The organism is Nocardia xishanensis NBRC 101358 (genome assembly GCF_001613365.1).
In the GTDB taxonomy this organism is placed as follows: Bacteria; Actinomycetota; Actinomycetes; order Mycobacteriales; family Mycobacteriaceae; genus Nocardia; species Nocardia xishanensis.
The window spans coordinates 57309-114979 of sequence record NZ_BDCF01000016.1; the positions used below are offsets into that span (position 1 = coordinate 57309).

Annotated in this window: 51 protein-coding genes and 1 pseudogene (2 of these 52 cut by a window edge); 33 read left to right on the forward strand and 19 right to left on the reverse strand. The window is 67.8% G+C overall.

The features are described 5' to 3' along the window. On the reverse strand, window positions 1–397 hold the beginning of the coding sequence (locus tag NX1_RS15140; protein WP_068058881.1) for a lipase family protein. Its footprint begins 986 nt before the window's first position; the window shows 397 of its 1383 coding nt (coding positions 1–397); the start codon lies at window positions 395–397; its stop codon lies off the left edge, out of view. Window positions 398–544: 147 nt separating this feature from the next. Between NX1_RS15140 and NX1_RS15145 the strand changes: the two genes are divergently transcribed. The 4 genes from NX1_RS15145 (at window position 545) to NX1_RS15160 (ending at window position 6136) form a co-directional block, all read left to right on the forward strand. Then, window positions 545–1327, forward strand: a complete 783-nt coding sequence (locus NX1_RS15145) for an SDR family oxidoreductase (RefSeq protein ID WP_068058883.1) — start codon at window positions 545–547, stop codon at window positions 1325–1327. A gap of 66 nt (window positions 1328–1393) precedes the next feature. Continuing rightward, window positions 1394–2533: a hypothetical protein gene (locus tag NX1_RS15150; RefSeq protein ID WP_068058885.1), complete on the forward strand. Its 1140-nt coding sequence runs from the start codon at window positions 1394–1396 to the stop codon at window positions 2531–2533. Continuing rightward, entirely contained in the window at window positions 2520–4061 is a 1542-nt protein-coding gene (locus NX1_RS15155) for a coiled-coil domain-containing protein (RefSeq protein WP_068058887.1), read from the forward strand. The genes NX1_RS15150 and NX1_RS15155 overlap by 14 nt, the downstream gene beginning before the upstream one ends. A 242-nt stretch (window positions 4062–4303) precedes the next feature. Further along, on the forward strand, window positions 4304–6136 hold the full coding sequence (locus tag NX1_RS15160) for a phosphoenolpyruvate carboxykinase (GTP) (RefSeq protein WP_068058889.1): 1833 nt from the start codon (window positions 4304–4306) through the stop codon (window positions 6134–6136). A 78-nt stretch (window positions 6137–6214) separates the two neighbouring features. Here the strand turns inward: NX1_RS15160 and NX1_RS15165 are convergent, their stop codons facing one another. Further along, window positions 6215–6949, reverse strand: a complete 735-nt coding sequence (locus NX1_RS15165; protein ID WP_068058891.1) for an HD domain-containing protein — start codon at window positions 6947–6949, stop codon at window positions 6215–6217. A gap of 141 nt (window positions 6950–7090) precedes the next feature. On the opposite strand from NX1_RS15165, the gene NX1_RS15170 reads away from it, so the two are divergent. Beyond that, window positions 7091–8044, forward strand: coding sequence for a GlxA family transcriptional regulator (locus tag NX1_RS15170; RefSeq protein ID WP_157119754.1), 954 nt, complete (start codon window positions 7091–7093; stop codon window positions 8042–8044). A 178-nt stretch (window positions 8045–8222) separates the two neighbouring features. Further along, on the forward strand, window positions 8223–8423 hold the full coding sequence (locus NX1_RS15175; protein ID WP_068058893.1) for a hypothetical protein: 201 nt from the start codon (window positions 8223–8225) through the stop codon (window positions 8421–8423). Between the two features lie 43 nt (window positions 8424–8466). Here NX1_RS15175 and NX1_RS15180 read toward each other — a convergent pair whose 3' ends face one another. Beyond that, window positions 8467–9912, reverse strand: a complete 1446-nt coding sequence (locus NX1_RS15180; protein WP_068058895.1) for an aldehyde dehydrogenase — start codon at window positions 9910–9912, stop codon at window positions 8467–8469. 239 nt (window positions 9913–10151) lie between these two features. Between NX1_RS15180 and NX1_RS15185 the strand changes: the two genes are divergently transcribed. Further along, window positions 10152–10445 carry a hypothetical protein gene (locus NX1_RS15185; RefSeq protein WP_068058897.1) on the forward strand — a complete coding sequence of 98 codons (294 nt, stop codon included), beginning with the start codon at window positions 10152–10154 and terminating at the stop codon, window positions 10443–10445. A 7-nt stretch (window positions 10446–10452) separates the two neighbouring features. Here the strand turns inward: NX1_RS15185 and NX1_RS15190 are convergent, their stop codons facing one another. Both NX1_RS15190 and NX1_RS38410 read right to left on the reverse strand, forming a co-directional pair. Further along, the gene (locus NX1_RS15190; protein WP_068058899.1) at window positions 10453–11220 is read right to left on the reverse strand and encodes a class I SAM-dependent methyltransferase; all 768 of its coding nucleotides are present in this window, start codon (window positions 11218–11220) and stop codon (window positions 10453–10455) included. A 138-nt stretch (window positions 11221–11358) separates the two neighbouring features. Then, window positions 11359–11493 (reverse strand): hypothetical protein, encoded by a 135-nt coding sequence (locus NX1_RS38410; protein ID WP_255284318.1) that lies wholly within the window; start codon window positions 11491–11493, stop codon window positions 11359–11361. 252 nt (window positions 11494–11745) lie between these two features. Between NX1_RS38410 and NX1_RS15195 the strand changes: the two genes are divergently transcribed. Next, complete coding sequence (locus NX1_RS15195) at window positions 11746–12915, forward strand: glycosyltransferase family 4 protein (protein ID WP_068058901.1); 1170 nt, start codon at window positions 11746–11748, stop codon at window positions 12913–12915. A gap of 227 nt (window positions 12916–13142) precedes the next feature. Here the strand turns inward: NX1_RS15195 and NX1_RS15200 are convergent, their stop codons facing one another. Next, window positions 13143–14981, reverse strand: coding sequence for an MmpA family trehalose lipid delivery protein (locus NX1_RS15200; RefSeq protein ID WP_245668522.1), 1839 nt, complete (start codon window positions 14979–14981; stop codon window positions 13143–13145). A 294-nt stretch (window positions 14982–15275) separates the two neighbouring features. Between NX1_RS15200 and NX1_RS15205 the strand changes: the two genes are divergently transcribed. Next, window positions 15276–16493, forward strand: a complete 1218-nt coding sequence (locus NX1_RS15205; RefSeq protein ID WP_068058903.1) for a polysaccharide biosynthesis protein — start codon at window positions 15276–15278, stop codon at window positions 16491–16493. A 548-nt stretch (window positions 16494–17041) separates the two neighbouring features. Here the strand turns inward: NX1_RS15205 and pgfA are convergent. After that, window positions 17042–18196: a cell envelope lipid trafficking protein PgfA gene (pgfA, locus tag NX1_RS15210; RefSeq protein WP_068058906.1), complete on the reverse strand. Its 1155-nt coding sequence runs from the start codon at window positions 18194–18196 to the stop codon at window positions 17042–17044. Window positions 18197–18400: 204 nt separating this feature from the next. On the opposite strand from pgfA, the gene NX1_RS15215 reads away from it, so the two are divergent. Then, complete coding sequence (locus NX1_RS15215) at window positions 18401–19639, forward strand: acyltransferase family protein (protein WP_084501444.1); 1239 nt, start codon at window positions 18401–18403, stop codon at window positions 19637–19639. 437 nt (window positions 19640–20076) lie between these two features. Here NX1_RS15215 and NX1_RS15225 read toward each other — a convergent pair whose 3' ends face one another. The 4 genes from NX1_RS15225 to NX1_RS15235 all read right to left on the reverse strand — a co-directional run bounded on the left by NX1_RS15225 (window position 20077) and on the right by NX1_RS15235 (window position 26317). Beyond that, window positions 20077–24348 carry an alpha-(1->3)-arabinofuranosyltransferase gene (locus NX1_RS15225; protein WP_157119755.1) on the reverse strand — a complete coding sequence of 1424 codons (4272 nt, stop codon included), beginning with the start codon at window positions 24346–24348 and terminating at the stop codon, window positions 20077–20079. A 46-nt stretch (window positions 24349–24394) separates the two neighbouring features. After that, window positions 24395–24565, reverse strand: a complete 171-nt coding sequence (locus NX1_RS35405; protein ID WP_084501446.1) for a DUF2613 domain-containing protein — start codon at window positions 24563–24565, stop codon at window positions 24395–24397. A 114-nt stretch (window positions 24566–24679) separates the two neighbouring features. Next, entirely contained in the window at window positions 24680–25768 is a 1089-nt protein-coding gene (locus NX1_RS15230; RefSeq protein WP_068058910.1) for an isochorismate synthase, read from the reverse strand. A 63-nt stretch (window positions 25769–25831) separates the two neighbouring features. Continuing rightward, window positions 25832–26317, reverse strand: a complete 486-nt coding sequence (locus tag NX1_RS15235) for a universal stress protein (protein WP_068058912.1) — start codon at window positions 26315–26317, stop codon at window positions 25832–25834. A 130-nt stretch (window positions 26318–26447) separates the two neighbouring features. Between NX1_RS15235 and NX1_RS15240 the strand changes: the two genes are divergently transcribed. The 4 genes from NX1_RS15240 (at window position 26448) to NX1_RS15255 (ending at window position 31501) form a co-directional block, all read left to right on the forward strand. Continuing rightward, window positions 26448–27770: an ADP-ribosylglycohydrolase family protein gene (locus NX1_RS15240; protein WP_157119756.1), complete on the forward strand. Its 1323-nt coding sequence runs from the start codon at window positions 26448–26450 to the stop codon at window positions 27768–27770. Between the two features lie 208 nt (window positions 27771–27978). Next, entirely contained in the window at window positions 27979–29139 is a 1161-nt protein-coding gene (locus NX1_RS15245; RefSeq protein ID WP_068058914.1) for a glycoside hydrolase family 3 N-terminal domain-containing protein, read from the forward strand. A 308-nt stretch (window positions 29140–29447) separates the two neighbouring features. Continuing rightward, window positions 29448–30047, forward strand: a complete 600-nt coding sequence (locus tag NX1_RS15250; RefSeq protein ID WP_068058916.1) for a TetR/AcrR family transcriptional regulator — start codon at window positions 29448–29450, stop codon at window positions 30045–30047. 101 nt (window positions 30048–30148) lie between these two features. Then, a complete protein-coding gene (locus NX1_RS15255; protein ID WP_068058918.1) occupies window positions 30149–31501 on the forward strand; it encodes a DUF5685 family protein in 1353 nt (450 codons plus the stop codon). 61 nt (window positions 31502–31562) lie between these two features. Here NX1_RS15255 and NX1_RS15260 read toward each other — a convergent pair whose 3' ends face one another. Both NX1_RS15260 and NX1_RS15265 read right to left on the reverse strand, forming a co-directional pair. Further along, entirely contained in the window at window positions 31563–32429 is an 867-nt protein-coding gene (locus tag NX1_RS15260) for a MaoC/PaaZ C-terminal domain-containing protein (protein WP_084501447.1), read from the reverse strand. Continuing rightward, on the reverse strand, window positions 32429–33826 hold the full coding sequence (locus NX1_RS15265) for a 3-oxoacyl-ACP reductase (RefSeq protein WP_068058922.1): 1398 nt from the start codon (window positions 33824–33826) through the stop codon (window positions 32429–32431). The genes NX1_RS15260 and NX1_RS15265 overlap by 1 nt, the downstream gene beginning before the upstream one ends. A 249-nt stretch (window positions 33827–34075) precedes the next feature. Between NX1_RS15265 and NX1_RS15270 the strand changes: the two genes are divergently transcribed. After that, window positions 34076–35398, forward strand: coding sequence for an acetyl-CoA C-acetyltransferase (locus tag NX1_RS15270; RefSeq protein ID WP_068058923.1), 1323 nt, complete (start codon window positions 34076–34078; stop codon window positions 35396–35398). Window positions 35399–35472: 74 nt separating this feature from the next. Here the strand turns inward: NX1_RS15270 and NX1_RS15275 are convergent, their stop codons facing one another. The 3 genes from NX1_RS15275 to gnd all read right to left on the reverse strand — a co-directional run bounded on the left by NX1_RS15275 (window position 35473) and on the right by gnd (window position 38448). Further along, a complete protein-coding gene (locus NX1_RS15275; protein ID WP_068058924.1) occupies window positions 35473–36666 on the reverse strand; it encodes a type II toxin-antitoxin system HipA family toxin in 1194 nt (397 codons plus the stop codon). Continuing rightward, window positions 36663–36947, reverse strand: coding sequence for a helix-turn-helix domain-containing protein (locus tag NX1_RS15280; protein ID WP_218024134.1), 285 nt, complete (start codon window positions 36945–36947; stop codon window positions 36663–36665). Before NX1_RS15280 ends, NX1_RS15275 begins: the two co-directional genes overlap by 4 nt. A 475-nt stretch (window positions 36948–37422) precedes the next feature. Continuing rightward, window positions 37423–38448, reverse strand: a complete 1026-nt coding sequence (gene gnd / locus NX1_RS15285) for a phosphogluconate dehydrogenase (NAD(+)-dependent, decarboxylating) (protein WP_068059086.1) — start codon at window positions 38446–38448, stop codon at window positions 37423–37425. 523 nt (window positions 38449–38971) lie between these two features. On the opposite strand from gnd, the gene NX1_RS15290 reads away from it, so the two are divergent. Together NX1_RS15290 and NX1_RS15295 are read left to right on the forward strand one after the other, a co-directional pair. Beyond that, a complete protein-coding gene (locus NX1_RS15290) occupies window positions 38972–41116 on the forward strand; it encodes a VanW family protein (RefSeq protein WP_444980708.1) in 2145 nt (714 codons plus the stop codon). 1079 nt (window positions 41117–42195) lie between these two features. Continuing rightward, window positions 42196–42438 carry a hypothetical protein gene (locus tag NX1_RS15295; RefSeq protein WP_157119757.1) on the forward strand — a complete coding sequence of 81 codons (243 nt, stop codon included), beginning with the start codon at window positions 42196–42198 and terminating at the stop codon, window positions 42436–42438. A 109-nt stretch (window positions 42439–42547) separates the two neighbouring features. Here the strand turns inward: NX1_RS15295 and NX1_RS15300 are convergent, their stop codons facing one another. After that, the gene (locus NX1_RS15300; protein ID WP_169812238.1) at window positions 42548–42763 is read right to left on the reverse strand and encodes a helix-turn-helix domain-containing protein; all 216 of its coding nucleotides are present in this window, start codon (window positions 42761–42763) and stop codon (window positions 42548–42550) included. A 180-nt stretch (window positions 42764–42943) separates the two neighbouring features. Between NX1_RS15300 and NX1_RS15305 the strand changes: the two genes are divergently transcribed. The 4 genes and pseudogenes from NX1_RS15305 to NX1_RS35410 all read left to right on the forward strand — a co-directional run. Continuing rightward, on the forward strand, window positions 42944–43165 hold the full coding sequence (locus NX1_RS15305) for a helix-turn-helix domain-containing protein (protein WP_157119758.1): 222 nt from the start codon (window positions 42944–42946) through the stop codon (window positions 43163–43165). Between the two features lie 454 nt (window positions 43166–43619). Further along, window positions 43620–44330, forward strand: coding sequence for an alpha/beta fold hydrolase (locus NX1_RS15310; RefSeq protein ID WP_068058930.1), 711 nt, complete (start codon window positions 43620–43622; stop codon window positions 44328–44330). Continuing rightward, window positions 44327–45019 carry a hypothetical protein gene (locus NX1_RS15315; protein ID WP_068058933.1) on the forward strand — a complete coding sequence of 231 codons (693 nt, stop codon included), beginning with the start codon at window positions 44327–44329 and terminating at the stop codon, window positions 45017–45019. Before NX1_RS15310 ends, NX1_RS15315 begins: the two co-directional genes overlap by 4 nt. Before the next feature lie 473 nt (window positions 45020–45492). Then, window positions 45493–46088, forward strand: a pseudogene (locus tag NX1_RS35410) (IS3 family transposase); the annotation flags it as partial. Between the two features lie 927 nt (window positions 46089–47015). Here NX1_RS35410 and NX1_RS15330 read toward each other — a convergent pair. Further along, window positions 47016–47465, reverse strand: coding sequence for a hypothetical protein (locus tag NX1_RS15330; protein ID WP_068058936.1), 450 nt, complete (start codon window positions 47463–47465; stop codon window positions 47016–47018). 976 nt (window positions 47466–48441) lie between these two features. Between NX1_RS15330 and NX1_RS15335 the strand changes: the two genes are divergently transcribed. The 9 genes from NX1_RS15335 to NX1_RS15370 all read left to right on the forward strand — a co-directional run bounded on the left by NX1_RS15335 (window position 48442) and on the right by NX1_RS15370 (window position 52787). After that, complete coding sequence (locus NX1_RS15335) at window positions 48442–48639, forward strand: hypothetical protein (RefSeq protein ID WP_068058938.1); 198 nt, start codon at window positions 48442–48444, stop codon at window positions 48637–48639. A gap of 172 nt (window positions 48640–48811) precedes the next feature. Further along, entirely contained in the window at window positions 48812–49495 is a 684-nt protein-coding gene (locus NX1_RS15340) for a hypothetical protein (protein ID WP_157119759.1), read from the forward strand. A gap of 332 nt (window positions 49496–49827) precedes the next feature. After that, window positions 49828–50052 carry a hypothetical protein gene (locus NX1_RS15345; RefSeq protein WP_157119760.1) on the forward strand — a complete coding sequence of 75 codons (225 nt, stop codon included), beginning with the start codon at window positions 49828–49830 and terminating at the stop codon, window positions 50050–50052. Further along, entirely contained in the window at window positions 50049–50495 is a 447-nt protein-coding gene (locus tag NX1_RS15350) for a phage tail termination protein (RefSeq protein WP_068058944.1), read from the forward strand. The genes NX1_RS15345 and NX1_RS15350 overlap by 4 nt, the downstream gene beginning before the upstream one ends. 101 nt (window positions 50496–50596) lie before the next feature. Next, window positions 50597–51259: a phage tail tube protein gene (locus NX1_RS15355; protein WP_068058946.1), complete on the forward strand. Its 663-nt coding sequence runs from the start codon at window positions 50597–50599 to the stop codon at window positions 51257–51259. A 138-nt stretch (window positions 51260–51397) separates the two neighbouring features. After that, window positions 51398–51565, forward strand: coding sequence for a hypothetical protein (locus tag NX1_RS36270; protein WP_157119761.1), 168 nt, complete (start codon window positions 51398–51400; stop codon window positions 51563–51565). A gap of 24 nt (window positions 51566–51589) precedes the next feature. Next, window positions 51590–51922 carry a hypothetical protein gene (locus NX1_RS15360; protein WP_068058948.1) on the forward strand — a complete coding sequence of 111 codons (333 nt, stop codon included), beginning with the start codon at window positions 51590–51592 and terminating at the stop codon, window positions 51920–51922. Window positions 51923–51960: 38 nt separating this feature from the next. Then, window positions 51961–52398 carry a hypothetical protein gene (locus tag NX1_RS15365; RefSeq protein ID WP_068058951.1) on the forward strand — a complete coding sequence of 146 codons (438 nt, stop codon included), beginning with the start codon at window positions 51961–51963 and terminating at the stop codon, window positions 52396–52398. Then, window positions 52398–52787, forward strand: a complete 390-nt coding sequence (locus NX1_RS15370; protein WP_068058953.1) for a hypothetical protein — start codon at window positions 52398–52400, stop codon at window positions 52785–52787. Before NX1_RS15365 ends, NX1_RS15370 begins: the two co-directional genes overlap by 1 nt. Window positions 52788–52806: 19 nt before the next feature. Here NX1_RS15370 and NX1_RS15375 read toward each other — a convergent pair whose 3' ends face one another. Continuing rightward, entirely contained in the window at window positions 52807–53577 is a 771-nt protein-coding gene (locus NX1_RS15375) for a hypothetical protein (RefSeq protein ID WP_068058955.1), read from the reverse strand. Between the two features lie 84 nt (window positions 53578–53661). Here NX1_RS15375 and NX1_RS37220 point away from each other — a divergent pair, with 84 nt between their 5' ends. The 3 genes from NX1_RS37220 to NX1_RS15390 all read left to right on the forward strand — a co-directional run. Then, window positions 53662–55524, forward strand: a complete 1863-nt coding sequence (locus tag NX1_RS37220) for an amidase domain-containing protein (protein ID WP_174555486.1) — start codon at window positions 53662–53664, stop codon at window positions 55522–55524. Between the two features lie 96 nt (window positions 55525–55620). After that, on the forward strand, window positions 55621–56487 hold the full coding sequence (locus tag NX1_RS15385) for a hypothetical protein (RefSeq protein ID WP_068059090.1): 867 nt from the start codon (window positions 55621–55623) through the stop codon (window positions 56485–56487). Further along, on the forward strand, window positions 56484–57671 hold the 5' portion of the coding sequence (locus NX1_RS15390) for a Gp37-like protein (protein WP_068058960.1). The gene runs 492 nt beyond the window's last position; only the first 1188 of its 1680 coding nucleotides appear in the window; its start codon is at window positions 56484–56486; its stop codon lies beyond the right edge, outside the window. Before NX1_RS15385 ends, NX1_RS15390 begins: the two co-directional genes overlap by 4 nt.

The window sequence follows — 57671 nt, forward strand, 5'->3', positions numbered from 1 at the left end:
GCCGCAGGGCGTAGGACGGCGAGCACTTCTCGGTGACCGCGTCCATGGCGGTCTGAAAGGCCAGCAGCGGACGGTCCTCGGATGGGTCGGCGCCGTCGGGCAGCAGCACGGTGGTCACGGCCACCTCGGGCGCGCCGTGCAGATCGTGGCTGCGGTAGAGCAGCTGCCAAGCCGAAACCTGTTGCGGCACAAGACCGAAGAGCGCGAGGTCGATGGCGCGGCTGCGAAGGATGGCGCCCGCTGGCTTGGCTGCGAAACCGCGTGGTGGCCGGTAGAACGGATCGGCGCTGGGTAGTAGTGGCTTGTCGCCGGGCAGCAGCGCCTGGGCGCCGTGGGCCGGCCGGTGGCCGACGGCCTCCGGTCCACTGTCGACAACACCGATGGCGTCGACGGTCATCGCAACCTCCTCGACGGGCCGTAGCGCCCGCCTCAAAAGCAAAGCTGCGCACCGTCAATGGTGCCGACCACCAGTGCAGAGTAAGTGAAGCCCGGCATCTGTGTGAACCCAGATAGCAGGGGGTGAGAGCGGCACTAGACTGCCGACATGAGTTCACCGACCGTGTTCATCACCGGTGCGGCGGCCGGTATCGGCCGGGCTACGGCACTTCTTTTCGCTGGGCACGGGTACCACATCGGCGCCTATGACATCGACGAGGTCGGCCTCTCCCGGCTCGCCGCGGACATCAACGCCGCAGGTGGCAGGGTGCGCACAGGGGTGCTCGATGTGACGAACAACACTCATTGGGCCGAGCGACTCGCCGAGTTCTACGAGGAAACGGGCCGGCTCGACATCCTGATCAACAACGCGGGCATCCTGCGCTCCGGCCACTTCGAAGAGATCGACCTGGCCACCCATCAAGCGATCATGGACGTGAACCTGGGCGGCGTCCTGGCGGGCGCCCACCACGCCTTCCCGTACCTGCGCGACACCAGGCGCTCCCAGGTGGTGAATCTCTGCTCGGCCTCGGCTATCTACGGCCAGCCCGAACTCGCCAGCTACGGCGCGACCAAGTCGGCGGTCAAAAGCCTCACCGAGGCATTGGATCTCGAATGGTCGCGGCACGACATCCGGGTGATCGCGGTGTGGCCGTTGTTCGTGGCGACCGCGATGGTGGAGGGGATGGACACCGCGACGACCAAATCGCTCGGTGTGCGGCTGACCGCCGCCGATGTGGCCGACGGCATCTGGGAGGCGACGAGTAAGCGCCCCAGGCTGCCACGGGTGCACTACGAGATCGGTATGCAGGCGAAGGTGCTGGCCACCGCCGCCAAGTACGCCCCGAGCTGGGCCGTCCGCGCGGCCAACAAATACTTCTCCGGTTCCTGAGCGGTCGGCACTGCCGGTTACCGCTCGGTCTGACAGAATTGCGCCTCGACAAGGGGGTGTGTAGCCATGCCGACGGCCACCGAATTCAACGGGCAGCTGCGCGAACGGGGCGTGCCGACGCGCGAAGGGGATCAGCTGGATCGGCTTCTCGTCGATCTGCAAGCGGCGGGCGGGCGGAGCGCCGCGATCGGCCATCACGCCAACAGTGCGGTCAACGGCTGGCGCAGGCCGCCGCGCATCCAGGTGACCGGGCGCGCGCACGCGGGCCGGACCACGGTGCTGCACGCGCTGGCCCTGATGTCGGCCGCGGAGACCGGCCCGGTGGACGAGCCTGGCACGCCCGATCCGGTGCTCGACGCCGACATCGTGGTCTACGTCCTCGCGGGCGCGCCGCTGCCCGCGGATCGCAGGGTGCTCGCCGAACTGCCGCCCGAGCGCACGGTGGTGGTGCTGAACAAGGCCGACGCCATCGGCTCGCGCTGGGGCGACGCGGTCGCCGCCGCCGAGCAGTACACCAGGGAGCTGGGCATTCTCACACTGCCGGTGGTCGCCGCGCTGGCCGTCCGCACCAGGGCGGGCGCGGTCACCGATGCCGACATGGCCACGTTGCGCAGGCTCGCCGCCGACGCGGATCCCGCGCTGACGCTCTCGCCGGATCTGTTCGTCTCGCCGACCGCGGGCCCGGACGTCGCCGAACGCGAGCAGCTGCTGCACCGCTGGGAGCTCTACGGCATCACCTGCGCGCTGAGCGCCCTGCGTCACGATCCCGAGCTCGGCGCGCACGCGATCCTGCAACTGCTGCACGCCGCCAGCGGCATCGACGCGCTGCACCGTCTGCTGCACCGCCGCTACGAGCAGGTCTCGGCGCTGCGCGGCGGCGAACTGCTCGACGAGCTGGCCAGGCTGGCCGCCCGCGCGGTGCCCGGCGAGGCCGGGCGGGCCAGGGACATCCTGGAGGACTATCTGTACGGCGACGAGGCGATGTGGCTCGCTTTGTGCGCGGGCCTGGCGAATCCCGCGGTCGCGCATCTGGCCGCGGGCTACCCGTCGCCCGCGCCCGCCGACGCCGACGACGCGCTGACCAGGGCAGCGCGGTGGCGCGCCGTTGTCGCCGGCGACATGCCGCCCGAGGCGCGGCGCGCGGCGCTGCGGGTGCACAACGGATACATCCGACTATGGGAGCGAATGAGCAGTGCCGGACTCTGATCGACCGGATCCGGCGCCGCGGGGGCCAACCCCGCCGGAACCGCTGTCGGCGGACGTGGAGGCGGTGATCGCGCGCTGGAATCCCCAGGGCATGGCGTTGCTGAAGGCGGTGCGCGGCGCCGGAACGGTCTCGACCGTCGCGCTCATAGGTCCGGACGATGCCAACACCACCCTGCTGCGCACCGAGCTCGCGCGTTTCGAACCCCGCATCGATCTCACTGATCCGATGACCGACGCCAACGCCGCCGTGGAATCCACCGCGCCCTCCGGCGGCGCGCCCTCCGGCGTGGCGCTGATCCTGCTCGACGCGGGCAGCAGCCTCGGCGCCGACACGCTGGAGGTGGTGCGGCGCCTGCGATCCGACGGAACCCGAATCCTGCTGGTCATGAACGGCGTGCACGCCTACCAGGACTGGCGCACCGTGCGTTCGCACAATCTCGAACTGCTCACCGCGCGAGGCTTCGGCGACCTGGACATCCTCCCGGTCTCCGCGCGCCTCGCCGTAGCCGGACGCACCGGCGGCGACGCGGGCCTGATCGACCGCTCCGGGCTGGCGGCGCTGCACGCCGAACTGACCGTGGCCGCGGCGGGCGCGGAGGCGTCCGGCGACGAGCGGCTGACCGCCGTGCTCGCGCGGGTTCTCACCGATACCAAGAAGCGGGTCGTGGAACAGGTCGCCGCGCTGCGCTCGGGCGCGGAACCCGCGCGCTGGCGCGAGGAGCGCGCCACCCTGCTCGCGGGCCGCGACGGCGGCCGCGCCACCGCCATGTCGACGCTGCGCGGCAGGCTGCACTTGGCGCGCGTCGACCTGATGACCGAGGTGGGCGGACACGTCAGGGCGCTGCACACCGCCGCGCGTACCGAACTCGACCGCGTGCCGCCCGCCGAGCTCGGCGACTATCCGGACCGCCTGCAACAGTCCGTCACCGAGCTGACCGGCGCCGTGGACGCGAGCATCGAACACCGGCTCAGCGAACTGGCGCACCGGCTGGACGGCGTGGACCGAACGGATCTCGCGCCGCATCGCAGGCGCGATCCCGCGCCGCGGGTCGGTCCCGATCCCGAGCCGAGACACCGGGGTGTCGAAGATCACCTCATGATCGCCCTGGGCGCTTCGGCGGGCGTCGGCCTCGGCAGGCTGCTCGTCGCGCCGTTGTCGCTGGTGCCCGCGCTGGAGGTGGCGAGTATCCCCTTCACCTTGCTGCTCGGCGGCGTGGTGGCGTGGTGGGTGGTGCGGGCGCGGCGGCAGGTCGCCGACCGCGCGCACGTCCGGCAGTGGGTCGCCGACGCGCTGGTCAACGTGAAGGCCCAGCTGGAACAGCGGGTGGCGACCGCGCTGGTGGAAGCGGAGACCGAATTGGCCGATCGCGTCGTGCGCGCGAGCGCCATTCGCATCGTCGACACCGACCGCCGCGTGGCGGAGCTCGAGGCCAGGATTCGGCGGGCCGCGGCCGAGCAACCGGGGCAGCTGGCGGCATGCGAACGCGATATCGCGATCCTCGAGAGACACATCGTGCCTGTTGAATAGGCAACCGAATGGGTACATGGTTAGGAACCCGATTCCGTACTGGTCGTCACATCGCGTTAATCTCTAAGCAGGAACCTGGGCGTCCGCTTCGTCCATGTACGCCGTCCAGCCGGGGCGCGCTTTCGACTGGTCGTAGCGGGTTGCCTTCCCGCCAACGGTGGCGCTCGGTGTGTTCGCGCTGGTCATGGGCCTTGGGCCAGGCGGCGAAGCATCGGACAGCCGCCCATCTCAGGAGAGTTTTCATGACCTCAGCGACCATTCCTGGTCTTCGTGGATCCGACGGCCAGGCGCCGACCGAGCACAGCGAACTACTCGCCTGGGTACAAGAAGTCGCAGAACTCACTCAGCCGGACCGCGTGGTCTGGGCGGACGGTTCCGATGAGGAGTGGGACCGGCTGACCGCGCAGCTCGTGGCCGCCGGGACCTTCAAGAAGCTGGACGAGAAGAAGAAGCCGAACTCGTTCCTCGCCCTCTCCGACCCGTCGGACGTGGCCAGGGTCGAGTCGCGGACCTACATCTGTTCCAAGACCGAGGCCGACGCGGGCCCCACCAACAACTGGGTCGACCCCGCCGAGATGCGCGCCACCATGACCGAGCTGTACCGCGGCTCGATGAAGGGCCGCACCATGTACGTGGTGCCGTTCTGCATGGGCCCGCTCGGCGCCGAGGACCCCAAGCTGGGCGTCGAGCTCACCGACTCCGAATACGTCGTCGTCTCGATGCGCGTGATGACCCGGATGGGCACCGCCGCCCTGGAGAAGCTCGGCGCCGACCGGCCGTTCGTGAAGGCGCTGCACTCCGTCGGCGCGCCGCTGGCCGAAGGCCAGCAGGACGTGCCGTGGCCGTGCAACGACACCAAGTACATCACCCACTTTCCCGAGGACCGCGAGATCTGGTCCTACGGCTCCGGCTACGGCGGCAACGCGCTGCTCGGCAAGAAGTGCTACTCGCTGCGCATCGCCTCGGCGATGGCGCACGACGAGGGCTGGCTGGCCGAGCACATGCTGATCCTCAAGCTGATCTCCCCGGAGAACAAGGCCTACTACATCGCCGCGGCGTTCCCCAGCGCCTGCGGTAAGACCAACCTCGCGATGATCCAGCCGACCGTTCCCGGCTGGCGCGCGGAGACCCTGGGCGACGACATCGCCTGGATGCGTTTCGGCAAGGACGGCCGCCTGTACGCGGTGAACCCGGAGTTCGGGTTCTTCGGCGTCGCGCCCGGCACCAACCGCAAGTCGAACCCGAACGCGATGGCGACCATGGAGGCGGGTAACACCGTCTACACCAACGTCGCGCTCACCGACCACAACGATGTCTGGTGGGAGGGTCTCGAGGGCGAGCCCGATCACCTGATCGACTGGAAGGGCAACGACTGGTACCTCCGCGAGACGGAGACGCTGGCCGCGCACCCGAACTCGCGCTACTGCACCCCGATGTCGCAGTGCCCGATCCTGGCCCCCGAGTGGGACGACCCGCAGGGCGTGCCGATCTCGGCCATCCTGTTCGGCGGCCGCCGCAAGACCACGGTCCCGCTGGTCACCGAGTCCTTCGACTGGCAGCACGGCGTGTTCATGGGCGCGACGCTCTCCTCGGAGCAGACCGCCGCGGCCGAGGGCAAGGTCGGCACCGTGCGCCGCGACCCGATGGCCATGCTGCCGTTCATGGGCTACCACGTGGGCGACTACCTGGGCCACTGGGTCAACGTCGGCAAGAACGCCGATGCGGCGAAGCTGCCGAAGATCTTCTACGTGAACTGGTTCCGCCGCGGCGCCGACGGCCGCTTCCTGTGGCCCGGCTTCGGTGAGAACTCTCGCGTGCTGGAGTGGATCATCGGCCGCATCGAGGGTTCCGCTCAGGCCGAGCAGACCGCCATCGGCAACGTGCCGACCGCGGCCCAGCTCGACCTGGATGGCCTTGACGTGGACGCGGCGGACGTCGACGAGGCGCTCGCGGTGAACGCCGAGGAGTGGCGCAAGGAGATTCCGCTGATCGAGGAGTGGTTCGAGTTCGTCGGCGACAAGCTGCCTTCGGGCGTGCGCGACGAGTTCGAGGCACTCAAGCAGCGCCTGGGCTGATCCACCGACATACGCCACCGCCCGCACCCTTCCGGTGCGGGCGGTGGCGTATCTATTCGGTGCCGCTGCGGCTCCGTGCTATTCGGGGAACGGCGCCAGGCGGATGAGCGGCGCGAATTGCGCTGTGGTGAGCAGCCAGCGGGCTCGGCCGTTGGGGACGACGGCCGCTTCGGCGCGCAGGGCGGCGATCATGTGCCGTTTGAAGTCGTGCCGTGGGTGGCGGTGCAGCAGGTCGGTCACCCAGGCGGGGTCCAGGTCGGCCAGGCGCAGGCCGAGTACGTCGGCGCCCGCGCCGGCGGAGACGAAGCCGAGGTCGTCCGGACGGTCGGCGACACCGATGGTCAGGTGTGCGGCGATGGCCGCGCCGATTGTGCGGGCCTGTTCGGGCGTCGCGCCGGCTCCGGTCGCGAACTCGACCGCTCGTTCGGCGCCGACCACCGCGAAACACCTTCCCGGCGTGGGGTGTTCGAGATTCAGGTCGTGCAACAGGCAGGACACGTAGGCGAGTTCGTCGTCGTATTTCACGCCGTCGAGATCGGCGAGCGCGCGCCCGAAGAAGTAGCTGCGATAAGAATGTTCCAGGACGTGCGGCGTAAGACGTTCGCGCGCTTCGGTTTCCGCGGCGCGGGCGAGCCGGGAGTCGGGCAGTCGCAGTGCGTCGAAGTCGACGCGGCCCGCGCCGCGGCGGCCGAGAGCGAGCCGCACCTGCCCGGCCACGATGCCCGGCAGTGCCGCGACCAGCTTGCCGGTGAGTTGCCCGCGCTGGCGACGGGTCAGCGCGCCGCCGGTCCTGGTCGCCCATTCCCAATCCATGCCCGCAGGCGCTCTTCGGTCCTTTGCTGGCGCACCCACGCCGACCTCCTTCGTCTAGGTGTCTTCAGTGAACCGGCCGCCGGCGGTCGTGGACAGTGGCGCGAATGACAGTAAGGCTCTGATTCGTGCCAAACTGAAGGCGTGAAACAGGTGGTCGCGCTCGCGCTGGACGGCGTCATGACCTACGACCTGGCCTGTGCGGTCCAGGCCTTCCGGCACGGTCCGAGCAAGACCGGCGAAGGGCGCGGCTTCGAGATGCGGACCTGCGGCGTGCGGCCGGGGCCGGTGTGGACGCCCAACGGGTTCGACCTGCACGTCGAACACGGCTTGGAACTGCTCGAAGAGGCCGACGTCGTGGTCGTCCCAGGGATCGGACTGCCCACCTTGCCGCCCCCGCCCGAGGTGATCGACGCGCTGCGCGCGGCGGCCGGGCGCGGCTCGACGATGGTGAGCATCTGCGTCGGAGCCTTCGTGCTCGCCGCCGCAGGCCTGTTGGACGGGCGGCCCGCGACCACGCACTGGGCGTATTGCGAGGAGTTCGCCGCGCTGTTCCCCTCGGTCCGGCTCGACCCCGGCGCGCTGTACGTCGACGACGGCGACGTGCTCACCTCCGCGGGCCTCTCCGCGGGCCTCGACCTGTGCCTGCACCTGGTACGCCGCGAGCTCGGCGCCGGATTCGCCGCCGAGCTGGCGCGCTGGAACGTGACGCCGCCGCATCGGGAAGGCGGTCAGGCGCAATACATTCCGGACGCGCACGGCCGGATGGGCGACGGCCCGTCGGGACTTGCCGCGACCATGGCCTGGGCGGCGGCGAATCCCGCTGCGGCGCCAGATGTTTCCGCGCTGGCCCGGCACGCGCTGATGAGCGAGCGCACGTTCATCCGGCGATTCAAGGCCGAGGTGGGCGCGACGCCGCGGCGCTGGCTGGAGGCGCAGCGCACCGCGCGGGCGCGCGAATTACTGGAGACCACCGATCTACCGGTGGAAGTCGTTGCGGCGCAATCAGGTTTCGGCAGCGTCACCGCGCTGCGCACCCATTTGCGCGCCGCGACGGGCGCGACCCCCGCCGGATATCGCCGTTCGCTGCGTCGCTGATCGCTGCGCACCCGCGGGTGTGAGCCGCGCCACGCCGTGTCCTATTCTGATTTCGATTTCGGCTTCACAATCGATCGGCGCCTCGCCGCATGGCCGGGCCCGTCGGAGGGACTACTTCCCTATCGCCGTCGCGGCCCACGGCGAGCGGCGCGTAGAGAGCGTGAGAGGTGGTTGGAGCATGACCGATCTCGAGTTCGACGCGTGCGAAGCGTCGGCGGTGCTGGCCGCGCCCGCGGTCGCGAGCACGCCGCTGCACCGCCACGCCGGTCGCCTCCAGAAGGCGCTGCCGCCGGGCTGGCGGGTCGAGGTGGTGGACGCGCGGAGCCGGCCTGGTCGAGACGACACGGCGGCGCTGCGGGTCCTGATGCCAGACGAGTGAGGCGCGCCGCGCGGCGCGCCTCACTCGTCTGCCGGAGGTACGTCTAGCCGGTCCAGCCGAGCGGCATCAGCAGCGACTTCTGCTCGCAGAACGAGTCGAGACCCTCGGGGCCGTTCTCGCGGCCGAGCCCGGAGGCCTTGTAGCCGCCGAACGGCGACGTCGGATCGAAGGCGTACCAGTTGATCGCGTAGGTCCCGGTGCGCACCCGTGCCGCGATCTGCGCGCCGTGTTCGATATCGGTCGTCCAGACCGAGCCCGCCAGGCCGTAGGCCGAATCGTTGGCGATGGCCACCGCCTCGTCTTCGGTCTCGTAGGGGATCACCGAGAGCACGGGGCCGAAGATCTCCTCCTGCGCGATGGTCGACTTGTTGTCGACGTCGGCGAAGATCGTCGGTTCGACGAACCAGCCGCGGTCCAGGTCGGCGGGCCGCCCGCCGCCGAGCACCAGCCGAGCGCCCTCCGCCTTGCCCTTGGCGATATAGCCCTCGACGCGTTCGCGCTGGCGTTCGGAGATGAGCGGGCCGAACTGGACGGCGGGATCGGTGGGATCGCCGGTCTTCTGCGTGCGCACGTGTTCGACGAGCGCGTCGAGGATCTCGTCGTAGCGGCTGCGCGGCGCGAGGATCCTGGTTTGCGCGACGCAACCCTGTCCGCTGTTCATCAGGCCGGAGAAGGCCAGCAGCGGAATGCTCGCCGCGAGATCCATGTCCGGCAACAGGATTGCCGCGGACTTGCCGCCGAGTTCGAGCGAGACGCTCTTGAGTTGCCCGGTGGCGATGGCGCCGATCTTGCGTCCGACGGCGGTGCTGCCGGTGAAGGTGAGCTTGTCGACGCCGGGGTGCGAGACCAGGTATTCGGCGACATCGGCGTCGGCGGGCAGCACCGAGAGCACGCCCTCGGGCAGGCCGGCCTCGGTGAAGATGTCGGCGACCATGTTGGCTGTCAGCGGGGTGAGCGGCGCGGGCTTGAGCACCACCGTGCAGCCGGCGAGCAGAGCCGGGGCGAGCTTGTTGACCGCGAGGAACAGTGGCACGTTCCACGCGGTGATGGCGGCGACCACGCCGCGCGGTTCGCGCGTGACCCGCGTGGTGCCGAACCCGCCGACGCGCGTCTCCTGCCACGGAAACGTCTGCGCGAGTGCGGCATACGCGTCCAGTGCGGCGGTGGCCGGTATCTGGTTGAGGGTCATGGCGATCATCTGCGGCGCGCCCATCTCCGCGGTGAGCGTCGCGAGCAGGTCGGCCGATCGTTGCTCGATCAGGCGCGCGGCCCTGGTGAGCACCGCGGCGCGTTCGAGCGGCGGGGTCGCGGGCCACGGCCCGTGGTCGAAGGCGTGCCGCGCGGCGGCGACGGCGGCGTCGACGTCGGCCCGCTCCACCACGGGGACGCTGCCCACCGGCTCGACCGTTGCCGGTGAGATGACCTGAAGGCGCTCGGTGCCCGCTGGCGCGGTCCAGCGGCCGCCGATGAACAAGCTGTCGTAATGCATGGGAACACGTTACAGTTTTGCCGCCCATTTGTCTGTAACCTGTTTCAGTTTTATCCTCTGGCAAGCGTCTGACCAGGTCGGATTCCAACCCGTCGGTTCGCTTTTTCCGAGAACGCACTATTGCGTTCTGTTGCTGGACCGTGGATGCTGTAGCTACTCATCAGCTCCCTCCCGCGTTTCCGGCCGAACCAGGCGGCCGAACAGCATTGATCAGAGACCGTAATTGGGGTGAACGAGTCATGGCGGTGCAAGTGATCGGCCGGTCGTTGATGACCAGCGATCAGACCGAACATCAGGCGAAGAGCGTCGGCGCGGGTGGCTGGGTGGTGTCGTTCCTACCGGGGCGCACGCTGACGATCGAGCAGGCCACGGCGGCGATGCAGGCCGCGGAGGCGGTCGCCGTCGTCGGAATCCTGGCCGATCAAGTCGGATTGACCACCCTGGAGACGGTGGGTCTGGCCATTCAGGAATCGCCGTGGGAGCGGGACGCGTCCTGCGGGAGCCGCTGGCGCCGGGGCTGGCTCGCGAAATAGCGTTCGCTCAGGCGGATTTCGTCGCGACGACCACCAGGTTGCTCACGGCGAGTTCGCGCACCGCGGGAACGCGCACCAACCACCACGCCCAGCGCGGGTGGTAGCGCGGGAAGACGGTGTGCACGTCGGCCGAAGTAGTTGCCGCCCAACGCAATCCCTCGGAAGCGCGGACCGCGAACAGTGACGTGCCGTACCGGTTCTTCGGTTCCTTGCCGTACTTGCGGCGATACCGGCGGGCGGCGTACTCGCCGCCGAGGTAGTGCCACGGTCCGGTCTCGTGTCCGCCGAACGGTCCGTGCCACACCGTGTAGGACAGCACGATCAGTCCGCCGGGGCGGGTCACTCTGACCATTTCGTCGGCCATGGCCCACGGCTGCGGCACATGTTCGGCGACGTTCGAGGAGAAGCAGATGTCGACGGCGTCGTCGCGGAACGGCAGCGCCATGCCCGAGCCGCGCACGGCCCCCGGCACGGACAGTCCTGCGGCGTGCATCTCCGAGGGGTCGGGTTCGACGGGAATGTAACGCGCTCCGGTCTTGGCGAATTCGTCGGCGAAATAGCCGGGACCGCCGCCGACGTCCAGAATCGTCGTTCCCGCGAGGCCGGCTCCGGCGATGTCGGCGTAGAAGTCGCCGATCATCTCCGCGGTGTCGGTGGCGAGGCCGCCGTAGAAGCGCGCGGGATCGGACTGTTCGAAACGAAAGCTGCCGAGTAGTCGCAGTGACCGGCGCAGCGTCGCGCGTCGCGCGAAGCGGGGCGCGTCGGAAGACGTCATTTCGGCTCTCAGCACGGCGCCGAGTTTCGCACAGGCCGGTCACCGGCCCGCAGGCCGGCCGCTGGAGCTCACGGGCGCGGTTGGTCCACGCGAAAGCGGTCCGGCGCCGCGCGCACCGGACCGCCGCTTCTGGTCGGCTCAGCCGACGCCGCTGCTCGCGCCGCTTCCGGTCGAGGTCGACGATGTGATCAGCGCAAGGATCATGCCGAGCAGGCCGTCCAGGTCGCCGCCGTTTCCGGTGCCACCTCCGGTCCTCGTCCGTGCCATTTTCATGGTGTTCTCCTCATCGTGATGGCCGGCCTGCCTTCGGCCGGCCTGCCCCGGAAAATCGGGGCTGCCGGGAGGGTATCCAGATTCAGCTGTGAAATGTGGACGTTTCAGATAATTGCCTGAAAAACCCTGCGATTCGACGGCGACGTGCCAGGATGTGCGCTAGGGCACTTGACGGGGGGCCCCGTCTATTACTGTGTAGCCCGACCATCCGTGTCCCCCCGCCGGGACCTACCGACCGAGAGAAGCTCCACCGTGCGCGAAGTCCTCCTGCTCTGCTGGCGTGACACCGGGCACCCGCAGGGCGGCGGCAGTGAGCGGTACCTGGAACAGGTCGGCGCACAGCTCGCCGCACGTGGGGTCAAGGTCACGCTGCGCACCGCTCGCTACCCGGGTGCGCCGAAACGGGAACACGTCGACGGCATCGACATCAGCCGCGGCGGCGGACGCTACACCGTCTACCCGCGGGCTCTCGCCGCCATAGCCCTCGGCAGGCTCGGCATCGGACCGCTGCGTGGCGTGCGGCCCGATGCGGTGATCGACACCCAGAACGGCATCCCGTTCTTCGCGGCCACCGCGACCGACGCGCCCTCGGTGGTGCTCGTGCACCACGGGCACCGGGAGCAGTGGCCGGTCGCGGGCCGGCTGATCGGCCGGATCGGCTGGTGGATCGAATCGCGGTTGTCCCCGCGCGTGCATCGCGAGAACCAATACCTGACCGTGTCGCTGCCCTCGGCGGAGGAGCTGGCCACCCTCGGCGTGGATCGCTCGCGCATCGCGGTCGTCCGCAACGGCGCCGAGCCCGTGCCCGTCGACGCTCCCACCGGCGCGGCGACGACCCGCACGTCCGAGCCGCGCATCGTCGTGCTGTCCCGGCTCGTGCCGCACAAGCAGATCGAAGACGCGCTCACCGCGGTCGCCCAGCTGCGCGACCGGATCCCCGGCCTGCGCCTCGACGTCGTCGGCGGCGGGTGGTGGGCCGAGAACCTCCAGGCCACCGCCCGCGAGCTGGCCATCGCCGACGCCGTCACCTTCCACGGGCACGTCGACGAACGCCGCAAGCACGAACTGCTCGCCCGCGCCTGGGTGCACGTGCTGCCCTCGCGCAAGGAGGGCTGGGGGCTGGCCGTCATCGAGGCCGCCCAGCACGGCGTGCCGACCGTCGGCTACCGCAGCTCACGCGGTCTCACCGACTCGATCGTCGACGACGTCACCGGTTTGCTCGTCGACGACGTCACCCAGCTCACCGCCGCCGTCGGCGACCTCTTGGAGGACTCCGCCGCGCGCGGCGTGATGGGGGAGAAGGCGCGCGCGAGGGCGCGAGAGTTCTCCTGGGAGCAGACCGGCAACGGCGTTTACGAGGTGCTCGCGGCGGTGTCGCGCGGGGAGCACGTATCGGGTTTGGTCGCCGCGCCTGCGGATTGATCTAGCGGCGTTCGGCTCTCGCTACCGCCGCGACTGGCGTTGCCGCACATGCGGGCTCTCGGCGGCCAATTCGGCGGTGGTCGTTTCGATGCTGCCGTCGAGCCGGCCTGATGAGCTGATCGCCGCCGCCGGTGATCAACAGGGCCGCCCGCGCACCTTGTCCAGCCGCTGAGCGCGTCTCCGGGCTGTCTGCGCTGTTGCGCATCGGCGGAACTTGCCGCGCTTTCTCAGTTTTCGGCCGCAGATGGACGATTTTGGATACCGGAAAGGCGTCGCGCTGCCACCGCGAGCGCCGGGCCGCCGATCAGCAGCATGGCCCAGAGGAGGTGGGCGGTGATCGCGAGCCAGCGGTGGTGCTGTACCGCGACGGTGGGGTCATGGCCCGGGACTCGGTACAGCGCGAGATCGTTGTCGGAGTAGACCGGCTCGAGTTGGGCGAGTGTGGTTTTCGATTCGCCGAGCGGGCCGGGGGTGGTGCGTTCGACCAGGATCCATTCGACGCCGAGGTGTGACAAGTCCTGCGGCGAACCGCCTTGGAGCAGAAGCTTTTCCACTTCTCGGGCGCGGGTTCCTTCGCCGGAAACCGTGCGCCCGCGGACGGGGAGCTCGCCTGTTTGCAGCACGTCGTTGGGCAGCATGCGCGGTGCGGGGTCGAGCACCGCGGCTGTGCCGCTGTACGGGAATCTGCGGAACATGCCCGCGGGCAGGACCGCGATATCGCCTTGGGCGTCGATGCTTTCGGCGACGTGTCGCCAGCCCGGCGGGTAGCGGACCGCGCGCATCTCGCCGCCGGCACCCCACGCGAGATCGAACAGCGGGAGAACGAGGAATGCGATGAACGCCGTTGCGGCCAATGCCGTGGCGGTTGCTTCGGTGGATTTCGTTGCGGCAGTCGATGTTCGGCGGAAGAGGGAGGCGAGCGCGCCGCATCCGGCGGCGGCGCACAGCGCGTAGGCGGGCGCCGCGAGCGCGACGTACTTCTGGGTGTCGCGGAGCAGGCCCGCGCCCGGCACGTTCACCACCAGCCACTCCATCGCCTCCATGCCCCAGCCGGTGGCGGCGAGCGCGGGCAGCACGACAGCTGCCGCGGCCAGCGCGAGCAGGGCGCGACGGACGCGCAGGCTCTCACGCCCGCCGGTCGCCGCCGTGGCGACCGGGCGGATGCCGGAGACGACGATCGCGAGCAGCAGGAGCGTGGCGAGCAAGGCCAGCGGCGTGGTGCGCGAATCGGGCACCGCGTCGGCGTTCCAGATGCCGCCGAGCCCGGCAAGCGAACCCAGCGTGCCGAGACCGGGCTCGGCGCGCGCGGCGAACGCGGGGATGCCCGCGGGGTCCGATGGCTCCGCTCCTGCGCCCGAAAGCAGCGTCGCGGTCAGCCAGGGAGCCGACGCCGCCACCAGCAGCGCGAGGGTTCCTGGCAGCTGTCGGCGGCGGACCGTCACCGCGGCGGTGATACCCGCGAGGAGCGCGCCGGTCGGCGTCAGGCCCGCCGCGGCGAAACATCCCGCGAGCGCCGCCCAAGCACCCAGCGTTTCCCTGTTGGGTCGCCGAGTCGCCGCCTGCTGCGAGCCGTCCCCGCCCTCGTCCGACTTCGAAGCGCGCCGGGCCCTCGATTCCCACACAGATCTCACACGGTCGGTGCCTGTGTGAGCCGTGTCGGAGGTATGTGAGGACCCCCGTAGACGGTAGGCGGTGAGCGCCGTCCAAGGCAGCGCGGCGTAGCCGGCGAGCAGGCTCCAGTGTCCTTGGAGCAGCCGTTCGGCGACGTACGGATTCCACAGCGCGACCGTCACCGCGACGAGCTGCGCGGCGAGCGGCGCGCGTAACAACTCGCGCACCAGCGCAGCGGCGCCGTACCCGCTCGCCCACAGCGCGAGCACGAGAATGGCCTTCACCATCAGTCCGCCGTCCACCAGCGGCGACACCGCCGCGAGCAGCGCGTCCTGCGGCACGGCCCGCGGCGCGGAGTCCCCGAGCCCGAGCGCCGAGCCGGTGAGATACGAGCGCGGCGTGCTCACCGCGTCCCGCAACAGTAGATACCCGGGACCGAGCAGCGGACCGACCATCACCGTGACGAGCACCGCGCTGTACGCGCCCGCGACCACCCGCGCCCGCAGACCCGCACCGCCGTCACTCACGGATGAGAACCCTACGGGCCGGAGCGTGCCGATGTTCGGATAGCGGGCTCGCGCGACGATCCGGTCGACCTCGTGCCGATCGCGGGGCGGTCCACCGCGCTGTCGATCGCACAGCACATCCGAACGCTCCGATCGCGGCATTTGGGCGCACTCCAGCGACCACGGGAGCTCTCTGACCAGGGCCGCGCGCGGGTGTTTCGGATTGAGTGGGACGATTGCGGGATGTCTGTGGTTCGTCGTCCTCCTGTGGTGGCGGATCTGACGTTGGTGACGGCCGGGGCGATGACCGCCAACGTGGCCGGATATCTGCTGCAGCTATTGGCCGGGCGCTGGCTCGGCGTCACGGGGTACAGCGAGTTCGCGAGCCTGCTCGCGGTGCAGCTGCTGTGCGCGGTGCCTGCGCTGGCGTTGCAGAACGTGGTCGCGCGCGAGCGGGTGCGCGGGGCCGACGTGGCGGCGCTGCGCGGGTTGCAGTGGCGGTGCGCGCTGATCGTCGCGGTGGTGGCGGCCGTGCTCGTTCCGGTCGTGACGGTCGCGTTGAACGTCGGCGTGCTCGCCTGTGCCGGAGCGCTGTGCGCCGCGCCCGCGCTGGTCCTGCTGTCCGGTGAGCAGGGGATTCTGCAGGGCGGTCGGCGGTTCCGCGAGCTGGCGGTGGTCCTCGGCTCGGCCGGTGTGGCGCGGGTGGCGCCCGCGTTGGTCGTGCTCGCGCTCGGCGGCGGGGCGGGGGCGGCGCTGTGGGCGGCGGCGCTCGGACTGGTCGCGGCGGCGGTCTTCGCGCGTCTTCTGGCCGGTAGGCCCGCGCCGGAGGGCGAATCCGGCGGACACACCGTCGGTGTCCTGCCGGTGCTGCGCGCGGCGCAGGTGCAGGCCGCGCTGATGGCGTTGTCGTCGGCCGACCTGATCGTGGTGCGGATGGTCCTCGACGAGGTCGACGCCAGCCGCTACGCCCTCGGCGCCATCGCCGCCAAGATCGCTTTCTGGTTGCCGCAGGCGGTGGGCGTCGTCCTCTATCCGCGGATGGCTCAGCCGACCCACTCGGCGCGCGCCATCCGCGACGCCCTCGCGGTGCTGTCCGCCATCGGCATCGTCGCGGTCGTCTGCGCCGCACTCGCCGCGCCCATCGCGCCGGTGCTCGCAGGCCAGGACTACGCGCCGATCCAAGACCTGCTCTGGTTGTTCGCCCTGCACGGCGCGATTCTCGCGGTGCTCCAAGGCGCCGTGCTCTCCGCGATCGCGGTGGACCGCACCGCGTTGGCCGCCGTCACCTGGATCGGTCTCGCCGTCGAAGTCACCCTCATGGTCTCGTTCGCCCGTTCGGTCTCTGCTCTCATCACCACCGCGGTCTCCGTCGCAGCCGCCACCACGATCCTGGTCGCGGCCGTCGTCCTACGCACCGCCGACCACACCGAACCCGCCGAACCGCAGCATTCGACGGAGTGAGCGTGACCAGGCGGCGGGCTGTGGACCCTGACCTGCTCGGATCCGGTGCGCCTGGGTGGAGGCTGCGAACCCGGACCCGCGGGCCGATTGGGCGCGACTGGCGGAGGCTCTAGATCCCAACCCCGGCGGATCGACGTGACCGGCCGAAGCTCCGGACCCTAGTCTGCGCGGATTCGGTGCGACTGGGTGGAGACTGCGGACCGGGATTCCCGGCCGATTGGGCGCAACCGGCAGAGGCTCCGGATCCAGACCCGCGGCGAATTGACGCGATTGGGCGGAGGCTCCGGACCCTGACCCGCGCGGATGACGACTGGCGGATTTACGCCGACTGGGCGAGGCTCCGGACCCCAACCTGCGCGGATCGAGCGTGACTGGCCAACCCGGCGGATTGGCGCGACTGGCGGACGCTGTGGATCATCCCCCGGCCCGCGACGGATTGGGCGCGACGACGCGGAGGCTGCGGACCGCAATCCGCACGGGGTCCCCGCGAACGACAACGGCTCCCCGACCGAATGGCCGGGGAGCCGTCGTTCAGGAACCGCTAGCGCCTAGAGGTTCTTCTTCACGTTGATCTGCTCGGTCGGAGCGTCGTCCGTACCGCGCGGAGCCGGGCTGCGCGGCGGGGTGGCCGCACCGCTCGGGGGCAGGTTGCCGCCGCGCGCCGGACGGGCCGGGGCGGGCGTGCTGCCGCCGCGGATACCGAGGATCACGCCGACGATCGCCAGGATCACGCCGAGCACGCCGAGCACGATCGGCATGATGCGGCCGTACAGCGCGAGCTTGTCGATGTTCTCCTGAGCCACCGAGATCTGCGATTCGATGGTGTTCTCGTCGAAGACGATGTTCGACTTCAGCGCGGTGACGTCCGGCTTGTCGCCGCTGCGCGCGTAGTAGAGGTGGAGCTGCTCGCCGCCCTTGATCACGGTGCCGGTCTGCGGCTCCACCCACACGTCGCGGATGTTGGTATAGAAGCGGGTCATGGTGACCGGCTCCTCACCCTCGAGGCCCCACTTGGCGGCGGGCAGCGACAGGCGGTTGGTCGGCGCCTGTACGACGTCCCACAGGTTGGTGACCGGGATCGTCTGCTGGAAGTGGTAGACCTTCATGCTGTTGATCTCGGTCTCTTCGACGAAGTTCATGTCGAAGGTCTTTCGCGCGTTGACGTCGAAGTACGGGTAGGTCTTCTTCTCGGTGCCGATCGGGAAACGGTACTGCAGGCCGTTGCGATGCACGGGGTCGGCGATGCTCTCGCCTTCCTTGTTGACCGAGACCGCGATCGACCCGTTCGGGTCCTTGTCGACCGGCATGCCGGTCTTGCGGTCGATGGTGACCCGGTCGACGAGCGCGGTGAGCAGGCCGGTGTCGCCCTGCTTGTCGATGCGCCGCAGGGTCTGACCGGCCTGGATCGTCATCTCCGTGGCGTCGGAAGGCTCTTCGACCGTGACGAACCGCTGCGAGATCAGCGGAACGTTGGTGTCCACCTTGGCCGAACCCTCGGGCGCGGTCAGCGACTTGGAGTCGAGAACCAGGCTCTCCGAGCCCGGCTGACTGTTCGCGATGGTGGTGATCTCGAGATCGAGAGGAGTCTTGGCCAGTTTGTCGACGGTGTAGGTCGGGATCAACAGCGCCATCACGATAAGCAACGCGCCGAGACCTACGAGCAGGCAGGCCACCGTCCTTCTGGTACCGGCACTTAGTGCCATGCAAACACTCCTCGTCGTAGAACACAGGTCGGTCCGGCTAGTACTGCGGGCAGCCCGCGGCACTCGTGAGCCCCGACACTAACAGTCCTTTGGCGTACCATGCCGTGCCGAGGCCGGAATCCGACCAGAAATCGCCCGAGTTTAGCGCGAAAAGTGAAACGTGTAGGTCTCACCTGAAAAATTGGTCTGGCAGACTGGAGCGCGATGACCGCCACTCTCGCCGCCGATACCGCGGCCACTACTTCGGCGCGGTCGCGCGGTTTCGTGCCCGCGCTGGAAGGCATGCGCGGAATGGCGGCGCTCGGCGTTCTGCTCACCCATGTCGCGTTCCAGACCGGAGCGACGAGCACGCCGGTGCTCGGCCGGATCTGGGAACGCTTCGACATGGCCGTCGCGGTCTTCTTCGCGCTCTCCGGATTCCTGCTGTGGCGCCCGCACGCCCAGGCGGCGCGCGGTCTCGGAACCGCGCCGCCGACCGGCAACTACCTGCGACATCGCGCCGCGCGCATCCTCCCCGCCTACTGGATGGTGGTCTGTGCCGTACTGGTGCTGCTGCCCGGCGCGTCCGACACCGCGGGCCTGCGGGTGTGGGCGTCCAACCTGGCGCTGCTCCAAGTCTTCGTGCCGCTGACGCTGACCGACGGTCTCACTCAGATGTGGAGCCTTTCGGTCGAAGTGGCGTTCTATCTTGTGCTGCCGGTGCTGGCGCTCGCCGTGGTCCGGCTGCGCGGGAAATCGGCGCGCTGGCGGGTCCCGGCGGTGCTCGGGCTGGCGTTGGTGAGCCTGAGTTGGAATTTCCTCCCGGTGCCGACTCCGGACGCGATCCACGCCGACAACTGGCTGCCCGCTTATCTGCCGTGGTTCGCGGCGGGAATATTGCTCGCCGAACTCGTCGATGATGTGCATCCGCTATCACTCTGGCGGCGTATCGCGGGCAACCAGCTGTTGATGTGGACCGTCGCGCTGATCGCCTTCCTTCTCTCGTCCACCGATTTCGGCGGTCCCGCCGGACTCACCCGCGCCGAGCCGTGGCAGTACGCCGCCAAGATGGCACTCGGCGCGATCGTCGGCTTCGGCCTGCTCGCACCGCTGGTGCTCGGCGACCGGAAGCACCGCTGGCTGGAATCCTCGGCCGCGGCAACCCTCGGCCGCTGGTCCTACGGCATCTTCCTCTGGCATCTCGCGGTGCTGTCGATCGTCTTCCCGGTGTTCGGCATCCTGCCGTTCCAAGGGAACTTCGTCCACGTCCTCATATTGACCGTCGCCATCACCCTGCCCGTAGCGGCAGCCAGCTACGCGTTGGTCGAGGAGCCGGCGCGGAAGCTGGCGCGGCGAATGGACCGCAGGAAGAGCGAGCGGAAGGTCGCGGCGGTCGCGGAGCCGGAGCCCGGTCTGCCGGGAGCGCCGAATCCGGAGGGGGTGGGAGCGACTCGAGTCGGCTGAGGAAAGAGTCTTCGCCGCCGAACCGCCCCGACATATGGTCGCCGCTGGCCTGCCGGGTCCGGATCGACCCGAAGACGTCGCAAGGCAACTCGGCGACATGGCACTGCTGTTCGCCAAAGTACTCGACCGGTCGGACCCTGACGACTGGGATTGCGAGCTCGTCTATATGTATCCCGAGCGAGCGCTTTGCTCACTGCGCTGGCTGGCTGTCCATGCTCTCCACGAACCAGGCCACCACTTGCTCGACATGGATCGTTAACTCGAAAGTGCGGACTGACGAAGACGCCCCAACCATCGGAGGATGGAGGGGCCTCAGCCGTCTTCGACGATGGGCTCCGCCTACACATCCGGAGCGAACTCGAGGCGGCCGTCTCGGACTCGCCCGCCGCGATCCCGACAGCTTGCACCGACAGCGCCAAAGGCTTTGCGGCGCAAGCTCATCCCCGCCGACGCGAGGGCAACGCCGCGAGGCCGACCGCGATCACCGCGATAAGCGCAGGCAACTGCACCCAAAGTGAGTGGCCCATATACCCGTCGGGTGCACGCCATGGTCCGGTGGACAGGGCCGCGGCCGAGATAGCGGTGCCTAGGCCCGCTATTGCGGCGAGGTACCGCGCGGTCTCGCGTCCGGCGAAATGCGTTGCGGCAAGCCCGGCCACCGTCAGCGCGGTGCCGACAGGTCCGGCGATGATCGTCGCGGCAGCGGTGAGGCCGAGCGTGCCCAAGACGCGGCTTCGCCAAGGGCGTGGCGGGGTGTCCGTGGCGAAATCACCCGCGGGTGCGCCAGCCAGGGACGACTCGGCCCGTCTCGCGCCAGGAGAATCCGCACCGGCTTCGGAACCGGCCGACCCACCGGGCCCACCACCGCGAACACGCCTGCGTTTCCGCCGCGGTATCGCGAGCAATACCAACGGCACGAGCAGCAGCAACCCGCCGAAAATGCCGAGGCGATACCACCGATCGACCGGGAACGAGATGGTGATCGGCCCTTGGGCGTCCGCGGGTAGCAACCACGCCTGCTGCCATCCGTCCACCACGATGGGCTCGAGCGAGCGCCCGTCGGCGGTGTGCGCCTCCCAGCCGACGTTCGTGCTCAGCGGGAGTACCAGCAGCCGAAGGTCCGTGGCAGGAGCGGTGGGCTCGAAGTCAGTGCGGTCCAAGCGCAGCCGGTCGACGGAGAACAATTCGGTGGGCGCCACGACCACATCCGCCCGGCCGTCCGGCACGGAGAGGGTCCCGTCCTCTCCATCGCACACGCGCGCGGGAACGGGTGCGCTGGAACGTAATTCCGCGACGGTCGCCGTCACCGACGTGCGCACGGTCCGTCCACCGATGGTGACCGTCGGGCCGAGTTCGCACGGCACGGTGACCTCACGGTCCAACCCGGCCTGCTCGGGATAGTCGGGCCCGAGCACGGTGACCTCGGCGATGCCCGGCGGTTGGCTCATGGCGAAGCCGAGTGCGGTCTTGTCCAGCACCGGTTTCCAGCTCTGCACGCTGAGTTCGATGCGGTCGGTGACCGTCGGGTGCAAGGGGATTCGCGCCGCTTCGCCGGGTACACGGTCGTCGAGCTCACGTACCTGCGGACCGTTGCCGAGGTTCACCGACACCGAAAGGGGAGCCGCGGGCAGCCCGCCGAGCGACGCGGCGATGTCGAGTCCGTTCACCAACGCGGGTTCGGGCAGTTCGATGGTGAGCGTCGGTTTGGGTCCGGTGGTGTTGCGCACCGAATCTTCCGGCGCCGTCCAGCTGGTGCGCATATCGCCGTCGGTCGCCGCGAACGCGGAGCCGCGCAGATCGCCGACGTCGGCCTTGCCGCGCGCCACCGGCCTGCTGTCGTCGGTGAGCAGCGCCTCGAGGGCGGGGCCTTGCCTGGTGCGCACGGTGAGTTCGGGCGCGACCGTCATGGGTTCGGGAGAGTCGATGGTGCGTTCGAAGAGACCGGGCTCCTCGGGAGCCAGCGCCAGTCCTTTGCTGCATCGAACCCGGTCGGGCGCGTCGAAACAGGCACTGCGCCCCGGGAATTCCTGGCCGAGATCCCAGGCCGTCACCTGTGCGCCGTCGGGCGTGGCAGGCAGCACCGTGAGGTGGCGGATATCCACTCGCACCGGAGCGTCGCGCACGCTGTAATCGTCGAGGGTCAGTTCGCTGATGCCGAATTGTCCTCCGGCGGAGCCGCCCTCGGTGCGGATGGCGGTGATGGTCAGCCAGTCGGTGCTGCCCGCGGGCAGCGAGATCGACACCGACTCGCCCGGTTCGATGATCCGCGCCGAGACGCTTCCATGCGCGGTGCGCACCTCGACCCATTTCACGGGATCGCCGATCGCCGCCGAACTGGTGGTCAACCGCAACAGGCCCGACTTGATCGGACGGTCGAGATCCAGCCGGAGCCATTGGCCCACAGCGCGTTCCGTGCCGTTGCTGATCCACGCAGTCGAGGGATCGCCGTCCACCACCGCGGCGGTCGAGCTGCCGGGAGCCGCGCCGCCGAGCTGGGTGGCGTCGGCGGCCGAACTGGACGCCGTCACCGTCGCGCCGGACCATTCGCCCCGCACCGGTTCCGCACCCGGCACCGGGTAATCCGGCACCAGATTGTGCGTGCGGCGAGCGTCGTCGGCAGTGCGCAGCGCCGAATTGTGGTTGTCGACCCGGCCGAAATCGGCCTCCCTGTCCATCGGCGTATCGGTGACGGTGACCGGTCCGACCGGCAGACCGGCGCGGGCGGCGTCGGCCGCGAACAGCGTCGGGTGCGGCGGCGCGCCGTCGCGGTCCAGCCGCTCGAGCACTTCCGGCCCGCCCTGCACCATCGGGACGGCATCGAGCGGAACCGTGTACGCGCCCGGGAAAGATTCGGGAGCGCCCGTGCCGGAACGGATTTCGACCCCGTCTGCGGGCGGGCGCGGTTCGACCCGGTAGATCTGGACGGCCGGATACGCCGGTCGCAGGTCACCGTCGGCGACCAGGTCCTCGGCGATGACGTTCGTCTCGATCGGCGCCCCGAATTCGGCCACCTTCATCAGGCCGGGAGACCCCTCGATCGCCCGGTGCGCGAGCAGCGGCCTGGTCGACCGCGAGGTCTCGGGGTCGAGATCGTTGCGCAGCACCAGGATTCCGACGCCCTGGTCGGCGAGGGTCGTGGCCAATCCGGCAGACGGGCGGCCGTCCGCGATGAGCCGCTGCACCGAGTCCATCGCGCGGATGGTGCCAGGCGGGTTCAGCGGCACGGCGTCGCGCACCGCCCACGGCGTGCTCGCCAGCGCTTGCAGCGGCTCGTCACGGGTCAGTCCCCAGACCTGGCTGCCGAAGGGCGCGCCGGGCACCACCAGCGCGCGGGTGTCGGCCGCGTGCTCGGCCAACCAGTCCGCGGTCTGCTGCCAGTAGGCGGGCACCTCGTCGTAGGAGCCGCGCGGGGCCAGCTTGCCGGTCCAGGCCAGCGAGGTGGAGAGCGCGATCGCGGTCAGGATCAACCCGGCGACCGCGACCATCCGATCGCGTTCCGGATGGGCGAACGCACTGCGCCACATCGGCAGCGGCGACGAGGCGGGCAGCGGCACCCGAGCCAGCAGATGCGCCAAGCCCAGCATCAGCGGAATCCGGATCAACGGCTCTAGCTTGTGCACGTTGCGCAGCGGCGCGCCGCCCGAATCGAGGAAGATCCGCACCAAGTCCGCGAACGGCCCGCTGAGCTCGCCGACATAACCCGCGCAGATCCCGACCAATCCGACCAGCAGGATCAGCGCCAGCCGCCCGCGGTACGGCATCGACCGCATGGCGAGCCCCGCCATGCCCGCCGCCGCGAGCAAGCCGGTGGCGAGCACCGCGGCGGGCTGGGTCACCAGGACCGCGCCCGCGATGCGTTCCGGCGAGACGAACGGGGTCCAGCTATCGGTGCCGCGCAGCACCTCGGCCAGCGAGGCCCACTGGGTGGTCACCCCGGAGGATTCGATGTAGTCCAGGAACGGCGGGCTCACCTTGCCGAGCAGCAGCAGCGGCACCGCCCACCAGAACGTGGCGAGCACGAGCAGCGGAATCCAGGCCGCCGTGAAACGCCACCAGCGCTTGTTCGGCTTGTAAGAAGCCCACCACAGCAGGGCGGGCAGGAACGCGGCGACCGTGGCAACGGCGTTCACCGCGCCCATCAACGCGAGCGCGAGCGCGCTGCCCGCGGGTGAGGCGGCGCCGCCGCGCTTGTGACGGCGGTAGGCGGCGCCGAGGGCGGCGGGCGCGAGCAAGACCCAGGGCGCGAGCACCATCGGCAAGGTCTCCGAGGAGATCGAGCCGAGCGTGGTGAGCACGCGCGGGGACAGCGTGTACGCGACCGCCGCGACGATCCGGGACCCGCGACTGCCGAGGGCGAGCGCCTCGCAGAGCCGGACGATGCCCCAGAACCCGGCGAGCAGCAGCAGCGCCCACCAGATCCGCTGCGTCACCCAGGCGGGCAAGCCGAGCAGATCTCCGGCTGAGAAGAACGCGCCGTGCGGGAAGAAGTACCCGTACGCCTGGTTCTGCACCTGGCCCATCGGGGCCTGGCTGCTCCAGAGATGCGCGGCGCGGTCGAGAAAACCCAGCGGATTCTGCGCCAGGTCGTACTTCGTGTCGGCGACCGTCTGTCCGGGCGCCTGCAGGAAGGTCAGCAGGAACGCAACGACAACCGTCGCGGCGAACCATCGTCTACCGAGCGGCGCGGCCTCGGACGAGTCCGAGGCCACACCGGAGGAGCCGAGCGAGTCGGCGGATGAAGCGGCAGTCAGCGGCTCAGCGGCTGCCGTACTCAACGTTGTTCAGCAGCGAGGAATCCGCATCGCCGCTGCGGTCGATTTCGGGGCGCGTGTTCTGCTGCACCGCCGCGGTGATGACGAACACCGCGATCGCGCCGAGCACGGCACCGGCGACCGCACTCGCAACACCAGGAACAGCAAACTTCATCGCGGCTCTCCAATACATCGGGTCAGGCACATTCCGGGTCAACCTACCGCATGGCGCGCCCACAGGGTGAGCAAGGTGACAATCGGGCGTCTCACAATTTCCGCGTGGTCTCCGCTACTCCGGCACCGCGCACCGCAAGCCGCCGAGGAAGGTGCGCAGCTTGGCCGTCGTTTCGTCCAGTTCCGCCCGCGGTTCGGACGCCGCGACGATGCCGCCGCCCGCGAAGGCGCGCAGCGCGCGTCGGTCCGCCGACAGTTCCGCGCACCGGATCGCGACCACCCATTCGCCGTCGCCGCGCGCGTCGCACCAGCCGACCGCACCGCCGTAGAAGCCGCGATCCTCCTCGACGTGGTTGATGGTGTCGAGGGCAAGCGCGGTGGGCGTGCCGCAGACCGCGGGTGTGGGGTGCAGCAGCAGCGCCAAATCGAGCGCGGTGGTCGCTGGATCGCGCACGGTGCCGGTGATCGGCGTGGCCAGATGCCACACGTCGTGGGTGTTGATCAGCTGCGGGCCGTCCGGGATGGTCAGTTCGGCGCAGACCGGCGCCAGCCGCTCCCTGATCCATTCGATGACGAACGCGTGCTCGTCGCGGTTCTTCGTGCTGGTCAGCAGCTCGGCGGCTTGCGCGGCGTCCGCGTCTGGATCGGCCCGCCGCGGCGAGGTGCCCGCGAGCGGACGCAACGTCACGGTGGCGCCGTGCCGCGCGACGAGCACCTCGGGCGTCGCGCCGATCAGTGTCCCCGCGCGACCGGCGGGCGTCAGGTCGACGGCGTAGACGTTGGCATGCGGGTGCCTCGTGAGCAGCTGCGCGGCGACGAGCTCCGGGTCGAGTTCGCTGTCCGCCTCGGCGAGCACGGAACGGGCGGCGACCACCTTGCGCAGCGGCTGCGCCGGATCGTTGATCTGCTCGATCAGTTTCGTCACCCGCGCGATGTGTTCCGCCGGACTCGGTATCTCGGTGACGACTCGCACCGTGGGCAATTCGGGCAGCGCGGCGGGACGCCAAGGGCCCGCGGTGTGTTCGGCCCGCTGCGGCGCGGTGAGGGCGGCGGGCCGATTCGGGTCGAAAGGCAAGGCCCCGACGACGATCTCCGCCGCGCCGTCCCGCAATGCCGAGCGGGCGCGGTCCGCGTTGTCGAAGGTCATTCGGGTCCCGGTCGCGCGCATCACACCATTGGGCTGGGCGAGCAGGAATCCGTTCATGATTCCTCGACCATAGACCCGCGCGACCGCCGCGGGCTCGCCTGAGCGACCGAGATCACCGGGTCAGAATTCGCGCTGCGGTGCTCTGCCCGGCGGGACCATCAGCACCGGACGGTGACAGTGCTTGAGTACGGCGTCGGCCACACTGCTGTGCAGCAGGGCGCGAATGCCGCTGGCGCCGCGGGTGCCCGCGACGATGATGTCCACGTCCAAGTCGTCGGCGCATTCGACGATCGCGTTCCAGATGGTGGAGGTGCATTCGGCCGTGCGCGGCTCGGCGTTCAGGCCCGCGAGTTCGGCCAGCCGCACGCCCTCGGTGTTGATGTTGCGCGCGTCGACGTAGGCGATGTCCTCGAGCTCCTCGTCGGGAACCCACTCGGGCTGCATCACCCCGGACAAACCGGAGAGCCGAGCGGCCTGACGCACCATGGGTTCCCAGGCCGTGAGCACCACGGCCCGGTTCGCGGAGAGAAACCGGCCGGCGTATTCGATGGCGCGCTTGGCGTTCTCGGAGCCGTCGTAGGCGATGAGCATCAGATCGCAGGGCACGGTGACCTCCTGGTCGGAGTCTCCTGGCTATGGCACCGACGTTACCCTCGCGCGCAGGGACGCGGCCCGTGCGGCGCGCAGGGATAATCGGGCGTAAGAGCACGGTTGAGCAGCGAAAACCGGGAGCGCGATGGACCCGACGATCGAGGCGGTGTTCTACGGCAGGCACGAGGCCGACCCCCGCGCCCTGCTGTACTTCGAATGGCGTCAGCGTCTCGAATCCGGACACCTCGTCGGCGGGTTCGAGTCCGCGGTTCGTGCGCTGGCGACCGCCGACCCGGCCGACGCGGCGGCGTGCTCGGCCCTGGTAGAGGAGATCGAGTCGGCGCCGCGTGATCCGGAGTGGGGGTTCGACGAGGCGGAGTCGGCCGATTTCGCGACATCGGATTTCGCAGCGCACGCCATCTCCGTTCCGGATGACGAACTCCTGGACCGTATCCACGGTGGTTGGCTGGGCCGATGCGTCGGTTGCACGCTCGGGAAGCCGCTGGAGAACGGGTTCGTGTGGACCCGCGAGCACATCCGCACGTATCTGGAAGATGCAGGCGCCTATCCGCTGACCGGCTACGTCCCCGCTGTGCTCCCACCTCCGTTTCCGTTGAACCCGACCTGGCCGGTGTCGGCGCGCGGCCGCATCGACGGCGCTCCGCGCGACGACGACATCGACTACACGGTGCTCGGACTGCACCTACTGGAATCTCGCGGCCCGAACTTCGTGCCGGACGACGTGGCGGACCTGTGGCTGGAACGCCTGCCCTTCCTCCAGACTTACACGGCCGAACGCGTCGCCTACCGCAATCTCGTCGACGGTCTGCGTCCGCCCGCCACGGCAACGGTCCGTAACCCCTACCGCGAGTGGATCGGCGCGATGATCCGCGCCGACATCTTCGGCTATGTCAATCCGGGCAATCCCCAGCGCGCCGCAGCCCTGGCCGCCCGCGAGGCATCCGTATCCCACACGGGCAACGGCATTTACGCCGCGATATGGGCCGCCGCCTTGATCGCCGCCGCATTCACCGCGCCCGGCGCACCCGCCGCGCTCGCGGATGCCCACGCCGTGCTCCCACCCCGATCGCGCCTAGCCGTCGCGCTCGCCGAGGTGCGCGCGGACCACGAACACGCGTTGTCCTGGGAACAGGCTATGCACAACATCGAAACCAAGCACGGCGGATACAACTGGGTCCACGCCATCCCGAACGCCTGCCGCGTCGCCGCCGGACTGCTCTGGGGCGCAGGCGATTTCACCCGCACCATCGCCCTTACCGTGCAAAGCGGCGCCGACACCGATTCCAACGGCGCCACCGCCGGCTCGGTCGCGGGGATTCTTCTGGGCGCCAGAGGGATCCCCGACCACTGGACCGATCCCTTCCAGGACACGCTGCACAGTGCCGTAATGGGTTACGACGGCGTGCGCATCTCCGACCTCGCCCGCCGCACTCGGATCCTGGTGTGAGAGTGCCCGGTTGGCATGGTGTGCGCAGCGAATCTGCACCTATAGCCGGTCGAGCACGCCGGAGCCGCAGCCTCCCGCATCCAACAGCCGGAGGTAAGCCGGGTACCCCACCCAATCACTGAAAACCCCAGTTCAGCCGCGCTCGGCGAACAATCCCACAACGCCCCCGCCAACGACCCCCGCCCACCCCCGCATTACCGTGGACCCCATGCGAAAGACGCCTCTCGTCCTGCTCGCACTCTGCGCCGCGGTCGCGACCGCCTGCTCCGGCGGCGACACCCCGACGTCGGCCACGACTTCGGAAGCCGAGTCGCCAGGAACGACGCTGGCCGCGTCCCCGACCAGCCCGCCCAAACGCGACTGCAACGCGGAGTACCTCGCCCGTTTCACCCCCCGGCAGAAGCTCGCGCAGCTGCTGACCGTCGGCGTGACCGGCGGCGGCGACGCGGCCAACGTGGTGCGTAACGAGCAGGTCGGCGGCATCTTCCTGGGCGGCTGGACCGACCGGTCGCTGATTTCCGGTCAGGCGCTGGACGAGGTGAAGGCGTTGGCGACGACGCCGCTGATGGTGACGATCGATGAGGAGGGCGGCCGGGTCTCACGGGTCCGCGACATCATCGGGGCGGCCCCATCGGCCCGCGTCACCGCGCAGACCATGACCACGGAGCAGTTCTTCGACGCCACCGTGACCCGCGGCCGGGACCTCAAAGAACTCGGCATCACGGTCGACTTCGCCCCCGACGTCGACGTGAGCAGCCAGCCCGACGACAGCGTCATCGGCGACCGCTCCTTCTCGGACGACCCCGAGGTCGTCACCCGCTACGCCGACGCGTACATCCGCGCCATGCGCGAGGCGGGCGTCGGCACCGTGATGAAGCACTTCCCGGGCCACGGCTCCGGATCGGGCGACTCGCACACCGGCGCGGTGCGCACGCCGCCGCTGGATCAGCTCCAGACGGTGGACCTGGTGCCCTATCGCAACCTGATCGGTTCCGGCGCGGCCGTCATGGTCGGCCACTTGGACGTGCCCGGCCTGACCGAACCGAACGTGCCGGCCAGCATCAGCCCGCAGGCGATGTCGCTGCTGCGCGAAGGCACCGGATACGGGGCCGCCCCGTTCGACGGCCCGATCTTCACCGACGACCTCGGCGGCATGGCGGCCATCACCAGCCGGATGACCATCGAGGAAGCGGTTGAGGCCGCCCTGGTGGCTGGCGCCGACAACGCCCTGTGGATCACCACCGACGCCGTCCCGACCGTGTTGGACCGGCTGGAGGACGCGATGGGCAGCGGCAGGCTGCCCGCCGCCCAGGTCGACCGGTCGGTGCTGCGGATGGGTGCGTACAAGGGGGCGCTGCCGACCTGCTGAGCGGGACGGACGACCCGGCAGCCGGAAGAAGTACGTGCCGGAGCGCAGGCGGCGATGGACCCTCCCTTATGACGTACAGGCGGGTTCCGCGCCGCGCCCCGTAGTATCGCTGCGTTTCCGTTGACGGTCCCGCCACCGGCGATGTCGACCGGTTCGGCCCACCGCAGTGGTCGCTGTCGGGCGACGCCGTCCCCCAGCGTGCGCACGGGCCGGAGCGCACAGCCGACACCGGCGACTGGTGAGCAAATCCGTCCGGCGGAACTTACCTTGGAGTAATATAAGAGATTCACCATGCGGTAGGAGAGTGGATGGCGGGCGGAACGAAGCGACTTCCTCGGGCGGTTCGTGAGCAGCAGATGCTCGACGCCGCGGTCGAGGTGTTCGCACGCAGGGGTTTCCACGATACGTCGATGGATGCGATCGCCGCCGAGGCGAAGATCTCCAAGCCGATGTTGTATCTCTACTACGGCTCCAAGGACGAACTCTTCCGCGCGTGCATCCAGCGCGAGGGCTTGCGCTTCATCGAGGCCGTCGCGCCGGCGGGCAATCCGCTGCTCACCCCGCACGAGCAGGTCCGCACCGCGCTGGAAGGCTTCCTCGGGTTCGTCGACCGCAACCGCAAGTCGTGGCAGGTGCTCTATCGCCAGGCGATCGGTCAGCAAGCCTTCGCCTCCGAGATCGACAACGCCCGCGAGCGGGTCATCGAACTCACCGCCAAGCTGCTCGAGTCCAGCGCCAAGCACGCCGAACCCGGCACCAACTTCGACGTCGTCGCGGTCGCGGTCATCGGCGCCGGCGAGGCCATCGCCGACCGGGTCGCCAGCGGGCGCATCGAGGTCGCGGAGGCGGTCGACCTGCTCGACGATCTGGCCTGGCGCGGTCTGGCCGGTCGCAAGAAGCCGGAGTAACCGGCACACCGTTTGCCAGCCGGGCGGCGCTCTGCCACTCTCTTCGAGATCAAGCCGGAGGGCCGCCATGGCTCGGGGACAAACGGGGAAAAGTGTTCGGAATGCTCAGGCCGTGTGCGCACGGCGCCGAAAAATACGGTATCGACGCGGGCGAGTGGCGGGCGCACATGTGCGGGTTGTGTCTCGGCCTGCGCGACGGGCACGGTCAACTGGCGCGTGCCGCGACCAACACCGACGCGATCTTGCTCAGCGTGCTGACCGAGGCGCAGCTGCCGGGTCCTTCCGCACGCGCCACCGCTGGCCGTTGCCCGCTGCGTGGCATGCAGCGAGCGGAGGTGGCCGTCGCCGATTCGCCGGGCGTCCTGCTCGCCTCTACCGCGTCGCTGCTACTCGGTTCGGCCAAGTTGCGCGATCACGTCGCGGACGGTGACGCTTCGCGGCTCGCGGGACGGCCCATGGTGAGGATGTCGACGCGTTGGGCGGACGGCGCACGCAGGCAGGCGGCGCTGATCGATCTCGACGTGGAACCGCTTGTCGCCGCGATCGACTCGCAGCAACTCGTGGAAAGCCGCGCCGCTTCCGCCGAGCCGACCGTCACGCTCGACGAACTCACCGCGGCGACGGCCCTGTGCGCTGCCGAGCTCTTCGCCCACACAGCGATGCTGGCGAACCGCCCCGAGAACGCCGACCAACTCCGCACCGCGGGAAGGCATTTCGGCCGCATCGCCCACTTATCCGACGCCATAGCGGACTACGACGACGACACCGCGCACGGCCGCTTCAACCCGCTCACCGCGACAGGCACCGCGCTCGCCGAATCCTACGAGCTGGTGCGCGAGTCCGACGCGGAGCTGCGCAGGGCACTCGTCGCGGCCCGCCTGTCCGACGTCCCCACCGTCCGCTGGATGCTGCTCGATCCACTGCACGCGCTGGTGCACCGGCTGGGCAAGGGCGTCGGCGTTGTAAGCGCCCACGTCTGCAACACAACTCGCACTGATCACGCCCACCGCCCTGGCAACGGCCGCCGCGCAGCATCGCCCGGCTCGGAGACGACCGGTGGCGTCCGCGCTTTCGCCGACCAGTCCGGTGCCGGTCGGGCTGGGTCAGTGGCAGGCACTCGCCCCCAGCGCGCGCACATCCACCTCGGCGATCAGCAACCGTCGACACCTGACGCCGGGGCAACCCACGACCACCCCCGCGCCCACCGCACCAACCACCGCCCGCCGACCCGCCGACCCGGCGTCGGCGAGGCGCTCGCCCTGGTGCTCGGCGTCTACTGCACCGGTTACGCCTGCTGCGCCGACCACACCAGTCCCTGCACCGGAGAACGCAAGGACGCCTGGTGGAAGGGTTGCGACTGCGGCTCCTGCTGCGACTGCGCCGACTGCTGCTCGAGCTGCGGCGATTGCTGCAGTTGCGGCGACTGCGATTGTGGTTGCGGCTGCGACTGCTGACGAATACGAAAACGCCCCCGGATCAGCGTGATTCGGGGGCGTCCTCGGTCGATCGAAGAACTCAGCGCAGCGTCGCCGTCAGGTGCGGGAAGCCCTTCTTGGGGTGGAGCAGCGACAGATCCCAGCCGCCCTCGACCTGATCGGCGTAGACGTTCACCGTGGCGGGCAGCAGAATCGGCTTGCCGAACTTCACCGAGTAGGTGGCCTTCTCGGGAATGCGGCCCTCGATGTTGCTGAGAACGTTGGCCGCCGACCACATGCCGTGCGCGATCGCCTTGGGGAAGCCGAATGCCTTGGCGCCCAACGCCGAGGTGTGGATCGGGTTGTGGTCACCGGACGCGTTGGCGTACCTGGTGATCATCTTCTGGTCCACCCGAAGGGCGCGCAGCGGCGGCGGGGGCACTTCCTCCTCCTTCGGCTCCGCCTTCGGCTGGTCCGACAGCGAGGTGCGCTGCTGGTGCAGGAAGGTGGTGACCTGTCGCCACACCTGCTCGCGACCGACGCTCACCTCCGTTATCGCGTCCACCAGCAGGCCTTTCGGGTGCTCGCGCAAGTTCTCGATGTGGGTGCGGAAGTCGAGCGGTTCGCTCACCGAGATCTCGCGCGTGCGCTCGATCAGGTTCTGCGCGTGCACCGCGCCCACCGCGACGAACGGGAAGTCGCGGGCCACCACCAGCTGCATGGCCAGCGGGAAGCTCAGGATGAACGGGTAGGTCAGCGGCAGCGAATCGCCGAAGCGCAGACCGGTGGCCCGGCAGTAGGCGGCCAGGTGATCCGGGTCGACCTTCACGCCGTCGAGCTGAATCACCCGATCGGGCACCGTCGACTTGCGCGCCGAAAGCAGTGGCACCGGAACCGCGCCCAGCGCGGCCTTCACGAAAAGACTGCTGTTCTTCGGTGTTTCGGTCAGCGTGATGGTCTCGGTCATCATGCTCCGATCAGGCTCTGGCCGCAGACTCGAACCACGTTGCCGTTCACCGCGTTCGAAGCCGGGCTGGCGAAGAACGCGATGGTCTCGGCCACGTCGACGGTCTGGCCACCCTGCAGCAGCGAGCTCATCAGGCGACCGGCCTCGCGGGTGGCGAGCGGGATGGCGGCGGTCATCGCGGTCTCGATGAAGCCTGGCGCCACCGCGTTGATGGTGATGCCCTTCTCCGCCAGCTTCGGGGCCTCGGCGTTCACCATGCCGATGACGCCCGCCTTGGAGACGCCGTAGTTGGTCTGGCCGCGGTTGCCCGCGATGCCGGCGATGGAGGACACGTCGATCACGCGGCCGCCCTCCTTCAGCACGCCCTTGGCCACCAGGCCCTCGGTGATGCGGTGTGGCGCAGCGAGATTCACGTTGATGACCGAGTTCCAGCGGCCCCCGTCCATGTTGGCGAGCAGCTTGTCGCGGGTGATGCCCGCGTTGTGCACGATGATGTCGATGCCGCCGAAGCGCTCGGTGGCGAACTCGGCGAGCTTGTCCGCCGCGTCGGGAGCGGTCACGTCCAGCGCGAGCGCGGTGCCGCCGACCTTGTTGGCGGTCTGCGAGAGCGCCTCGCCCGCGGCAGGGATGTCGGCGACGATCACCTTCGCGCCGTCACGGGCGAACACCTCGGCGATGGTCGCGCCGATGCCGCGCGCGGCGCCGGTGACCACGGCGACCTTGCCCTCCAGCGGGCGGTCCCAGTCGGCGGGCGCGGTGGCGTCGTCCTTGCCGACCCGGATCACCTGGCCGTCGACGAACGCCGACTTGGCGGAGAGCAGGAAGCGCAGGGTGGACTCGAGCCCGGTCGCGGCGGCGGAGGCATCCGGGTGCAGGTACACCAGTTGCGCGGTGGAGCCGCGCAGCAGTTCCTTGGCGATCGAGCGGGTGAAGCCCTCGAGCGCGCGCTGGGCGATCTGCCCGTCGACGGTGCCCGCCAGCTCCGGCGTGGTGCCGATGACGACGACGCGACCCGACGCGGTGATGCTGCGCATCGCGGGCTGGAAGAACTCGAACAGCTGGGACAGGTCCTCGATCGAGCCGATGCCGGTCGCGTCGAACACGAGCGCGCCGTACTTGGTCCCCTGGCTGGGCTTACCCACCCCGTCGGCTCCGCCGACTGCCGACCCCGCAGGCGAATCGGCGAAGGTGTAGTCGGACAGCAGTGCGCGCACGGGCTCGGCGACGCGTCCCTTGCCGCCGATGAGCACCGGGCCCGCCAGCGGCGGCTCGCCCTTCACGTAGCGGCGCAGGTGCTCGGGCTGGGGCAGGCCCAGCTTGCTCGCCAGGAAATGGCCGGGGGCGGAGTGGACGAACGATCCGTAGAGGTTGGGTGCACCCTTGCTCTTGGCTGCCACTGTTCCTACCTTTTCTGTCTCGAATTTCGCGGATGTCTGGTTCGCCCCTGGTGTTCCGCACGTTTCCGCGAGGGCCTGGTCTGCGTGGCAGGCACCGCGCGGTGGGCGTGTCAGCGCACATTTGCGGGGTACGGTGTCGACAACAAACTTACTCCAGAGTAAGTTTAAAGTAAACCAACGCGCGGGGCGCCGATCTGCGAAGGACCGCCCCCGGGCGCCGGACCACCCGACGAGACCTTGGAGACTCGAGTGACAAACAAAGCCCGTTCAACCAAGAGCACGGCCAAGACCGCGAAGACGACGCGTCCGGTCGCGATCGTGGGCGGCAACCGGATTCCGTTCGCTCGCTCCGACAAGGCGTACGCCCACGCCTCCAACCAGGACATGTTCACCGCCGCGCTGGACGGCCTGGTGAGCCGGTTCAACCTACAGGGCGAGCGGCTCGGCATGGTGGTCGGCGGCGCGGTGCTCAAGCGGGTCGGCGAGCACGGCATGATTCGCGAAAGCGTTCTGGGCAGCAAGCTTTCGCCCTACACCCCGGCGCACGACCTGCAGCTCGCGTGCGGCACCGGTCTCCAGGCGATCGTCACCGTCGGCGACGCGATCGCGGCGGGCCGCATCGAAGCGGGCGTCGGCGGCGGCACCGACACCACCTCCGACGCGCCGATCGGCGTCAGCGAAGGCATGCGCGAGTGGATGCTCGACGCGAACCGCGCCAAGTCCAACAAGGACCGCCTGAAGCTGGTCGGCCAGCTGCGCCCGAGCATGGTCGGCATCGAGATCCCGCGCAACGCCGAACCGCGCACCGGCCTGTCCATGGGTGAGCACGCCGCCATCACCGCCAAGGAATTCGGCGTCGCGCGCGAGGCGCAGGACGAACTGGCCTATCTGTCGCACAAGAACATGGCCGCCGCCTACGACCGCGGCTTCTTCGACGACCTGGTCACCCCGTTCCTCGGCCTGACCCGCGACGACAACCTGCGCCCGAACTCCTCGATCGAGAAGCTCGCCACCCTGAAGCCGGTCTTCGGCACCAAGCTCGGCGACGCCACGATGACCGCGGGCAACTCCACCCCGCTCACCGACGGCGCGTCCGCGGTGCTGCTCTCCAGCGAGGAATGGGCCACCGAGCGCAACCTGCCGGTGCTCGCCCACCTGGTGGACTCGGAGGTCGCCGCGGTCGACTACATCCACGGCCCCGACGGCCTGCTGATGGCGCCCACCTACGCGGTGCCGCGCATGCTGGCTCGCAACGGCCTCACCTTGCAGGACTTCGACTACTACGAGATCCACGAGGCCTTCGCCTCCGTGGTGCTCGCGACCCTGCAGGCATGGGAGTCCGACCAGTACTGCAAGGAGCGCCTCGGCCTGGACGGCGCGCTCGGTTCCATCGACCGCAGCAAGCTCAACGTCAACGGCTCTTCGCTCGCCGCAGGCCACCCGTTCGCCGCCACCGGCGGCCGCATCGTCGCCTCCACCGCGAAGATGCTCGCCGAAAAGGGCTCCGGCCGCGCCCTCATCTCCATCTGCGCCGCGGGCGGACAGGGCGTCGTCGCCATCCTGGAGCGCTGACCCGTCACGCGCTGAAGGCGGCATCCGATCTATCGGGTGCCGCCTTTCGCGTGCCCGACGGAATAACAACGCGCTCAGCGCTTTTCGATCTCGGCGCGACGCAAACGCAATTCCCGCTCGGTCCGCCGCAACGGCGAGCCCGAGAACGGAAGTGCCGAATACTCGACACCCGCCGCCGCCCGCAACGCGATTTCGGCTGCCGAAGCGGCAGCCCGCTCGGGCAATTCGATCTCGGCGGCGAAGGCGGCCCAATCGCGGCCGCGCAGCTTCCGCGTTCGTCCGGCGATCGGCAACGCCATGGAGTCGTCGTCGTAGAGCAAGGTGCACGGGATGTCGTAGATCGGCGCAATCGACCAACGCCCCCGCCGGTCCTTCAGAACGCCCACGTTCTTGGCGTGGAGATCGCCGTTTCCGGTCAGCCAGGCGAAAAGGAACTGCATGTACAGGTTCCTGATCGCGACGAGCGGCGCGTCCGTGAGCGACGCGAGTGCGGCGACGACCTCCGCGGTATCCGGCTGATACTTCGCCGCCGGTGGAAGGCCGAGCACCTGCGTCCCATCCTCGAACGCCAGCCTGACCCAGGAGCCGTCATCGCGGATCCGATCGAAGCGCCGCACCAGCAGCCCCGGCTCGCCGACTCGATCGGCGACCAGGCTTGCCTCGGCTACGGGGAGTTTCATCGCCCGTGCGGCGTGCAGATGTGCGGCCTCGTTTTCGATGAGGTGCGGATATTCCGGCTGCGACAGTTTCAGAATGAACCGGCCGTTCCTGGACGAGAACGGCAGGCTGATCATCGAGGCGCTCGCTTTGCGCTGGACGCCGGGAATCGCGTGCGGATCGACATCGTCGACCAGCCGGGCGAAATCGACGAGGCCAGGTTCGTCGTCCTCGAGCAAGGCGGGAGGGTCCACCGGAATCTGGCCATCGGGAACGATCTGCACGTCGCCGGGCACATCTGCGCCGACGGCAAGCAGTAGCGTCAGTTCGTCGTCCGCGCTGGTCTTGGCGGCCCGACGCAGCAGGGTCAGGCGATGGCCCTCGGGAAGGAGTCCGGCGAAGAACGGTGGTATCGCGCCGCTCGCGTGGAACACCGGGTCCAACTGGACCGGCAGCGTTGTCGCGACAGGCTCACCGTGCGCCACGAGATAGTCGGTCCGGTAACGGAATTCGGTGCCGCCGTTCGGTGTACGGACGAGAGTGGCGGCCAGTCGGCCTGCTTTGTAGACGTCGGCCCGGGTGACTCGGCGAAAATCGGCTGGACCGGTCATTCGGCGACTCCGAGGGTGAGACCGACTGTGTTCGCAACGGCGGCAACTGTGGCGATGCTGGTTCCTCCGCTGCCGTGCTCGATTTCGCGAATCGTTCGTGTCGAGGTACCCGCCAGCTCGGCAAGCTGCTCCTGTGTCAGGCGATGCCGACGCCTTGCGGCTCGGATCGCATGTCCGATCGTGGTGGCTTCCGACATGACGTCCCTTTCGTCGGCAGAATGCTGCCGAAACTCCCACAGCGGTGCCGAGTCTACGCCAAAACTCTCCAGAATCGGCAACATCCTGCCGAAATGAGGCCTTGCTGATCGCACGTGCGTGTGTCGACATCATAATCGGCAGTATTCTGCCGAAACAACCTGCTTTTCGAGTCGGCACTCCGGCCTATCCGAGAAATCGGCAGGATGCCGCCGAAATGACGCTTTCGGTGCTTGCCTGTACGCGCTGAAACCTCGCCCCGCACACCGCTGCCTCGTCGCTCGTTGTCTGCGGAGCCGACACGCGCGAACACCCGTACCGCGGAGGCTCACCGGGTGTGTCCGGCGGCCGATTGCCATGCTTGGAGAATCCGCTGGGACGCCGGCCTTTTCGATGCTCCGCAGGTGTGGCAGCCACCTGCGAAGAGTGCGTGTGGTCTGCGAAGACGGCTCTTCACTTGTTCGGCTGTGGCGCTGATCTTTTCGGCAGGCGGACGATCGAGTGTTTGGCCGAACTCGAAATGGAGGTTCCGTCAACGGATTGCGCGGACCGAGGGCAGATCTACTTCGGCAACTCGTAATGCCCGCCGAACGCCTGACGCATCGCCGAGAGCAGCTTGTCCGCGTACAGCGATTCCCCACGCGAGGAGAATCGCGCGAACAAGGCGGCCGAGAGCACCGGTGCGGGGACCCCGACGTCGATCGCGGCATCCACGGTCCACCGGCCTTCACCGGAGTCCGAGACCCGCCCGCCGAACGAGTCGAGGTTCGGGTCGGCGTACAGCGCGCCGGCCGTGAGATCCAGCAACCACGACGCGACCACCGAACCCCGTCGCCACACTTCTGTGACTTCCGGCACATCGATGTCGTACTGGTAGTACTCGGGATGCTCCAGCGGCGTCTCCTCCGCAGAGAACTCGCCCTTGTGCGCCGCGCCATAGTTGGCCTTGTGCAGGATGTTCAGGCCCTCCGCGTAGGCGGCCATGGCGCCGTACTCGATGCCGTTGTGCACCATCTTCACGAAGTGACCCGCACCCGCGGGGCCGCAGTGCAGGTAGCCCTGCTCGGCGGTTGAAGGGTCCCCCGTTCGGCCGGGTGTGCGCGGCGCGGCGTCCACGCCGGGCGCGATGGACTTCAGCAGCGGATCCAGGTACTTCACCTGCTCGGCCTCGCCGCCGATCATCAGGCAGTAACCGCGGGTCAGGCCGAAGACGCCGCCCGAGGTGCCGATGTCCAGGTAATGGATGCCTTTCGGGTTCAGCTTCTCGGCCCTTTTGATGTCCTCGTGGTAGCGGCTGTTGCCGCCGTCGATGATGATGTCGCCGGGTTCGAGCAGCTCGGCGACCTGGTCGATCACCGCGCCCGTCGCGCCGGCCGGGATCATCACCCACACCACCCGCGGCGTCTCCAGCATGCCCACGAATTCCGGCAGGTCGGTGCTTCCCCGGAAGTTTTCGCCCAGCTCGGCGCGCAGTTCGTCGATGTTGTGGGGCTTGCGTTCGTAGCCGACGGCGGTGTGCCCGTCCCGGGCGACGCGGCGGACGATGTTGGCGCCCATCCGCCCGAGGCCGATCATTCCCAGCTGCATTCCGTCCATCTCCTCGTATGTGCGAGCTGTCTGGCGGGTCGTCCTCGATTGTCCCCGGGAAGTGTGTAACGCGGGGTGCGCTGCTCCGATAAACAGATCGGCTCCGCGCAGTTGCCAGACCCCCGACCCGGCAACTGCGCGGGGCTCTTCCGCGTTCTGGACGGTTCATTGCGCAAGGTTTGCTGCGCGTCCGAGCTGAACGGACGTACCGCGAGGGGGCAACTATCGTGGGGTGGTGACCCGCAACGTGCGCGGTCCTGAAATACAGCTTCATCTGGGAGGACGGTTCGTGACCACCGAGTCGAGCACCGGACACCGCGGCCGCGACCGACATCAGAACGGCGAGGCCGGACTCCGTCATCTACTCGAATCGAACCGCGAATCGCCAGATGAGATGAAGACCACAGTGTTGCCGGTCACGCCGCCCGCCCAGCCGCCTCAGTGGCAGGGCGACTCTGCCCTCACCGAGCCGCTACGAGTTTCCGGCCGCGCATCCAGCAGCGCCCCGCATGCGTACGGCAGCATGCCAGCAGGCGGACCCGGTGGAGCCCCGCACTCGCCTGGCAGCGTCCGGCACGCGCCTGGTGATGTCCCGCACCCGCACGATGGCGGCCCGTACATGCCTGGTGGCGGCCCGCACGCGCACGGGGGCGGCTCGAACGCCTCTGGTGGCGGCGTGCCCGCTCCGGGTGATACCGCATACGCGCCCGGCCCCGCGCCTGATACCACCGCGTACGGGCCGGATAGTGGCGCGCACGTCCCAGGCAGCGCCGCACACGCACCCGGTGGAGCCGTTCACGGCACCGGCGCGCACGACCATGGTCGGCCCTCCGACACCGGATGGGCGACCCATGCGGCCGATCGGGAGACCGAGGTATTCCAGGCGACCGACAGCGCCCGCCCGTCCAGCGCGGAGAAGTCGGGCGCGGGCAGGCAGCGCTGGGAGAACGCGCGCAGATCCAGACCGAGACCGGGACCCGCCGATTCCGGGTCGTGGTGGCGCAGGCCCGCCATCCGTCGCGCCGGAATCGCCGCGGGAGCCCTGATCGCAGTGGGCGGCCTCGGCTACGCCGTCGACGCCGTGCTCTCTTCCGGCGACGTACCGCGTGGAGTCGTCGTCGCCGGGATCGATATCGGGGGGATGGACGTCGACGAAGCCGACGCCAAGCTTCACACTTCCCTCGACGGCCGAGCCGGGCAGCAATTGCCGCTCCAGATCGGCGACGTACGGGCGGAGCTCACCCCCTCCGCCGCCGGCCTCGCCGTCGACTGGGAGGGCACCTGGGACCGCATCGGCGGCCAGCCCCTCAATCCCTTCGCTCGTCTGGTCTCCTTCTTCGGCACCCGTGAGGTCGAGGTCGCCAGCGTCGTCGACGACGCCGCGCTCGACCGTCAGCTGACCGCGCTGCGCGTGCACGACCGCCCCACCGTCGAGGGCACCATCCAGTTCCAGAACGGCAAGCCGGTCGCCGTCCCGCCCGTGCCAGGCCGCGTGCTGGACACGCCTGCCGCGCGAAACGAGTTGATCGACAACTGGATCGAGGGCGGCACCCTCGAATTGCCCGTCGTCCCAGCGCCGCTCACCGTCCGGCCCGAGTCGGTCGAGCGTGCGCTGCACGAGATCGCCGAACCCGCCGTGCGCGGCGACGTGGTGTTCGCGGGCAAAGACGGCGACGCACGGCTCACCCCCGAGCAGATCACGACCGTACTGAGTTTCGCTCCGGACGGGCAGGGCGGTCTCGCCGCGAACTACGACCTGAACGCCGCGGCCGCCATCCTCGCCCCGCAGCTGGCGAAGTCCGAGGTGGAGCCCAAGGACGCGACTTTCGCGGTGAGCGGAGGAGCGCCACGGGTCGTACCCGCGGTGGTCGGCGAGAAGATCAACTGGCCCAAGACCCTCGAACAGCTGTCCGCGCTGCTCGCGGCCTCCCAGCAGCGCAGCGCGCCCGCCGTCTACGAGAAGGTCGAACCCAAGCTCACCACCGAGGCCGCGCAAGGGCTCGGCATCGTCGAACAGATGGGCTCGTTCACCACCAGCGGCTTCAGCGGCCCGTCCGGCGTCAACATCCGCACCGTGGCTCAGAAGGTGAACGGAGCCGTCATCCAGCCGGGAGAAACATTCTCGCTCAACGACTTCACCGGTCCGCGCGGCACCGCGGAAGGCTACGTCGAATCCGGCATCATCGACCACGGACGCCCGAGCACCGCCGTCGGAGGCGGCATCAGCCAGTTCGCCACGACCCTCTACAACGCCGCATACTTCGCCGGCCTCGAAGACGCGGGCCACACCGAACACAGCTACTACATCTCCCGCTACCCGGCCGCCCGCGAGGCCACCGTCTTCGACGGCGCCATCGACCTCAAATTCCGCAACAACACCCAAAGCGGCGTCTACATCGAGACTTTCGCCACCGCCTCGGACATCACCGTCCGCCTCTGGGGCACCAAGACGGTCGACGTCGAATCCATCACCGGCGACAAAACCAAGCCCACGGAACCCACCACCGTCACCCTGCCCAAGGGGAAGGACTGCATCGCGTCCGAAGGCGCCCCGGGTTTCACGATCTCCGATACCCGAGTGATCAAAGATCGGAAGACCGGGCGTGAAGTGTCGCGGGCTACGCGGACGGTGAAGTACGACCCGATTCCCGTCGTGAAGTGCGAGTGAGCGTCAGGGACGAATTCGGCTGCGCGGTAACCTGATCCGAGCTTCGAGGCACGATCGGCTATTTCATCGCGGGTCCGAGGGCGACGCTGCGAACCTGAGGTCAACCGCACTGTCGACGGGCCGGTTCTGCGCAATTCTGTTTTCTCGCTGGCTAACTGGTGATGGCGGTAGGTGAGCACGGCTGTCCACGCGCTGCCCTGCGGGGGTGAGTGGCCGGGAAGTCCGCCCGTGCCGACTGTCCTGACACCGCTGGAGGCGGGCTCACCAGCGGTTCAACGCCAACTCCCGCATGTCATCGATATTCAAACGTATGTGCGAATCTGGTCGTCTGCATCGGTTGGGTGGGCCGTTCCAGTGGCGGATTACGGCTCTTCGAGCCGATGCGGTACGGATGCTGAACACCCGCGGGCGGCGGTTCAATGAAGGAATCCGCTTCGGCTTGTGAGAGGTCCGCTTGCGAATCCGAGTCGGGAGGCGGCCGACCGCGGCCGGTGCCTGGTTCATCGAAGAGCCGCACCGAGGTGCACATCCTTGTGGTGACGCTGTTCGAGAAGGCTGGGGAGTGGTGTTCGGTGGGGAATTCCGATCACGATTCGTGTGATCCGATCGCGGTTCCAGTCCCGCTCGCGCTGTGGTGCACGGAGGCCGAACTCGTACGAAATACGGTACCGCTCAGTACTTAACGACCGTCGATTGTGCGTCCGGTTCGAGCCGGGGATGGCCCTCTGGGTGGCGCGCATGGGGTGGATGTGTAGCGGATGGCTCCCTCAGGCCCGCGATGACGTCGGGTGCCGCGACGCTACGAATCACCCGGATTTGGCAGTGCGGGCGAGTGTGTTTGTGAATCGAAGGTGTGCGGACTGTGCGGCCGCCGATCAGCGGCCGCCGCGAATCTTCAGTTACCCGCCCGACGCGACATTCGAACTGGATTCCTCGGCGAAACGTTCTGTTGCAGGACAACTTTGGTGAGCTTCGTCGGCGGTGATGGGATATAACTACCGTGATTCTGGGACGACAGTGGGATTTCGTCCCAGACTCGCGCTCGAAGTCGAGCACGGAGATGAAGGGGAACTGTGGTCGTGGACCAGATCGGCTCGGTATCGGAGTTGGAAACGGGGCGGGGCGTAGGCGCTGCGGCGGCACTCGGCGCGGCGATCGGTGACGATGCGGCGCAACGCATTCTGCACGGCACCGCGACGTTGTGCGATGTGGTGCTTGCTTCTTGGGTGATGGGCGTCGACACGGTTCAGGCCGTCGTCGAATACGCCGAAGTGGCCATCGAGTCCGCAGTCAAGGGTGTGACGGGTTCGCGCTGCGCTTGAAATACCGAGTGGGTCGCTGAGCCCGTGCGACGCACCGTTTCATGGTCGGGGATCGACTGCCCGGGACCGTAGATCGGCCCCGGGCAGTAATCGATGTAGGTGTGGTCGCTCAGTCGGGCCGCTCGATGTCTTTCAGTGCCATCGTGACGAAATCGCGCATGGGAATCTCCAGCGCCTGGCACAGTGCGTGCAGCTGTTGCATGTCGGGTGACCGTTCGCCGTTCTCGAAGCGCTGAATCGTGCTGACGGCGAGGCCGGTCAGCTCCGACAGTTGCTGCCGGGTCAGATCGCGGCGCGCTCGCGCTGCCCGCAGTTCGTTGCCCACCGCCCGATTGATGCCCGAAACCGTCTCTTTCGCACCCATATGGACCATTCTGAGGTCCGAATGGCTACCTGGCAAACGACATGTCACAGGGTTCATCTACTCTTCACGGCGAAGCTCGCGGAGCAACGCAAGCGCCGTATGGGATTGCAACTAGTCCAAACGGACCTTAAAATGATCCGTATGGATCGTTTGGATGACATGGTTGCGGAGCGTGTGCAACACGTTCTTGCGAAGCGGGGGATCGGTCTGAATGACCTGGTCAAACACGTCGACATGCCCGCCGCGGTGCTGAAGCGCCGGTTAGCTGCGGACAGTTCCTTCACACTCTGCGAACTCGCCCGCATCGCGGCCTTTGCTGGTTGCCGGACTGCCGAGCTGATTCCGGGGATGGGGGAGAAGTGAACGCTGGACGGCAGTTGCGGTCTCGTGCACGTGCGAATGGCTTCGCATCCGACCTGTCTCAAACCTTTTGTGACTGGAATCACTCGCAGATGAGCGGCGAATTTCGCTCGCCGGGCGATCGATCAGCTACCGACTCGGCCGCGCTCGAGTGCGCCTTCGGTGAGCTCGCGCAGTCGGCCGGATCCGGCGACCGGACGTCCTCCGCACCGGCTTGCCCGATGTTGGCCGGACCGTTTGTCCTCATCCACGATCCGCGTGACGCGGCCCTTGTTACCCCATTCGAACTCACTGGCATGGCGAGATCGAGCAGGGCGATACGCGCTACCGATTCCGTTCGTCTCACCTACGCGCACGCGAGCGATGAAAGGTCCCAGGTCTAACCATGCTACGCGCCAAAAGCGTTCGCGCACTGTGGAATCCAATATCGACATCCGAGCCGATCGACGTACTGATCATGCCGGGCACCTGGAACCCGGATGGTGACGGTATCAGCGCCGCCTTCGCCGATGCCCTGAACCAGAAGCGCTTCCGTCCCCGAGTCGTCTCCTACCCGGCGGACTACGGCCGAACGATGCCTTACGCGGAAAGCTTGGCGGCGGGTCGGCGGGCGCTGATCGCCGCGATCGACGCGTCGCCCGGTCGCCTCGTGCTGGCGGGCTATTCGCAAGGGGCGGCCATCGCCGGCGACGTCGCGGCCTCGCTCGGTCGAGACGAACTCGCGAGGGTCGTCGCATGCGCTCTCATCGCCGATCCGCTCCGTCCGATGGGAAAGTGTCTCGGCGCAGACCCCGGTGGCTACGGCATCGCGGGTCAACGCGACGTGCCGAACATCCCGACCTACTGGGCAGCCGCGCCCGGAGACCCGATCACCGCTCTGCCCGCTGGCAACCCGCTGCGCTCGATCGCCGACCTCAGCGCGTACTTCAGCCTGTCCTCTCCCCAGGCGGCGCTGCGGTGGGGGCAGAGCCTGCTCGACGCGGCCACGCGACGGCAGCTGCAACGCTGGTGGTCGCCACAGAATTGGCGCAGCTGGTCCGGCGCTGTCGCGTACGCGCGCGGCTACCTCATCGATGGCCGGCACACCGAGGACTACATCCGGCATGGCCACGCCGCGCGGCTCGCCGAGCGGATCAACACCGAAATCGGACTGCGGGGGCGGGTGTGAACGACGAGCCGAATCAGCTGTATCTGAGCCGCGCCGGAATTCGCGAGCTCGCCGAACTGCTCCGTGAAATCCCCGATCTCGCCGATGATCTCGCGATAGCTCGGACGCGACAGGCGAAGCTCGGCGCCCGTGGCGACTACCGCATGCGCCACCGTCCCAGCGAGCAACCGCTCCCGTACAACCCGGCGGCCGCACGCGCGGCGGACCATCTGCACGCGGTGCTGGTCGGCTGGGTCCGGCTCGTCTGCGAACAACGCGGTCTCGGCTACGCGGGTTCGACCACCACCGCCGGACTTTCGCGATGGCTCGACAAGAACCTGATCGCACTGGCGATGACCGAAGGCGTCGGGGGCGCGCCGCAGGAGATCGGCCAGGCAGTGCGCGCGGCGACGATGATCGTCTGCCCACCGACGACCGCTATCGTCTTCGATTCAGCGATGGTCGAGCAGGCGCGCGCCCACCGGCTCAACGCCTCCGGCATCGCCACGTTGGCGAAGGAACTCGGGGACGAGTACCGCAATTTGACCGTCCGCCGCGTTCAGACGCTGCGCGACTCGGGCAAGATCACCCCCGTGCCCGGCCCGTGGGCTCCCGACTGGCCCGAGATGTTCGTCGTGGGAGAGGTGCTCGACCAGCATCTGGCCTACCCCAGCAGGTCGCGGCGCAAGGTGGGGAGCAGCGCCGGCTAGACCCGTGTTCCATGATCGCGTCGTGGCTACGATATTGAAAATGGTTGCCGTCCACCTGGTTATCCCGGTTGGCGGCAATCTTCTTTTCGCCGGTCCTCCTGCCCAAGGGCGTGGCGGAACCATCCGATTACTGAACCGGTATCCGTATGCGACCTACCACGGCGCCGATCGCCCAGCGCAATTCGCGTGGCTCACCGACTCCGATCGGCACACGTGACCACGCGCCTCACGCAGGCGCCAGCGATGTGCGACGTCGAAAAACTCTGTGCACCAACGACCAATCTCACCGCACTGGCGCCCGGATGGTTGACAAGAGCGGTCTGCTCTGCGTCCGCCGCGCCTACGCCGCAACGTGATCGCTCGGTCGATCGAACGATTCGAGCGCTGAAGAATGGTGACTCGGGAGGCCCTGCCGGTCCACATGCGTTGTGGAATGCGATCGAGAACGAAGACCGGTCTCGGGTGGGGTATCGGCTGATCAAGACCGATATCGATGGCGCAACCAGTTCGGCGGCCTCGAGGCCGACGACGCCAAACGATCGAAGGATCTCGAGCCCGAAAACGTCACCCTGAAAAGGCTTCTCGCCGAGGCAGAGTTGGAGAAAGCGGCGTTGAAAGAGGTCGCCAAGGGAAACTTCTGACCCCGGAATGCCGGCGGGCCGCCGTGGCTCATCTGATGAGCGTGCTCGAGGTGAGCGAGCGGTTCGCCTGCCGGGTCACGGGGCAGCATCGAAGTACTCAACGCCACCCGCCGGCGTCGCAAACGCCCACTGATCCCGATTCGGCACTGCGGGATTGGCTGCGAACCTGGGCACGGAATCATCCGCGGCAGGGCTTCCGCCGCGCATACCACGACGCTCGCGCCGAAGGCTGGACGGTCAACCACAAGAAGATCCAACGCCTCTGGCGCGCCGAAGGGTTGCGGGTGCCTACCCGGCGGCGCCGCAAACGGATCGGAACCTCCACCGCCACCGCGGTGACCGCGCAGGCACCGAACCGAGTGTGGGCGGTGGATTTCCAGTTCGACGCCACCGACGACGGCCGCCCGGTCAAGATCGTCTCGATCATTCCGCGCTGGGCTACCAGATTCCGGCCGGATTCGCTGCCATCTGCATCCACCGATAATCGGCTCTCACGCTCAGTGGACCGAAGCACGGGGTCCCGTCAGTTGGATGAAATCGAAGCGAGCAGCGAAGTGGATCGACGGAATGGCAACATCTACAGCTGGGAGTTCCAGGAACTCCTTGGCCCAAGCATCCCGACTACATGCGCCGCCAGGATGCACGCAGAACTCGATGCCATCCGGGAATGCGGCCGACATCAGCGCGGCACTGCCACTGGACCTCAACCAGTCGATGTTCGACAGCTTCTGTATTCCATTGTCGATGTGGAGCTGTCGGAGACGTTGCGCGGGCTGGTGGTCCCGTACAAGCGAGCCACCTACGACAGTGTCAGCGGCGCATGGTTGAGCGGGCAGATCCGCCTCGCACCCCGGGACCGGTATCAGACGAACTTTCCTGGGACGCTGTCTCGGAATGGGTTGCCATGCCGAGCGCGCGGGACATTCGTCGGGAACTCGCCGACTATCCCCGCACAGTCGATGCGATTCCCTCGTGGATGCGCGAACATCGTGGTTGATAGTGATGACCACGGTGCCTGATTTCGGTGGCTGCGGCAAGGGCGTCGGCGCAGCCACCGAAATCCAACTAGGTGAGGCTGCTGCCGATCCTCAACGGAAGATACACAACGCAGCCTATCGGACTTGTTCTGCGCAACAGAGCCAGTGACGTCGGCACGGTGAATGCATCTCGACCATTGACGGTCGACTTGGCCTGACCGCCCTGTGCGGACCGTTCTTGGACCAGTGACCGGTCGAATGCCGACCCGTTCCCGATGTTCGGATAATGCTGCAGCACAAGCCCGCCACCGTTGACACGATTCATGCTGCATCGATCCGGAAACTCCGGCACCGGATGCTGTTTGGTGACGGGAGGAATCAGGGCAGAACCTGCGGAATGACGTCCGGGGCGATCGCGCCGACGATCAAACCGACCAATGCGCCCTGGAAAGCGGGGCCGAGGGCGCACAGTGGTATCAAGGGAATTCCGACGATGGTGGCGGCGCAGACGACAACTCCGAACACGCCCCCGACAATCGCACCCGCTGCCGCGCCATTGGCCAGCGGATCATGGTTGGCCGCATTGGGATTGGTGGCGATGTCCTGCGGTACCGCAGCCGCCACCGGTTGCAGGACCTCCGCAGTAGCCGGCTGTGCGACATCCGCGACGGCGGGCTGCTCGATGACCGGGATCACCTGCTGAACCGTTCCCGGAGCCTGCGCAGCCTCGAACGTCTGCACGACGGGGACCGCCTGTGGGGCGACGCCCGTGGCGTCGGCAGAAGCTGCCCCCGCGCCCGCGAAGGTCACCGCGATCGCAAGCGGCAACGCAGCGATGAGAGCCTTACGGCCGAATTTTCTGCTAGTCAGACGCATGATTTCCCCTATCCTCCCGACCCCGCAGAGGCTGCAAACCGATTGGCGGGCAGCATGTTTCGCGGTGCGAATTACAACGGTGAAGTTCTATCCGATCCTGGTCACCGAATCAAGTCCTGGTGCTGTTGTGCGTCTATGCTGTTCGGGCTGGGCGGCCATGCGGAGTATGGGCCGGAGTCCGCAGCCTGCAACATGATTCGAGCATTTTGCTCGGCCGCCCTTGTCCGTATCGCGATTCGCGCCGCCGCCCAACCGGCTCCGATTGGCACATCGTCACCACGCGCCTCACGCAAGCGCCGGTGCTGTGCGGAGTGGGAACCGTCTGTGAACCGCCGACGGTTCCCACTACGCCGCCGTCGGCACGGTCGACAACGGCGGTCTGCTCGGCCTCCGCCGCACCCACCTCATCGTTCGTCGGTCGAACGATGCGAGCACCGCTGAGCGATGCCTCGGAGGGCCAGTTCTGCGGCCGAAATATCTACTCTCACCAGCGTTTTCATTTACAGGCGAAAATCGAGTGTTGACAATGCGATCGCGTTAGGTGAAGATTGGTGCAGCGCCAGAGCTGCGCCTTCACCCGGAAGGCATCCGGGAATCTTACTCTTTCGGATCTTTTTGATCTATTTCCTCGTGGCCTTGTCGTGTTCGAAGCCTCGGACGCAACAGGGCCACTGCCATACCGGAGCCTGTTCGGCTTCCACTGATCATGCGGCACGCCCCCGAAACCCTTCCGATGTCGATCGACAAGCGGGGCAGAGCTTGCCGCAGAACCCCGGATGCGTCGCCCGTCTCCCGCCACCCCTGTGCGCGGTCGCAGACGACGCGGGCGTCCGGGTTCGCCTCGCCCCCGGCGTGCCCCTCCAGGCCGGGGGCGAGGTGTCCATCCCGCCGACTGCGGTTCGGTCGGCCATCCCGCGAGGAGGCACCCATGGACGACGCCCTGCGCGAAATGCTGGAGCTGAACATTCACACCGCTCTGCCGACGCCACCCACCGCCGACCTGGCCCACCAGATCATGCGCGTACACCGCGAATGCGCCACCGACTGCTGCCGCCGCAAAGACCAAGCGCGGCGAACCCTGATCGCCGAGGGCTGCATAGTCCCTGACTCCTCGCGCACCCGCTGACCCCACCAGCCCGTCCCGCAGACTCCTCTCTCCCGCAACACAATCGCGGTCGCAGAGAGTCCGAGCCGCGGGGCGCCCGCCCCACCCCCGGTTTTGCTACGAGCCGGGGGTGGGGCATCCCGACCAAGCAGTGAAATCACGTAACGAGTAGAAGCTCATGGACGGTTGAACGATGTTTTTCGAAGACGTGCGAAACAGCCCGCAATTCACGCGCTTTGCCGATGGCGGGGAAGTCGAGGAGGGCCGACTTCCAGATTATGACGACGGGTTTCTTGCGACGACGCGCCCCGGTAGGTTGGCTCCTTTTCTCCAGTGGTCGACCATAGCGTCGTCCGGGGGCCAGATGCTGGGCAAGGCGCTCCAGGGGAAGGCATTCGCCGCGGGTGGTGCGGTCGAGGAAGAGCACGGCCCCGAAAGCAGTGACGGCGGCTTCCTGTCCACATCCCAAACAGGTTCGCTGTTCCCATTTCTACAGTGGCACAACTGGTACAACATCTACCGGAACACCAGGGACCAGGTGACAGCGGCCGGCGGGGAGGCGGCGGTCTCGGCGCTCGCCGGTGCCGTTACCGGACCGGCGGGCGCGGCCGCGACGGCGGCGGTCACCGCGCTGACCAGCATGGCGGGCGCCGTTGTCGAACAGTTCTCGACGCAATCCGAAGCGCTGCGACGGTTCACTCCGTTGCCGATGTCGTCGCAGCCGCAACTGCGCACCCTCGAAGGTCGGCTCGGCGGCGGTCCGGATATCGACCGAAGCACCACCATCAACGTGATCGAGTCCGAAGGCTACGGCCCGGCAACGTCGAAGGACGCGCTGAGCAGTCGCGTGCTGACATATCTGTCTCACGTGCGCTGACCTTCGGAACACGCACCGCGACAAATCATTTCGTTTCTGTGGGAGCCGCGCCTGTCCTCTTCGCATGCGATCAGACCCGAGAGGAGGTGATGAGAATGCTCACCGTCGTCGCAGACGTCGTCAAGTTGATCAGCGATTTGATTCCGCTGTTGCTGCCACTGTTCGGGCTGTGATCCGCAGTGCCAGAACAGGGTTCGCGGGGCGGATGCGCCACTTACCGCGTATCCCTGGAAATCCGAGGGGCCTCGATCGCCGTCCGTCCGAGGCGTCGGCCCATACCTGAACGAATTCGTTTCCACGGAGCACCCGTGAACCCGACTCTTGGAGAAATCGTGCCTACCACCGAAGATTCCCCCGGCCTCGCCGAACAAATCGTCACCGACATCAAGGCCGTTGTCGCCCGCCTCGCGACCCTGAAAGCCGATATCGACGTCTTGTCGAACCTGGCGCAGGGCTTGGCCATGACCGTCGACGCGGCGCTTCCCGCGCCGGAGCCGACGGCGGGCAGCCTCGACGCCACCGTTTCGCTCGGCTCGGCATCGGAAGCGGTGTCATGACCTATCCAGTTGCGGGGGAATTCCCCGATTTCGAACAGTTCATGATCGATCTGTTCACCCCGGTCGCCACCACCGTCACCACGCTGCCTGCCACGTCAGAGGCGTTGCAGTCGGCGTTGCCGCTGATCTGGGTTCGCAAAATCGGCGGGACACTGGACATCAACGCGATCACCTACAAGGCGAAGGTGAACGTCGTTGCCTTCGGCACAACTCGTGGTCAGGCGCAGCAGCTCGCTGTGCAGATCCGTGCGGCGATGCTCGGAGCTCCCGCCAGCCGTGTCAACGGTGTGCTCGTCGACTACGCCGAAGAGGTCGTGGCCGACGAGCCGAAGTTCCATCCGCCGATCCTGCGGCGCAGCCGCGGTCTGACGGAGGTGCCGGATCTCGATCCGCTCAACCAGATGGTCGAGATCGCCTTCTCGATCGAAGCCCGCCGCCAGTAGGCGGGTGACGCCCATTTCCCGATGGGCCTTTCAGCGGTACCACCCGGTGCCGATCTTCGTTAACCATGCCCGCGTCCGCGCGGGCGCTCGAATGGAGACACATGCCTGCCACCAATCTCACGGCGCTCAAGTCCGCTCAGCGTTCGCTGCTGCTCAAGCCGCTCGACGCCGCCGTGTTCCTCGCGCCCTGGTACACCGCCGCGCCGACGGCGTTCACCGATGCCAGCGGCGCGCTGCAGACGCTACCCGCGGCTTTCAAGCCGGTCGGGCTGATCGACAAGAAGACCGGTGTGGCCTTCGCCCGCGGTATCACCGCGGCGCCGATCGAGGCCTACGGTGAACTGCAGCCGGTGCGCAACGACATCACCAGCGACATCACCACCATCGAGTTCCAGCCGCAGCAGACCACCGCGCTGACCCTCGAGCTGACCACCAGCGCGAACCTGGCCCAGGTCAAGTCGAACGCCACCTCCGGTGAGGTGTTCTTCCCGCAGCCCGCCTCGGAGCAGATCACCTACTACTCGGCGATCATCATCGGCAAGGACGGCAATGACGCCGAACCGATCTACGTGTTCAAGGTGCTGCCGAAGGTCGCCGTCAGCAAGTTCGGCGGCGAGCAGTGGAACCCCACCGAGGTGCTGGCGCAGAAGCTGACCATGGTCGCGTTCAAGGACGACACCGCAGGCTACGCCGTCGCGCACGGCTTCGGCGGCCTCGGCTGGAAGAAGATCGTCGCCCAGACCGGCATCGCCCCCGCGGCGTGACGCCGCTCGTCGCAGCGCGAATTCTCCCTTGATCACCCAGGTTCCGGCCTGGGCGTGGGGCGTGTCATGTGTCTCCGGTCATGGCACGCCCCACACCATTTCCTGTCCATATTTCCGGAGAAGAAAGCGGGTCCACCAGTGTCCGCCATCCCCACCGAATTCCCCGTCACGATGACCGACGGCGAGAACGACTACATCGTCTCCAGCGCCACCGAGTACGTCAACGCCGTCTACAAGCTCGGCCACGCACTGAAGGCCGAAGCCGCGGACGAGACCGCGCGCCGCCGCTCGGCCAAGTCCAAGTAACACCACACAACCCGGAGATCACTCATGGCTACCACACCCGAAGCGGCCGACAAGGCCGAGGCCGGCGGACGATTCTACGAGCTCCAGCAGGAACTCGCCCCGCGCAGACGCGGGCCCTACCGACTGACCGACGACATCGCTATCCCGCCCGTAACCCGGGGCCAGCTGCTGGCCCTGCGACGGACCCAGAACGACGACGAGCAGATGACCATCGTGCTGGGCGACCAGTACGAGGCCGTCGAAGCGCTGTTCGCCGAGCGGCCGCTGGACGAGTGGTACGCCTTCCAACGCGATCTATACGCCCACCTTTTCGGTCAGGGCTCCTCGGAGCTGCCGGGGGGATCGCAGGGCTCGTAGAGTTCTGGGAACGTTTTGGTGCCGCGCTCGACTACGACTTGCTCGAGCGCGGCATCGACGTCCGGGACTGCTTCGGGCCCACCTCGATTCGCACGCGCGACTGGCGCACCATCTGGACGTTCAAAGACCGGCTGCCGCACGGTTCACAGTATCGTTCGGCGCTGTCGATGGACCGCGAACTCGCCGAACAGATGGTCATCGCCGAAGAAGCGGCCGACCTCTACGAGGACGAATCGGCGAGGCCTGCTGGACCTACGCCCGAGGGCTACACGATCGATACCTACCTGCTTCTGTCGATCATCGATGCCCTGCAAGGCGTGCAAGCCGCGATTATCGCAGCTGCAGGCGGCGACCCGCCTGCCATCCGCCCCATGCCCCGCCCCGTCACCGCGGCGGATCAGGTACGCGACGAACATCGCGATCGCTCTATGCAAAACCTCATTGACCAATTCACCGCATACACCTGGGAGGACTGATGATCTTCTCGGCAATCTTGCCCGCTCAGGCGGCCGGTGGCGCGGACGCCACGGTCCTGGCCGGCGTCTATTCCCCCGGCTTTTACAGTGGCGACACCATCACGGATGTCGAACTGGTTGCCCCACCCGGCTATTCGGCCATCACCGGAGCGGCAACCAACAATGTGACCGTCTCGGTTCGCCACATTCGCAATGGCACGGTCCTGCGGACTTTCGCTGCCGTTACCACAACAGAGGGCACGAACCTGGTCCCCGAATCTCCGATCTCCATCCCGATCACGGCGCAGCCGGTCCTGCTGATGGGTGACGTGATCGACGTGCAGATGCACCAGAACGGGGCCGGCCAGGCAGTCGGAACCGGACTGACCGTCTACGTATTCGTCAGCTGAACGGAGTCCGAAGCTTCGCTCATTCGCATCTCAGATGGCTCATACCGATTGTCACCACGGTGACCGAGCCTTCCGGTGCGCCCTCGGGCCAGCCGGTGGCTGAAGCCCCGTGCTGCGGACCGGGCGTTCTCGTTGTGAGATCAATGGTTTCGACTGCACGGTCGAGCCACCATCCCGTGTTCCTACACATGTCCCATCCGCGGCCGTCGCTACCGCTCGAATACAACTCGAGTGGCAATCCGCGGGAGTCCCGTAGATGCTGCAGCAGGCGGTCGGCGACGCCGCTATCGGGCGTGCCGTCGGTACTGCCGATGGACAGGACGCGGTGGCACCACGGGCCTTGTCGCGATTCCGAGCACCAGGACGAATCCGCGAGCACCACAAGGCCATCGGGTAGTGGCAGCACCTGATCGGCGGCTGGCACCGGAACCGGTTTCCCGCCATAGGACGGCGAGCCGTCCGACCAGATCCACAGCATGAGCAAGACACCGAGTGGGCTTGCCACACAGTAGAGAACGACGAGAGCGCCACCGAGCGCGGTGCGAAGTGAAGCCATGCCACCCGCTCCTCGGTCGGCGATCAGACCCGCCACCAGGATGACCGCGCTGGCCAGGGTCAGCAACACCTCGACGCTGTACTGGACGTCGCGCAGCGTCCAAGCGAGGAACGACACCACCAGTTGTGTCGCCGCGATCGCCGCCAGTGCGACGCCTACCCATAGGCGATACCGCGGCGACCGCGCCGCCAGCAGCCAGCACACCAACGGAATGACAAAGACCAGTCGTTCCACGCGGCCAGCCTAGCCGCAGCCGCATTCGACCGCCCATCTGACTGATCTCGTTGTTGCGCGGTGGATTCCGTGAGGAGGAAAGCTATGAGTAGTACGTGGGACACGCCGCCGCCGAGTTTCGACAAGAAGCCGGACCAGAGCAAGGTGGACGGGCTCCGGCCGGGGCAGCGCACGCTGGTCTGGGATGCGGTGATCAGCGGTTCGATGGCTGGGGTCGATCCGCGCTTGGTGCTGGCTATCGCGCTGGAGGAAGCGGCAGACCAGCACGATGACGATGGAACGCTGCACGATTTGAATCAGTGGGGGAAGGGCCGGACCCCGTGGATCGGCAGGATGACCAACCCGGCCGGCTGGTCTCTGGGCATTACCAACATCAAAGAGCGCACCTTCGAAAAAGTCAAAGAGAAATATCCCAGCGTATTTCATGATCACGAATGGTCCGACCTCGCGAACGACGACACTCTGGCTGTTCGTACTACCGCCTACTATCTCAAGTACTTGCAGGAAACGTATGCCGGCGCGATGCCGGACGAAGTCAAGCGGAACTATACCCTGAATCAATTCTTGGCCTCGGCGTACAATGCGGAGTTCGATGCCGATGGCGATAACAATGTGTTGGAGTGGGTCAAAAACAAGGACCTCGGGCAAGGGGATTCGAGGGGCTATCGAGATCGCGTCAAGGACAAGCAGTGGCAGCGTGCCGAGTCCTTGCTATCGACGATGTGGACTTGGAAGGACCACTCTGGCATCCGGCCGATCAGCACAACGCTGGATTCGCCGGATCAACCTGCCGCGCTGCTGAACTCGTGGCTGAATACCGGTGCTTCGATCCTCGATTCGATTCTGCGCCCCGCGCGGGGCGCCGTGCCGATCGCTGGTGGCATGGACCCGAACCCGAATCGTCAGACGGCGGTGAAATATGCCGATGACTGGGCGATCATGAGCAACTGGGAGTATCCGAACTACGATGCGAGCGGCGGCGACTGCACGAGCTTCGCGTCACAGGTTTTGCACGCCGGAGGTTTTCAGTTCGATCCCTCGCGGGCCGACGACAGCTTCGCGGTGACCGACCGCTGGCATCCCTACAACCGGAAATACAACCACATCGGCACTGAGGCGCAGCATGAAGCAGGTGATTCGGCGCCGCGTCCCTGGCTGAATGTCCAAGGGTTGTACAGCTATATCGCCAACGGATACGGGAATACGAACGGTGGGCCGACGGGAACGCGGCTGGCGCCGATCAGCGTCAACCCGATCACCGGGAATCCCGATCCCAACGCGTTGACCAATGCCGGACTGCGTCCCGGTGACTTGGTATTCGTCAGTTTCGGCGAGAAGAACAAGGACGGGTCCCCGCTCCTCAGCCACACCATGGTCTACGCCGGCCACGGCAATGCGCGGCAGCGTATCGGTGAGGATGAAAACGGCAACCCGAGGTACCAGTACTTCGAGGACGCCGATTTCGTCGACTACCACAGCAGCAATGTCTACCACGGGTTCTGGGCCATCCCCAAGGTCGACGAGGACACGGAGAAGGTCGTTACGGACCGGACGGTCACTTACTACCCCGTGCGCATGAACTACCCCGGCGACGCGCAATATCCCGTCCAGCGAGCGGCGGGCGGTGACATCAGAGGTCCCGGTTCGTCCATCGGCGACAAGATTCCGGCGTGGCTGTCCGACGGCGAGTTCGTCATGAACGCACGCTCGACATCGGTGAACCGTCCATTCCTGCAGGCACTCAACGCTGACCCGTTCTTCCTGCAGAAGATGCTCGTGCAGCGGGATGCTGCCGCGGCGGCGAGAGCCAATGCGAATGCCGGCGGGTACGCGCCGGCGGCCGGCGGTGGGGCCGCGACCGTGAACATTTCCATGTCGAGTTCCGAGGACATTGTGGCGCGGTTGAAGGTGCTGTCGACGCAATGGGAGCTGATGAATTCCAGGTAGGCGGTATCGACGCCTCCTGGTTCGAGATCGCCTGTCGGCGAGTCTATTTCAGATTTTCGAAAGAATTGAGGTGAGGTTGTGGCGTCGAATGCCGCGATGATCACGGTGACCGGAGTCGACGGATCGGTATGGACGATCGCCGGCCAGGGCAGCGGCCGTGAGGGTGTGGATTTGGCTACGTCGCCGAGCGGGCTGTACGACGCTCCGGTGACGACGATCTGGAACCAGTCGGCCTTCCAGATCGGCTCGTCGTTCGGTGGATACCGGACCAACAAGCGCGATGTCGTATTCGCGGTCAACGTCTTCGAAGCCGCGGGGCGGTCGTGGGAGGGAGTGGACTCCGCATGGCGCAAAGCATGGGCGTACGACCGGGATTCGACGCTGACGATCACGACCGACTTCGGAACCCGGTCGCTGAAGCTCCGGATGTCCGAGCAGCCGGACTTCAAGCCGGACAAGGACCCGCATCTGCGGAGGCAGGGCAAGGTCGTGATGACCTGTGTCGCGGGCAATCCCTGGTGGGTGGAGTCGGATGTGACGAGCACGTGGACGTCGACCATCGACACCACGGGCGCGAACGTGAGCCAGCACGGCACCGTCAGCATCGCCAACCCGACCGATCAGCCGATGTGGCTGAAGTGGGTGTGCTCGGCGCCGGGCAAATGGACGCTGCCCGACTTCTCGTGGGGCGCGGTCGATCGTGACGAGGCGCGTGTCATCACGCTGCCTGCGACCGGTGCGGGGCAGGACTTGACGGTTGACACCGATCCGATGGAAGAGATGATCGTCGCGGCGGATCGCTCGCAGATCTGGGCGTTGATGAACGGCGTCAGCTTCCTCTACCCGATGCCCGCGTACACCCCTGCCACCGATATTCCTGTGAAGGTGGCCGGCGCGCCGACCGGCGCTTCGGTGATGGTGGTGCAGCCGCGGAACTGGTCGCGTCCGTGGGGGTTGCAGTGACCACCGCGCTCGATCTGCCCGCACTCTACGCGGAGGCGCAGCTGGCCAAATCGACTCGCAAGCAGCAGCGCTACGCGCGACCGCTGGTGCGGCTGTGGGACGGTGACTGGAATCTGCGCGGCGTCTGCGGCGCGGAGATCAGCGCCGACTTCCGATGGGTGCTCAACCAGTCCGGTACCGGCTTGCTGGTGCTGCCTTACGACTACTACCTGGCCAAGTGGGCCGTGGACATCAACGGCCGCACGAAGCAGAACGTGCACATCACCGTCGACAAGGACGGCGCGCGCTGGGACGGCCGGTTGGAGAAGGCGGTCATCAAGACCGACGACCACGGCGTCACGACGGTGGAGCTGCTGTTCATGCACTCCTATCAGGAACTCAAGCACATCTATTGCTGGTCGAATCCGTTTCTCCCTGCGGCGGTGCAGTTCCCGCGCGAGTTCCTGCTGGCCGGACCCGGTGTGTGGGTGCTCAAGACGGCACTGCACCTGAACCTGCTGCGATTGGAAACGGCGGGGTGGACACTGCCCGACGATCCCATGGACGTCAGCAGCTGGGGGAACCTCGACCAGTCGAACTGGGCAGTGGTCGTGAAGCCCGGCGACTTCGTCTCCGATACGTCGGTGTGGACGATCTTCGGCTCCCGGTTCCGGAACTTTCACGAGGCCGCGGCAGGCACCTTGGAGACTGCGCAGCTGGCCGTCGTGACCCGGCGTTGGCTCCGCGGCGACCCGGCGCCGTGGCCGGGCGCAAACCTGCGGCACGGCTGCCTGGTGGTCGACATCGTCGACAAGTCGGGCTTCTGGACCGGCACAAGCACCGGTGGAAACATGTGGGACGGCCTGCAGCACACCATGCAGGTGCTCGACAACACCCTGCTCGACTACAGCCCGGACGTGCTGCCCGACCTGAACGCACCTGAGCTGTACAAGAATCCGGGATGGATGGGGACGCTGCCGTCGAATCCCTGGGTGGTGTATCGGCAGAACGAGCACACCGGTATCCAGACTTCGCAGTTCGTGGTGAATCCGTCGTCGGCGGTGCAGATCCTCACCGGCGGTCACTCGATGCCCGGCGTGAACGAGGCGATCTCCTCGGCGATCCAGTTCGTCGGCATGGTCACCGCCGGTGCGCTCGGCGAGGTGCCGTTCGTCGGTCCCATCCTGGCGGGTGTCGCCAACGGT

Excerpts from the sequence above, each read along its gene's own strand:
- NX1_RS15280 (WP_218024134.1), bottom strand. The coding sequence starts at position 36,947 with ATGTTGCCGATTCTGGAGAGTTTTGGCGTAGACTCGGCACCGCTGTGG.
- NX1_RS37220 (WP_174555486.1), top strand. The coding sequence starts at position 53,662 with ATGAGTAGTACGTGGGACACGCCGCCGCCGAGTTTCGACAAGAAGCCG.
- NX1_RS15150 (WP_068058885.1), top strand. The coding sequence starts at position 1,394 with ATGCCGACGGCCACCGAATTCAACGGGCAGCTGCGCGAACGGGGCGTG.
- NX1_RS15200 (WP_245668522.1), bottom strand. The coding sequence starts at position 14,981 with ATGGTCGGTCCGCTGCTCGGTCCCGGGTATCTACTGTTGCGGGACGCG.
- NX1_RS15190 (WP_068058899.1), bottom strand. The coding sequence starts at position 11,220 with ATGACGTCTTCCGACGCGCCCCGCTTCGCGCGACGCGCGACGCTGCGC.
- NX1_RS15230 (WP_068058910.1), bottom strand. The coding sequence starts at position 25,768 with ATGAACGGATTCCTGCTCGCCCAGCCCAATGGTGTGATGCGCGCGACC.
- pgfA (WP_068058906.1), bottom strand. The coding sequence starts at position 18,196 with ATGGCACTAAGTGCCGGTACCAGAAGGACGGTGGCCTGCCTGCTCGTA.
- NX1_RS15370 (WP_068058953.1), top strand. The coding sequence starts at position 52,398 with ATGATCTTCTCGGCAATCTTGCCCGCTCAGGCGGCCGGTGGCGCGGAC.
- NX1_RS15160 (WP_068058889.1), top strand. The coding sequence starts at position 4,304 with ATGACCTCAGCGACCATTCCTGGTCTTCGTGGATCCGACGGCCAGGCG.
- NX1_RS15180 (WP_068058895.1), bottom strand. The coding sequence starts at position 9,912 with ATGCATTACGACAGCTTGTTCATCGGCGGCCGCTGGACCGCGCCAGCG.
- NX1_RS15240 (WP_157119756.1), top strand. The coding sequence starts at position 26,448 with ATGGACCCGACGATCGAGGCGGTGTTCTACGGCAGGCACGAGGCCGAC.
- NX1_RS15245 (WP_068058914.1), top strand. The coding sequence starts at position 27,979 with ATGCGAAAGACGCCTCTCGTCCTGCTCGCACTCTGCGCCGCGGTCGCG.
- NX1_RS15350 (WP_068058944.1), top strand. The coding sequence starts at position 50,049 with ATGACCTATCCAGTTGCGGGGGAATTCCCCGATTTCGAACAGTTCATG.
- NX1_RS15340 (WP_157119759.1), top strand. The coding sequence starts at position 48,812 with ATGTTTTTCGAAGACGTGCGAAACAGCCCGCAATTCACGCGCTTTGCC.
- NX1_RS15215 (WP_084501444.1), top strand. The coding sequence starts at position 18,401 with ATGACCGCCACTCTCGCCGCCGATACCGCGGCCACTACTTCGGCGCGG.
- NX1_RS15175 (WP_068058893.1), top strand. The coding sequence starts at position 8,223 with ATGACCGATCTCGAGTTCGACGCGTGCGAAGCGTCGGCGGTGCTGGCC.
- NX1_RS15335 (WP_068058938.1), top strand. The coding sequence starts at position 48,442 with ATGGACGACGCCCTGCGCGAAATGCTGGAGCTGAACATTCACACCGCT.
- NX1_RS15260 (WP_084501447.1), bottom strand. The coding sequence starts at position 32,429 with ATGACCGAGACCATCACGCTGACCGAAACACCGAAGAACAGCAGTCTT.
- NX1_RS38410 (WP_255284318.1), bottom strand. The coding sequence starts at position 11,493 with ATGAAAATGGCACGGACGAGGACCGGAGGTGGCACCGGAAACGGCGGC.
- NX1_RS35405 (WP_084501446.1), bottom strand. The coding sequence starts at position 24,565 with ATGAAGTTTGCTGTTCCTGGTGTTGCGAGTGCGGTCGCCGGTGCCGTG.
- NX1_RS15165 (WP_068058891.1), bottom strand. The coding sequence starts at position 6,949 with ATGGATTGGGAATGGGCGACCAGGACCGGCGGCGCGCTGACCCGTCGC.
- NX1_RS15290 (WP_444980708.1), top strand. The coding sequence starts at position 38,972 with ATGCCAGCAGGCGGACCCGGTGGAGCCCCGCACTCGCCTGGCAGCGTC.
- gnd (WP_068059086.1), bottom strand. The coding sequence starts at position 38,448 with ATGCAGCTGGGAATGATCGGCCTCGGGCGGATGGGCGCCAACATCGTC.
- NX1_RS15310 (WP_068058930.1), top strand. The coding sequence starts at position 43,620 with ATGCCGGGCACCTGGAACCCGGATGGTGACGGTATCAGCGCCGCCTTC.
- NX1_RS15360 (WP_068058948.1), top strand. The coding sequence starts at position 51,590 with ATGGCTACCACACCCGAAGCGGCCGACAAGGCCGAGGCCGGCGGACGA.
- NX1_RS15355 (WP_068058946.1), top strand. The coding sequence starts at position 50,597 with ATGCCTGCCACCAATCTCACGGCGCTCAAGTCCGCTCAGCGTTCGCTG.
- NX1_RS15305 (WP_157119758.1), top strand. The coding sequence starts at position 42,944 with ATGGATCGTTTGGATGACATGGTTGCGGAGCGTGTGCAACACGTTCTT.
- NX1_RS15385 (WP_068059090.1), top strand. The coding sequence starts at position 55,621 with ATGATCACGGTGACCGGAGTCGACGGATCGGTATGGACGATCGCCGGC.
- NX1_RS15250 (WP_068058916.1), top strand. The coding sequence starts at position 29,448 with ATGGCGGGCGGAACGAAGCGACTTCCTCGGGCGGTTCGTGAGCAGCAG.
- NX1_RS15255 (WP_068058918.1), top strand. The coding sequence starts at position 30,149 with ATGCTCAGGCCGTGTGCGCACGGCGCCGAAAAATACGGTATCGACGCG.
- NX1_RS15185 (WP_068058897.1), top strand. The coding sequence starts at position 10,152 with ATGGCGGTGCAAGTGATCGGCCGGTCGTTGATGACCAGCGATCAGACC.
- NX1_RS15275 (WP_068058924.1), bottom strand. The coding sequence starts at position 36,666 with ATGACCGGTCCAGCCGATTTTCGCCGAGTCACCCGGGCCGACGTCTAC.
- NX1_RS15205 (WP_068058903.1), top strand. The coding sequence starts at position 15,276 with ATGTCTGTGGTTCGTCGTCCTCCTGTGGTGGCGGATCTGACGTTGGTG.
- NX1_RS15145 (WP_068058883.1), top strand. The coding sequence starts at position 545 with ATGAGTTCACCGACCGTGTTCATCACCGGTGCGGCGGCCGGTATCGGC.